The 57,671-nt window shown below is 41.0% G+C and carries 52 protein-coding genes, 1 tRNA gene, 2 rRNA genes and 2 pseudogenes (1 of these 57 running past the window's edge); 37 read left to right on the plus strand and 20 right to left on the minus strand.

The window, feature by feature from the left end:
* From MTN97_RS08765 to MTN97_RS18135, 4 genes and pseudogenes are all read left to right on the plus strand, one after another.
* A 23S ribosomal RNA gene (locus MTN97_RS08765) occupies positions 1-1,367 on the plus strand; the annotation flags it as partial.
* A gap of 195 nt (positions 1,368-1,562) precedes the next feature.
* A 5S ribosomal RNA gene (gene rrf / locus MTN97_RS08770) occupies positions 1,563-1,677 on the plus strand.
* 418 nt (positions 1,678-2,095) lie between these two features.
* Positions 2,096-3,598 (plus strand): bifunctional ADP-dependent NAD(P)H-hydrate dehydratase/NAD(P)H-hydrate epimerase, encoded by a 1,503-nt coding sequence (locus tag MTN97_RS08775; protein ID WP_069439775.1) that lies wholly within the window; start codon positions 2,096-2,098, stop codon positions 3,596-3,598.
* Positions 3,599-3,694: 96 nt separating this feature from the next.
* Positions 3,695-5,512, plus strand: a pseudogene (locus MTN97_RS18135) (methyl-accepting chemotaxis protein).
* Positions 5,513-5,583: 71 nt separating this feature from the next.
* Here MTN97_RS18135 and rnk read toward each other — a convergent pair.
* The 4 genes from rnk to MTN97_RS08815 all read right to left on the minus strand — a co-directional run bounded on the left by rnk (position 5,584) and on the right by MTN97_RS08815 (position 8,749).
* Positions 5,584-5,997, minus strand: a complete 414-nt coding sequence (gene rnk, locus MTN97_RS08800; protein WP_036980394.1) for a nucleoside diphosphate kinase regulator — start codon at positions 5,995-5,997, stop codon at positions 5,584-5,586.
* Positions 5,998-6,174: 177 nt separating this feature from the next.
* Positions 6,175-7,824, minus strand: coding sequence for a chaperonin GroEL (groL, locus tag MTN97_RS08805; RefSeq protein ID WP_036980391.1), 1,650 nt, complete (start codon positions 7,822-7,824; stop codon positions 6,175-6,177).
* A 48-nt stretch (positions 7,825-7,872) separates the two neighbouring features.
* A complete protein-coding gene (locus MTN97_RS08810) occupies positions 7,873-8,160 on the minus strand; it encodes a co-chaperone GroES (RefSeq protein WP_004587676.1) in 288 nt (95 codons plus the stop codon).
* A 109-nt stretch (positions 8,161-8,269) separates the two neighbouring features.
* Positions 8,270-8,749: an FxsA family protein gene (locus tag MTN97_RS08815; protein WP_069439776.1), complete on the minus strand. Its 480-nt coding sequence runs from the start codon at positions 8,747-8,749 to the stop codon at positions 8,270-8,272.
* A 240-nt stretch (positions 8,750-8,989) separates the two neighbouring features.
* Here MTN97_RS08815 and cutA point away from each other — a divergent pair, with 240 nt between their 5' ends.
* The 15 genes from cutA to MTN97_RS08890 all read left to right on the plus strand — a co-directional run bounded on the left by cutA (position 8,990) and on the right by MTN97_RS08890 (position 24,514).
* Positions 8,990-9,310, plus strand: coding sequence for a divalent-cation tolerance protein CutA (gene cutA / locus MTN97_RS08820; RefSeq protein ID WP_036980381.1), 321 nt, complete (start codon positions 8,990-8,992; stop codon positions 9,308-9,310).
* On the plus strand, positions 9,310-11,115 hold the full coding sequence (locus tag MTN97_RS08825; protein ID WP_069439777.1) for a protein-disulfide reductase DsbD: 1,806 nt from the start codon (positions 9,310-9,312) through the stop codon (positions 11,113-11,115). The genes cutA and MTN97_RS08825 overlap by 1 nt, the downstream gene beginning before the upstream one ends.
* A gap of 229 nt (positions 11,116-11,344) precedes the next feature.
* Positions 11,345-11,797: a type II 3-dehydroquinate dehydratase gene (gene aroQ / locus MTN97_RS08830; protein ID WP_036980376.1), complete on the plus strand. Its 453-nt coding sequence runs from the start codon at positions 11,345-11,347 to the stop codon at positions 11,795-11,797.
* Positions 11,798-11,830: 33 nt separating this feature from the next.
* Positions 11,831-12,307 carry an acetyl-CoA carboxylase biotin carboxyl carrier protein gene (accB, locus tag MTN97_RS08835; RefSeq protein WP_248474200.1) on the plus strand — a complete coding sequence of 159 codons (477 nt, stop codon included), beginning with the start codon at positions 11,831-11,833 and terminating at the stop codon, positions 12,305-12,307.
* 26 nt (positions 12,308-12,333) lie between these two features.
* On the plus strand, positions 12,334-13,674 hold the full coding sequence (gene accC, locus MTN97_RS08840; protein WP_010391679.1) for an acetyl-CoA carboxylase biotin carboxylase subunit: 1,341 nt from the start codon (positions 12,334-12,336) through the stop codon (positions 13,672-13,674).
* A 126-nt stretch (positions 13,675-13,800) separates the two neighbouring features.
* Positions 13,801-14,268 carry a tRNA (adenosine(37)-N6)-threonylcarbamoyltransferase complex ATPase subunit type 1 TsaE gene (tsaE, locus tag MTN97_RS08845; RefSeq protein WP_248474201.1) on the plus strand — a complete coding sequence of 156 codons (468 nt, stop codon included), beginning with the start codon at positions 13,801-13,803 and terminating at the stop codon, positions 14,266-14,268.
* A 28-nt stretch (positions 14,269-14,296) separates the two neighbouring features.
* Positions 14,297-15,640, plus strand: a complete 1,344-nt coding sequence (locus tag MTN97_RS08850) for an N-acetylmuramoyl-L-alanine amidase (protein WP_248474202.1) — start codon at positions 14,297-14,299, stop codon at positions 15,638-15,640.
* A gap of 29 nt (positions 15,641-15,669) precedes the next feature.
* Positions 15,670-17,496 (plus strand): DNA mismatch repair endonuclease MutL, encoded by a 1,827-nt coding sequence (gene mutL, locus MTN97_RS08855; RefSeq protein WP_248474203.1) that lies wholly within the window; start codon positions 15,670-15,672, stop codon positions 17,494-17,496.
* Positions 17,497-17,506: 10 nt separating this feature from the next.
* Entirely contained in the window at positions 17,507-18,424 is a 918-nt protein-coding gene (gene miaA / locus MTN97_RS08860) for a tRNA (adenosine(37)-N6)-dimethylallyltransferase MiaA (protein WP_028835550.1), read from the plus strand.
* 81 nt (positions 18,425-18,505) lie between these two features.
* The gene (gene hfq / locus MTN97_RS08865) at positions 18,506-18,769 is read left to right on the plus strand and encodes an RNA chaperone Hfq (RefSeq protein WP_008113494.1); all 264 of its coding nucleotides are present in this window, start codon (positions 18,506-18,508) and stop codon (positions 18,767-18,769) included.
* Positions 18,770-18,785: 16 nt separating this feature from the next.
* The gene (gene hflX / locus MTN97_RS08870) at positions 18,786-20,075 is read left to right on the plus strand and encodes a ribosome rescue GTPase HflX (RefSeq protein WP_036980358.1); all 1,290 of its coding nucleotides are present in this window, start codon (positions 18,786-18,788) and stop codon (positions 20,073-20,075) included.
* Positions 20,076-20,175: 100 nt separating this feature from the next.
* Positions 20,176-21,345 carry an FtsH protease activity modulator HflK gene (gene hflK / locus MTN97_RS08875; protein ID WP_010391686.1) on the plus strand — a complete coding sequence of 390 codons (1,170 nt, stop codon included), beginning with the start codon at positions 20,176-20,178 and terminating at the stop codon, positions 21,343-21,345.
* A gap of 5 nt (positions 21,346-21,350) precedes the next feature.
* On the plus strand, positions 21,351-22,229 hold the full coding sequence (gene hflC / locus MTN97_RS08880) for a protease modulator HflC (RefSeq protein WP_008113491.1): 879 nt from the start codon (positions 21,351-21,353) through the stop codon (positions 22,227-22,229).
* A 208-nt stretch (positions 22,230-22,437) separates the two neighbouring features.
* Complete coding sequence (locus MTN97_RS08885) at positions 22,438-23,751, plus strand: adenylosuccinate synthase (protein WP_024601937.1); 1,314 nt, start codon at positions 22,438-22,440, stop codon at positions 23,749-23,751.
* Between the two features lie 124 nt (positions 23,752-23,875).
* Positions 23,876-24,514: a tetratricopeptide repeat protein gene (locus MTN97_RS08890; RefSeq protein WP_013466021.1), complete on the plus strand. Its 639-nt coding sequence runs from the start codon at positions 23,876-23,878 to the stop codon at positions 24,512-24,514.
* Positions 24,515-24,646: 132 nt separating this feature from the next.
* Here the strand turns inward: MTN97_RS08890 and MTN97_RS08895 are convergent, their stop codons facing one another.
* Positions 24,647-26,506, minus strand: a complete 1,860-nt coding sequence (locus tag MTN97_RS08895) for a sodium:proton antiporter (RefSeq protein WP_036980353.1) — start codon at positions 26,504-26,506, stop codon at positions 24,647-24,649.
* 862 nt (positions 26,507-27,368) lie between these two features.
* Here MTN97_RS08895 and proB point away from each other — a divergent pair.
* The gene (gene proB / locus MTN97_RS08900; RefSeq protein WP_036980350.1) at positions 27,369-28,475 is read left to right on the plus strand and encodes a glutamate 5-kinase; all 1,107 of its coding nucleotides are present in this window, start codon (positions 27,369-27,371) and stop codon (positions 28,473-28,475) included.
* A complete protein-coding gene (locus MTN97_RS08905) occupies positions 28,472-29,719 on the plus strand; it encodes a glutamate-5-semialdehyde dehydrogenase (RefSeq protein WP_248474204.1) in 1,248 nt (415 codons plus the stop codon). The genes proB and MTN97_RS08905 overlap by 4 nt, the downstream gene beginning before the upstream one ends.
* A gap of 179 nt (positions 29,720-29,898) precedes the next feature.
* On the opposite strand, the gene MTN97_RS08910 is transcribed toward MTN97_RS08905, so the two are convergent.
* Positions 29,899-29,974, minus strand: a tRNA-Ala gene (locus MTN97_RS08910).
* Positions 29,975-30,139: 165 nt separating this feature from the next.
* On the opposite strand from MTN97_RS08910, the gene MTN97_RS08915 reads away from it, so the two are divergent.
* Positions 30,140-30,526 (plus strand): hypothetical protein, encoded by a 387-nt coding sequence (locus tag MTN97_RS08915; protein ID WP_193049333.1) that lies wholly within the window; start codon positions 30,140-30,142, stop codon positions 30,524-30,526.
* 1 nt (position 30,527) lies between these two features.
* On the plus strand, positions 30,528-31,028 hold the full coding sequence (locus MTN97_RS08920; protein ID WP_138626684.1) for a prolyl-tRNA synthetase associated domain-containing protein: 501 nt from the start codon (positions 30,528-30,530) through the stop codon (positions 31,026-31,028).
* Here MTN97_RS08920 and MTN97_RS08925 read toward each other — a convergent pair.
* Positions 30,995-32,143, minus strand: coding sequence for an MFS transporter (locus MTN97_RS08925; RefSeq protein ID WP_138626685.1), 1,149 nt, complete (start codon positions 32,141-32,143; stop codon positions 30,995-30,997). The two genes, MTN97_RS08920 and MTN97_RS08925, sit on opposite strands and share 34 nt — an antisense overlap.
* A gap of 194 nt (positions 32,144-32,337) precedes the next feature.
* Between MTN97_RS08925 and MTN97_RS08930 the strand changes: the two genes are divergently transcribed.
* The 4 genes from MTN97_RS08930 to MTN97_RS08945 all read left to right on the plus strand — a co-directional run bounded on the left by MTN97_RS08930 (position 32,338) and on the right by MTN97_RS08945 (position 35,477).
* Positions 32,338-32,877 carry a DUF2058 domain-containing protein gene (locus MTN97_RS08930; RefSeq protein ID WP_010391699.1) on the plus strand — a complete coding sequence of 180 codons (540 nt, stop codon included), beginning with the start codon at positions 32,338-32,340 and terminating at the stop codon, positions 32,875-32,877.
* A gap of 171 nt (positions 32,878-33,048) precedes the next feature.
* The gene (locus MTN97_RS08935; RefSeq protein WP_010391700.1) at positions 33,049-33,372 is read left to right on the plus strand and encodes a c-type cytochrome; all 324 of its coding nucleotides are present in this window, start codon (positions 33,049-33,051) and stop codon (positions 33,370-33,372) included.
* A 134-nt stretch (positions 33,373-33,506) separates the two neighbouring features.
* Entirely contained in the window at positions 33,507-34,274 is a 768-nt protein-coding gene (locus MTN97_RS08940; protein ID WP_033103740.1) for a class II aldolase/adducin family protein, read from the plus strand.
* 27 nt (positions 34,275-34,301) lie between these two features.
* The gene (locus tag MTN97_RS08945) at positions 34,302-35,477 is read left to right on the plus strand and encodes a mandelate racemase/muconate lactonizing enzyme family protein (RefSeq protein ID WP_010391702.1); all 1,176 of its coding nucleotides are present in this window, start codon (positions 34,302-34,304) and stop codon (positions 35,475-35,477) included.
* A 36-nt stretch (positions 35,478-35,513) separates the two neighbouring features.
* Here the strand turns inward: MTN97_RS08945 and MTN97_RS08950 are convergent, their stop codons facing one another.
* The 10 genes from MTN97_RS08950 to MTN97_RS08995 form a co-directional block, all read right to left on the minus strand.
* Positions 35,514-36,017, minus strand: coding sequence for a hypothetical protein (locus MTN97_RS08950; RefSeq protein ID WP_248474206.1), 504 nt, complete (start codon positions 36,015-36,017; stop codon positions 35,514-35,516).
* Positions 36,018-36,154: 137 nt separating this feature from the next.
* Positions 36,155-36,532, minus strand: a complete 378-nt coding sequence (locus MTN97_RS08955) for a hypothetical protein (protein ID WP_036980330.1) — start codon at positions 36,530-36,532, stop codon at positions 36,155-36,157.
* A gap of 3 nt (positions 36,533-36,535) precedes the next feature.
* Positions 36,536-38,098: a S41 family peptidase gene (locus MTN97_RS08960; RefSeq protein WP_138626686.1), complete on the minus strand. Its 1,563-nt coding sequence runs from the start codon at positions 38,096-38,098 to the stop codon at positions 36,536-36,538.
* A gap of 48 nt (positions 38,099-38,146) precedes the next feature.
* Complete coding sequence (locus MTN97_RS08965; RefSeq protein ID WP_248474207.1) at positions 38,147-38,986, minus strand: amidohydrolase; 840 nt, start codon at positions 38,984-38,986, stop codon at positions 38,147-38,149.
* On the minus strand, positions 38,983-39,711 hold the full coding sequence (locus tag MTN97_RS08970; protein ID WP_248474208.1) for an SDR family NAD(P)-dependent oxidoreductase: 729 nt from the start codon (positions 39,709-39,711) through the stop codon (positions 38,983-38,985). Before MTN97_RS08970 ends, MTN97_RS08965 begins: the two co-directional genes overlap by 4 nt.
* A gap of 21 nt (positions 39,712-39,732) precedes the next feature.
* Positions 39,733-40,221, minus strand: coding sequence for a peptidylprolyl isomerase (locus MTN97_RS08975; RefSeq protein ID WP_138626688.1), 489 nt, complete (start codon positions 40,219-40,221; stop codon positions 39,733-39,735).
* A 65-nt stretch (positions 40,222-40,286) separates the two neighbouring features.
* Positions 40,287-41,735, minus strand: coding sequence for a transglycosylase SLT domain-containing protein (locus MTN97_RS08980; protein ID WP_248474210.1), 1,449 nt, complete (start codon positions 41,733-41,735; stop codon positions 40,287-40,289).
* Between the two features lie 56 nt (positions 41,736-41,791).
* Positions 41,792-42,811 (minus strand): MBL fold metallo-hydrolase, encoded by a 1,020-nt coding sequence (locus tag MTN97_RS08985; RefSeq protein ID WP_248474212.1) that lies wholly within the window; start codon positions 42,809-42,811, stop codon positions 41,792-41,794.
* Positions 42,812-42,867: 56 nt separating this feature from the next.
* A complete protein-coding gene (locus MTN97_RS08990; protein WP_013466007.1) occupies positions 42,868-43,173 on the minus strand; it encodes a cell division protein ZapA in 306 nt (101 codons plus the stop codon).
* Complete coding sequence (locus MTN97_RS08995; RefSeq protein WP_008113449.1) at positions 43,173-43,403, minus strand: hypothetical protein; 231 nt, start codon at positions 43,401-43,403, stop codon at positions 43,173-43,175. The genes MTN97_RS08990 and MTN97_RS08995 overlap by 1 nt, the downstream gene beginning before the upstream one ends.
* Positions 43,404-43,641: 238 nt before the next feature.
* On the opposite strand from MTN97_RS08995, the gene MTN97_RS09000 reads away from it, so the two are divergent.
* The gene (locus MTN97_RS09000; protein WP_036980316.1) at positions 43,642-44,481 is read left to right on the plus strand and encodes a 23S rRNA (adenine(2030)-N(6))-methyltransferase RlmJ; all 840 of its coding nucleotides are present in this window, start codon (positions 43,642-43,644) and stop codon (positions 44,479-44,481) included.
* Positions 44,482-44,550: 69 nt separating this feature from the next.
* Here MTN97_RS09000 and MTN97_RS09005 read toward each other — a convergent pair whose 3' ends face one another.
* The gene (locus MTN97_RS09005) at positions 44,551-45,357 is read right to left on the minus strand and encodes an META domain-containing protein (RefSeq protein ID WP_248474214.1); all 807 of its coding nucleotides are present in this window, start codon (positions 45,355-45,357) and stop codon (positions 44,551-44,553) included.
* A 135-nt stretch (positions 45,358-45,492) separates the two neighbouring features.
* Positions 45,493-46,059 carry an alkylphosphonate utilization protein gene (locus MTN97_RS09010; protein WP_138626693.1) on the minus strand — a complete coding sequence of 189 codons (567 nt, stop codon included), beginning with the start codon at positions 46,057-46,059 and terminating at the stop codon, positions 45,493-45,495.
* A gap of 320 nt (positions 46,060-46,379) precedes the next feature.
* On the opposite strand from MTN97_RS09010, the pseudogene tnpC reads away from it, so the two are divergent.
* From tnpC to MTN97_RS09050, 8 genes and pseudogenes are all read left to right on the plus strand, one after another.
* Positions 46,380-47,210: pseudogene (gene tnpC / locus MTN97_RS09015) on the plus strand (IS66 family transposase); the annotation flags it as partial.
* 138 nt (positions 47,211-47,348) lie between these two features.
* Positions 47,349-48,623, plus strand: coding sequence for an EAL and HDOD domain-containing protein (locus MTN97_RS09020; RefSeq protein WP_036980305.1), 1,275 nt, complete (start codon positions 47,349-47,351; stop codon positions 48,621-48,623).
* 53 nt (positions 48,624-48,676) lie between these two features.
* Positions 48,677-49,285 carry a paraquat-inducible protein A gene (locus tag MTN97_RS09025; protein WP_069439788.1) on the plus strand — a complete coding sequence of 203 codons (609 nt, stop codon included), beginning with the start codon at positions 48,677-48,679 and terminating at the stop codon, positions 49,283-49,285.
* 63 nt (positions 49,286-49,348) lie between these two features.
* The gene (locus tag MTN97_RS09030; protein WP_248474215.1) at positions 49,349-49,723 is read left to right on the plus strand and encodes a hypothetical protein; all 375 of its coding nucleotides are present in this window, start codon (positions 49,349-49,351) and stop codon (positions 49,721-49,723) included.
* A 103-nt stretch (positions 49,724-49,826) separates the two neighbouring features.
* Positions 49,827-51,152 (plus strand): TolC family protein, encoded by a 1,326-nt coding sequence (locus MTN97_RS09035; protein ID WP_248474216.1) that lies wholly within the window; start codon positions 49,827-49,829, stop codon positions 51,150-51,152.
* A complete protein-coding gene (locus tag MTN97_RS09040; protein ID WP_069439790.1) occupies positions 51,142-52,641 on the plus strand; it encodes an efflux RND transporter periplasmic adaptor subunit in 1,500 nt (499 codons plus the stop codon). Before MTN97_RS09035 ends, MTN97_RS09040 begins: the two co-directional genes overlap by 11 nt.
* 8 nt (positions 52,642-52,649) lie before the next feature.
* On the plus strand, positions 52,650-55,766 hold the full coding sequence (locus tag MTN97_RS09045; RefSeq protein WP_248474217.1) for an efflux RND transporter permease subunit: 3,117 nt from the start codon (positions 52,650-52,652) through the stop codon (positions 55,764-55,766).
* 143 nt (positions 55,767-55,909) lie between these two features.
* A complete protein-coding gene (locus tag MTN97_RS09050; protein WP_248474219.1) occupies positions 55,910-56,365 on the plus strand; it encodes a hypothetical protein in 456 nt (151 codons plus the stop codon).
* 116 nt (positions 56,366-56,481) lie between these two features.
* Here the strand turns inward: MTN97_RS09050 and MTN97_RS09055 are convergent, their stop codons facing one another.
* The gene (locus MTN97_RS09055) at positions 56,482-56,988 is read right to left on the minus strand and encodes a glycine cleavage system protein R (protein WP_069439792.1); all 507 of its coding nucleotides are present in this window, start codon (positions 56,986-56,988) and stop codon (positions 56,482-56,484) included.
* A gap of 327 nt (positions 56,989-57,315) precedes the next feature.
* On the opposite strand from MTN97_RS09055, the gene MTN97_RS09060 reads away from it, so the two are divergent.
* A protein-coding gene (locus MTN97_RS09060) for an ABC transporter permease subunit (RefSeq protein WP_193049317.1) crosses the window boundary here: on the plus strand, positions 57,316-57,671 show its beginning. 1,879 nt of this gene lie beyond the right edge of the window; only the first 356 of its 2,235 coding nucleotides appear in the window; its start codon is at positions 57,316-57,318; its stop codon lies beyond the right edge, outside the window.

Below are 57,671 nucleotides of genomic sequence, written 5' to 3' on the forward strand. Positions count from 1 at the left end.
GGTGATGAAGTTGCTGATGCCATACTTCCAGGAAAAGCCTCTAAGCTTCAGATTATACCGAATCGTACCCCAAACCGACACAGGTGGTCAGGTAGAGAATACTAAGGCGCTTGAGAGAACTCGGGTGAAGGAACTAGGCAAAATCGTACCGTAACTTCGGGAGAAGGTACGCTCCTATCTGTGATGAGACTTGCTCTCTAAGCGGACGGGAGCCGCAGTGACCAGGTGGCTGGGACTGTTTATTAAAAACACAGCACTGTGCAAAATCGCAAGATGACGTATACGGTGTGACACCTGCCCGGTGCCGGAAGGTTAATTGATGGGGTTATCTTCGGAGAAGCTCTTGATCGAAGCCCCGGTAAACGGCGGCCGTAACTATAACGGTCCTAAGGTAGCGAAATTCCTTGTCGGGTAAGTTCCGACCTGCACGAATGGTGTAACCATGGCCACGCTGTCTCCACCCGAGACTCAGTGAAATTGAAATCGCAGTGAAGATGCTGTGTACCCGCGGCTAGACGGAAAGACCCCGTGAACCTTTACTACAGCTTGGCACTGAACATTGAACCTACATGTGTAGGATAGGTGGGAGACTTAGAAGCAGAGACGCTAGTTTTTGTGGAGTCGTCCTTGAAATACCACCCTTGTAGTTTTGATGTTCTAACGTTGGCCCCTGAATCGGGGTTACGGACAGTGCCTGGTGGGTAGTTTGACTGGGGCGGTCTCCTCCCAAAGAGTAACGGAGGAGCACGAAGGTTGGCTAAGTACGGTCGGACATCGTACGGTTAGTGTAATGGTAGAAGCCAGCTTAACTGCGAGACAGACACGTCGAGCAGGTACGAAAGTAGGTCATAGTGATCCGGTGGTTCTGAATGGAAGGGCCATCGCTCAACGGATAAAAGGTACTCCGGGGATAACAGGCTGATACCGCCCAAGAGTTCATATCGACGGCGGTGTTTGGCACCTCGATGTCGGCTCATCACATCCTGGGGCTGAAGTCGGTCCCAAGGGTATGGCTGTTCGCCATTTAAAGTGGTACGCGAGCTGGGTTTAGAACGTCGTGAGACAGTTCGGTCCCTATCTGCCGTGGGCGTTTGAGAATTGAGAGGGGTTGCTCCTAGTACGAGAGGACCGGAGTGAACGAACCGCTGGTGTTCGGGTTGTCATGCCAATGGCATTGCCCGGTAGCTACGTTCGGAACTGATAAGCGCTGAAAGCATCTAAGCGCGAAGCAGGCCTCGAGATGAGTTCTCACTAGACTTTTAAAGTCTCTGAAGGGCCGTTGAAGACGACAACGTTGATAGGCAAGATGTGGAAGTGGTGTGAGCCATTAAGCTAACTTGTACTAATTACCCGTGAGGCTTAACCATACAACGCCAAACGCGTTTTATGCGACAGTTTAAGCAAGAAGTTAATATAACTAAAGTAGATACTTGAAGACTTTTATTATCAGAATTCCAAATTTATGAGGTGACTCTTAGCGCGTAGCGTTAACATTGAGGCACCTTGCGCAAAGGAAATGTAAGCACTACGTGCTTTGTCATTAATCCTTTGGACAAAATTTGCTTGGTGACAATAGCGTTTTGGACCCACCTGACCCCATGCCGAACTCAGTAGTGAAACGAAACAGCGCCGATGATAGTGTAGCATTTGCTATGTGAAAGTAGGACATTACCAGGCTCCAAATAAGAGAAACCCGTTACAGTAATGTAGCGGGTTTTTTTACATCTGCAGGAAAGTAAAAACGCAGGTGAAAGGTAAAAGGCATCAGGTAAAAGGAAAATAATAAGCGCCTAAAGCCGACTCTATACATTTGCTATGAGGCTCTCTACCGCTGTGGGCACCACGACACTACCAGGCTCCAAATAAGAGAAACCCGTTACAGTAATGTGACGGGTTTTTTTACGTCTGCAGATTACCCCGTTTTTCCTGCCTCAAAATAGACCGCTTAATTAAGCGAATTGGTATAAATTGGTAATAAATACTCAAATAAGGGGGTTGCGCCCTTATTCTGATTGATACATTTCTGATCTTACTTGAAAAAAAACCAATGAGCCCAAAGTCTACTTAATCAACACTTATTTTTATAGAGCCTATCATGTCGTTATTACCTTCATCTTCCAGCGTTAAGCAATTCGTATATTTAGCACAGCAAATAAGAGAGTATGAGGGTAATGCTGCAAAAGCCAGTGGTTGTGATCTGTTTACCCTAATGGAAAGAGCGGGGCATGCTGCATTTTTAAATTGGAAATCATTCAATGCACAGCAGACTCTAGTACTCGTAGGGAGTGGCAATAACGCAGGAGATGGCTATATTACGGCTAGCCTTATTAAGCGAGCCGATAGGCATGTCGTGGTGTGTGTCGTAGATGAAAATAAAGAATTAACCGGCGATGCTGCAAAAGCACAAAAGCGCTGGATTGATGCCGGTGGTGAAATTTGTAACTTTAGCGCTGATGCACTCGATGAGTGTGATGTAATCATTGATGCATTACTGGGCACTGGTCTTGAAAATACGGTACGCGATAATGTTGCCACTATAATTAAAGCGGCGAATGAAAGCACTAAACCAATACTCAGTATTGATGTGCCATCAGGTATAAATGCTGATACAGGCCAACCTTTAGGTATTGCAATTAAAGCCACTAAAACAATTACTTTTGTAGGGGTAAAACAAGGGTTAACAACGGCTGCGGGTAAACAGTATGTTGGTGAACTTATCTTTGATGACTTGGCTATTGGCGAGTCATTCGTAGAATTAGCAAGCCCTTCGGGTAAGCTTATTAATATCAATAGTTTTAAAGGCTTGGGTCCACGTGCTTTGAATAGTCATAAAGGTAGTTATGGAAAATTACTGTGTATTGGTGGGAATCAAGGAACGGCAGGTGCGATCAGGTTAACAAGCGAGGCAGCGCTTAGAGCTGGTGCTGGAATGGTCAGAGTGTATACCCATGAAAGCTCAATTATGCCAGTTAGTTTTGGCCGACCAGAGCTTATGGTAAGTGGTAATAACTTGCAACATGCATTGGAGTGGGCAAGCTGTGCTGTTATTGGCCCAGGCCTTGGACAAGACGAATGGGCGCAAAATACCTTTAATCAAGTCATTGAGTATTGTACACGTAATAATATGCCTTTAGTTATTGATGCTGATGCACTTAATTTACTCGCTAAACAAGCTTCACCGAAAATGCCCATGCGGTGTGTACTTACCCCACATCCAGGCGAAGCCTCTCGATTATTAAAGGTGACGACTGGGGAGATAGAGTCTGATCGGTTCAGCTATGTTCAACAATGTGCTAAACGTTACTCAGCAGTTTGTGTTTTAAAAGGCGCAGGAACTTTAATAGCCGATGGTAAGCATACTTGGGTTTGTGAAGAAGGAAGCCCTGCGCTTGCTGTTGGCGGTAGCGGTGATGTTCTTTCTGGTATTGTAGGGGCATTACTTGCTCAAGGGTTAGATTGTGCTGAGGCAACTTGCTATGGTGTTACACTGCATGCTAAAGCGGGTGATATTGCTGGGCAAAAAAATGGAGAGCGAGGTATGCTACCTAGCGATCTGTTTTGTATAGTGAGGCGGTTAATTAATACTATAAAACCATAAGATAAAAGCATTAATATTAATTTTGTTCTTTTTTTGATAAATCCATTAACCTTCTTATACTTAGTTAGCGCTGTTTGATTGTAACTAAGGTTAAAGATGTTAATACAGAAAAAAATGTATGCGGGAATTAACCGTAATTATGCAATGGGTAATAACGCCAATTATAAAAAATGAAGCTATTTCTGCAGCTAAGTTACAGGCTAAAGTAATAGGTGAATCATTTGCTAAGGATTTAGGAAAAAGTGCAGCATTAACTAAAAGCTTATCTGTTGTTGCTCAAACACTTCCCCTTGATAAAGATCAATTTATTAAAAATTTGGCACCGTTAATTGCTAGTGGTTCAGGCATTGCCGGTGGTGGAATATGGCCAGAGCCAAATATGTTAGATGCATAAGCACAAAGGGCATCTTTGTTTTGGGCTAAGGGCGATAATGGTCAATACACTTTATTAGATGACTACAACCAAGCTGATAGCAGTCCATATCAACAAGAAAGCTGGTATACACTGCTAACGCTCAACCAGGCGTATGTGTTTGGTCTGAGGCTTATATTGATGCAGTCTCGAATGTGCCTATGGTAACTTGTTCTGTTAAAATTGAGCGTAATAATCAGTTTTGGGGAGTCGCTACTTTAGATATAGAGCTTTCTCATATTGAAAAGTCACTTCTTGCTGAAAATCAAGCAACCGGTACCTACAGTTTTATTATTGATAGTGCGCAGCATTTTGTTTCTATTCCTGCATTTAGAGATACGAATTTAGCCATGCTAAATTTTTCACAAGTTGTGAGTAAAGATAGCTCTTTACAGCCTTTAGTTAACGCCTTGAAAAATGAAGATAGACTCGTAGCAGAGTTTAGTTCTGGTGTCATATAGGGGGATAGCTCAATTCTAGTGACATTCTCACTGCCGGAGCAAAAGTGGCGCTCTGGCGTGATAATTCCAACAGCGACTGCAAAAAAAGCAGCTAATACGCTGACATACTATTTGTATGGTTCATTCATTGTACTCATTGTTATATTTATATCGGCATTATTAGTCTTTGGTAAGCGATTAGTTGAGCAAATAGAGCAGACTTCGGCGCAAGTTAGGTCATTAATGCAAGGGCAAACAGATTCTAAATTACCAATATCGGGGGATGATTAAATGAGTCATCTTTGCGAAGCTATTAATGATTACGGTGATCATCTTATTAAAATTCTTGGGCTAATTAAAGAAGAGGCGGCCTCAGTAAAAAACAATGCTGAATCTATTGATAACTTGAGTAGTAATAGTCAGCAACGCGCACATGAACTAATGCAAGAAAATGAATTGTTAGCCACGGCTATCAATGAAATGTCGATAGCGGCTTCATCGGCATCAGAAGATATTAGTGGCGTTGCAGATATTACCGCTAAGTCATCAGATCTTGTAAACTCTGGCTTTAATGTTATTGAACAAAACGCAGAATCTATCCAGCTGTTGTTCAATAAACTAACTGAGTCGTCCAATGCAATATCACAAATATCTGAAGATTCACAGCAGGTTGGTTCGGTATTAGATGTGATTATGAATATCTCTGAGCAAACTAATTTGCTTGCGCTTAATGCTGCTATTGAGGCTGCTCGTGCTGGTGATTCTGGAAGGGGGTTTGCGGTCGTTGCTGATGAAGTTAGAACACTGGCACAAAGAACACAACAATCAGCTGGTGAGATTGAAACCATGATAAGTCAGTTACTTAAAGGGCGCTCAGCAAGTATTGCCGTAGCCACTGAAGAACAGGCTCAAGTAACCGTCAATGTTAAAAAACTAGCGGAACGGATCCGAGAAATATCAGGGAAAAATGCCGCCGATGCCGAAGACTTTAGAGAAGTAAGTAAAGCCTCTAATAGTCAAGCACAAAGGCTATACAACATTAGTCAGCAGGTAACTCAATAAAAAATCCAAGCAAGGCTTGGATTTTTTATATAAATTTGTTTATTAATTTAAAATTGTGAGGATTTAAAAGTCTATCTATGAAGCTCGCCAGCTCTTTCTGGTTGATAAGTTACCTCTTTAATAGTTACTGTTATTAACCCACCGCCTGGCTTTGGCCATTCAATTTGATCTCCCTGTGAAAGGCCAAGTAATGCACTACCAACAGGGGCTAAAATTGATATTTTTTTGCCACTTGAGTCAATATTCTTCGGGTAAACAAGCGTTAAAGTAAATTCCTCACCTGTAGATTCAACAACAAAGTTCACTGTTGAATTCATGGTTACCACGGTTGAGGGAACTTCGTGTGGCTCAACGATGTTAGCCCTACCAAGTTCTGCTTCAAGTTCTTTTTCACCCGCAAAACTGTTCGCAGGTAACGATTCCATTAGCGCATACAATCGATCTGCATCCAGTGATGAGATGATTATTTCAGGTTTAGTATTCAACTTAATATCCTTAATCATGTTAAATAAAATTTACTCTGGGTATAGCTTGCAGGAACTCAGTTGCATTGGAATACACTGAGATAATTTTATTGTGCCTTAGTGAATTTATTTTATCTCTATTGCTAAAAACCCAGCCGAAGCTGGGTTTTTATTTGAGCTAAGTGTGTGAGGGGATGATTACATCATGCCGCCCATACCACCCATTCCGCCCATGCCACCCATATCAGGGGCACCAGCAGCTTCTTCTTTAGGGATTTCAGCAACCATTGCTTCGGTAGTGATCATTAGACCCGCAATCGAACCTGCAAATTGTAGTGCAGAGCGCGTTACTTTCGTTGGATCTAGGATACCCATTTCAAGCATGTCATTGTATTCGCCAGAGGCTGCGTTGTAACCGTAGTTACCTTCACCGCCTTTAACTGCGTTAATAACTACAGATGCTTCATCACCTGCGTTAGTTACGATTTGACGAAGTGGTGCTTCCATTGCACGAAGTGCAACTTTAATACCGTGGTTTTGGTCTTCGTTGTCGCCAAGTAGCTCAGCTAGCTTGCTAGCAGCACGTACTAGAGCAACACCACCACCAGGTACTACGCCTTCTTCAACCGCTGCACGAGTTGCATGTAATGCATCTTCAACACGGTCTTTTTTCTCTTTCATTTCAATTTCAGTCGCTGCACCTACTTTAATTACTGCAACACCGCCGGCAAGTTTAGCCATACGCTCTTGTAGTTTTTCTTTATCGTAGTCAGATGTCGCTTCTTCAATTTGTGCTTTGATTTGAGCAACACGGCCGTTAATGCCTTCTTCTTCACCAGCACCATCAATGATAGTTGTATCATCTTTAGTGATTACTACGCGCTTAGCTGTACCTAGGTCTTCAATCGTTGCTTTTTCAAGCTCTAAGCCGATTTCTTCAGAGATAACAGTACCGCCAGTTAATACGGCAATATCTTGTAGCATTGCTTTACGACGGTCGCCAAAGCCAGGTGCTTTAACCGCAGACACTTTAACAATACCGCGCATGTTGTTAACTACTAAAGTAGCAAGTGCTTCGCCTTCTAGGTCTTCAGCAATGATTAATAGTGGCTTGCTTGCTTTAGCAACAGCTTCTAATGTAGGTAGTAGCTCACGAATGTTAGATACTTTTTTATCTACAAGTAGAATGAATGGGTTGTCTAGCTCAACCGCGCCTTTTTCTGCGTTATTGATAAAGTACGGAGATAGGTAGCCACGGTCAAACTGCATGCCTTCTACAACATCTAGTTCGTTCTCTAGTGATTGACCTTCTTCTACAGTAATAACACCTGTGTTACGGCCTACTTTTTCCATTGCTTGTGCAATGATATCGCCAATTTCTTTATCAGAGTTAGCTGAAATAGTACCTACTTGTGCAATCGCTTTAGTATCAGCACATGGTACAGATAGCGTTTTAAGTTCTTCTACTGCAGCGGTAATTGCTTTATCAATACCACGCTTAAGATCCATTGGGTTCATGCCTGCAGCAACTGCTTTAAGACCTTCGTTTACAATAGATTGTGCAAGTACAGTTGCGGTAGTCGTACCGTCACCCGCTGCATCATTTGCTTTAGATGCAACTTCTTTTACCATTTGTGCACCCATGTTTTCAAACTTGTCTTCAAGTTCGATTTCTTTCGCTACAGATACACCATCTTTAGTGATTACTGGAGAGCCAAATGATTTATCTAGTACTACGTTACGGCCTTTAGGACCTAATGTAACTTTTACTGCGTTTGCTAGGATATTTACGCCTGTTAGCATTTTAGCGCGTGCATCACCTGCAAAAAGTACTTCTTTTGCTGCCATCTTTAATTTCCTCTAAATTCTTAAATGTTTGTTAAACGAAAAGTAGGGTTAGCCTACAATGCCTAAAATGTTGTCTTCACGCATGATCAGGTACTCTTGACCTTCGATCTTTTCAGTTTTTTCAACATATGAGCCAAATAACACAGTGTCACCGGCTTTTACTTCTAAAGCTCTAACGTCACCGTTATCTAGAACGCGACCATTGCCAACAGCAATAACTTCTCCGCGAGTTGATTTTTCAGCTGCAGAGCCAGTTAATACAATACCGCCAGCAGACTTGGTTTCTTCTTCTAGACGCTTAACGATTACGCGATCTTGTAAAGGACGAATGTTCATGTTTTTAGTTCTCCTAACAGTTTCTGAACAGTACAGAAAAAAGCTTTTCTAATTTGCATTCATTAATGGGGGTGGAGTGAAAAATTCCAAGAGAAAAAATGATAAATTTTTAATCTTTTCGCTCGTATTCACCATCTATGGTTTTAGGGCGGTTTTCATTTTGCTCGTGATGCATTGATTGATGAGTTTGTGAAAACCCTGAAGTGCCAGTTTGATGCATGCTAGCGCTCATTCTTACAGTTGCTTGACTAGCAAGTCCTGCAGCTAATTTGTTACGAATAGCAGGGGTAAGGAGTAGTAAGCCAAATACATCTGTCATAATGCCGGGTGTTAATAAAAGTACCCCTGCAATAATTACGCAAATACCGGTAAATAATTCTTTAGCAGGCATTTGTCCTTGAGCCATTTGCACTTGTACGTTTTGTAGTGCGCCCATTCCTTGCTGTTTCACCATTTTCGCACCCACAATCGCGGTTAGTACCACTAAAGCGATTGTTGCGAAGCCACCTATCACGTCACTAACCTGAATTAGCAAGGCAATTTCAATAATTGGGATGATGATAAACAGCAAAAATAAAATTCTAAACATAAGACTCTCTAAAAAAATGACACTTATTAAGGTGCTAATGAAATATAAGTGAGGGTTGTCGGGTCTATTTTCAAGCTAATAAGAGTAAGTAATAAACTTTAATGTTAGTTGAGTTAACGGTAGCGGGTTTAAATCAATTTACTGCAAAGACCCAAAATGTAGACAGAGTTCGTGTCTACACATTGTACCCGCTATCAGCTACTATGGGGCTAGACCCCCGTAAACAAGTAAAGGTTCACTATGACAACGCAATTTAAACTTATTTTTACCACTTGCAAAAATAACGATGAAGCCCGTTTATTGGCTATGGCGCTAATTGAAAAGAAACTAGCCGCTTGTGTAAATATTTTACCGGCCATGACTTCTATTTACATATGGGAAGGTGAAGTAGCTGAAGCAACAGAAGTAAAGCTGCTAATTAAAACTAAGGCTGACAAAATGAACGATGTATTTTTAACCTTAAAAGATCTTCACAGCTACGAAGTACCAGAAATACAAGTTGTTGATGTAGCAACGGGTAACTTGGCTTACTTTAATTGGATGGACGAGGTGCTTCATTAATGCGCTTTATTTTATTTTTTTTATTAAGCGTATTAATGGCGCCTGCTTGGGCGGCACAAAATACCCTTGATGATTTTCTAAAACCGACTCAGCACACATTTTTACCGGTAAATGAAGCGTTTGTATTTGATTTTGACCAGCAAGGAAGTACGTTATTTGTTGGTTGGGATATCGCTAATGACTATTACCTATATAAAGATAAAATAGAAATTATTGCCAAAGGTGCCAGCATTGACGTGCCTGAGTTGGGCGCTGGTGAAATAATTGAAGATGAATTTTTTGGCAAAACTGAGGTGTTTTTTAATTCTCTTAGCGTTATCAGCAAACTAAGTAATGTAAGTGAAGATGGCGTTGTGAAGGTGCGTTATCAAGGCTGTGCAAAAGCAGGGCTGTGTTATCCACCTGAAATCATCAGCATTCCATTAAGTGTACTGGCAAGTGAAACTGATACTAATGACAATACCGCAGCAAGCAGTGCATTTGCAGCACTTAGCCAATCTGCAGAAAAACCAGCAACTGCATCAACACCTGATAAAGAGCTCACATTTACAGAGCAGTTAGCTAGCCAAAGCTTAATGGTTAACTTAGCTATTTTCTTTGCCGTGGGTGTGGGTCTGGCATTTACACCGTGTGTATTTCCGATGTTTCCTATTTTATCTAGCTTAATTGCGGGTCAAAAGAACCTGTCTACTAAAAAAGCATTTGCCCTATCATTTGTTTATATTCAAGGCATGGCGGTTACCTATGCAGCATTAGGGCTTGTGGTTGCTGCGTTAGGCGGACAAGTGCAAGGCTATTTACAGCATCCATATGTATTAATAAGCTTTAGCTTATTGTTTGTACTGCTGGCTATGTCAATGTTTGGTTGGTACGAAATAAAGTTACCCAGCCGCATGATGAACAAGCTAACCCAAGTGAGCAACAACCAAAAAGGCGGTAACTATATTGGGGTGTTCTTGATGGGGGTTTTATCAGGGCTTATTGCATCTCCTTGTACTACAGCGCCTTTATCAGCCGCATTATTATTTGTGGCACAAAGCGGCGATTACCTAGTAGGCGGGCTAACACTTTACGTACTGAGTTTAGGTATGGGGCTACCGCTGTTATTATTAGGTACATCGGGAGGTAAGCTATTACCGAAAGCTGGCGGCTGGATGGAACAAGTCAAAACCTTATTTGGTTTTATTATGTTAGTTGTGCCACTTATTTTGCTAGAGCGCATTATAGATATTGAAATTATTATGCTTATGGCAGGCTTATTAGCTATCGCCACAGCGCTTTATTTCCATTATTGGCAAAGCGCTCAAGCACAAGGTAAATTAAAAACCTTATTGTGGTTTATGGCTGTTTTATTGCTGCTTACTGGCTTTAATTTAACCAAAAGCTATTTTTGGCCAACACAAGCCGTGAGTTTACAAACAACCTCGCAAAACAATGAGTTTAAACAGGTTGCCAATTTAGCCGAGCTTAAACAAGCCGTATCACAAGCAAATAGCGAAGGGCGCATGGTTATGGTGGACTTATACGCCGACTGGTGTGTAGCGTGTAAAGAGTTTGAGCATTACACCTTTCCCGACCCGCAAGTACAAAGTGAGTTTAGCCATTATCAACTGATACAAATTGACTTAACTCAAAGCGATAATGAAACAATTGAGCTAATGGAAGCATATTCAGTATTTGGTTTACCGAGTATTTTATTCTTTAATACTCAAGGTGAAGAGCTAAGTGCACAACGTGTCACTGGCTTTTTAAATGCGGATGATTTCGCTAAGCACCTTGCTGCAGTGCGTGCCAGCGCTGAATGACCATTCTATATGGCACAACATGATTGTTAATGTTGTGCCATTATTACCCCTCAAGATTTGTTCCCGAAATAGAGATTAGACCAGTATTTTGCTGCTATTTACTTCGAAATCACTATAATAGTTGGTTAACGTGAGAAATTGTTGCTATCTTACTTTTTTCAGCTTACTTTTTAGTGAAAACTTAGCTAGTAACCGCTTAACTCATTACTTATAGGATATATCGCGTATTATGGCTGCAAAATTAAAGATTTTAGTTATAAATGGCCCAAATTTAAACATGCTAGGAAAGCGTGAGCCCGATAAGTACGGTTCACACTCTTTAGAGCATATTATGAGCGATTTAAATAATGCTGCTAATAGTTTAGATGTGACGCTAACGCATTTTCAAAGTAATAGTGAGCAAGCGCTCATTGAACGCATTCATGATGCTTGGCAAGCGGTTGATTACATCATTATTAACCCTGCAGCATTTACGCACACAAGCGTCGCATTACGTGATGCATTGCTAAGCGTTGATATTCCGTTTTTTGAAGTGCACTTAAGTAATGTGCATGCACGTGAAACGTTTCGCCATCATTCTTATTTTTCTGATGTGGCGCAAGGCGTTATTTGTGGATTAGGTGCAATGGGCTATCACGCTGCTTTACATGCAGCGGTGAGCCGATTGCAAAACTCAAACTAAATTTAAACTAACAAACTAATAGGCGGGTCGTTTATGGATATTCGCAAGATCAAAAAACTAATTGAATTAGTAGAAGAATCAGGTATTGCAGAACTAGAAATCACTGAAGGTGAAGAATCAGTACGTATTAACCGTAACAACATGAGTGCCGGTCCTGCGTACGCGCAATTTGCTCCACAGCAATATGCTCCAACACCCGCTCCTGCGGCTGCAGCAGCACCAGCAGCACCAGCAGCACCTGTAGCAGAGTCTGAAGCACCAGCGGCAGGTCCTACAGGACACCAAGTTAAATCTCCTATGGTAGGTTCTTTTTACGCAGCAGCTTCTCCAGAAGCGCCAGCATATGTTGAAGTCGGTTCACAGGTTAAAGTTGGCGACACATTGTGTATCGTTGAAGCAATGAAAATGATGAACCAAATTGAGTCAGATAAAGCCGGTACAGTAAAAGCTATTTTAGTAGAAAACGGCGAGCCAGTAGAATTTGATCAACCTTTATTCATCATTGAATAATAGCGCAACGTAAAAGGCCAACTCTCATGTTAGATAAAGTAGTCATTGCAAACCGAGGTGAAATTGCACTTCGTATATTGCGCGCCTGCAAAGAGCTTGGGATCAAAACGGTTGCTGTGCATTCAACGGCGGATCGCGATCTTAAGCACGTATTACTAGCAGATGAAACCATCTGTATTGGTAAACCAGCAGCAACTGAAAGTTACTTAGACATTCCACGCATTATAGCCGCAGCTGAAATAACTGATGCGGTCGCTATTCACCCAGGTTATGGTTTTCTTGCTGAAAATGCAGACTTTGCAGACCAAGTTGAGCAAAGTGGCTTTGTTTTTATCGGTCCTCGTGGCGATACTATTCGTCTAATGGGCGATAAAGTATCGGCAATCGAAGCGATGCGTAAAGCGGGTGTTCCTTGTGTACCTGGCTCTGATGGTCCGGTATCGGATGATAAAGAACGCAACATGCAAATTGCTAAGCGTATTGGTTACCCAGTAATTATTAAAGCAGCTGGCGGCGGCGGTGGCCGCGGTATGCGTGTTGTTCGCAACGAAGCTGAGTTAATCAATTCAATTTCGCTTACGCAACAAGAAGCAAAGCAGTTCTTTGGCAACAGCATGGTTTACATGGAGAAATTCCTTGAAAACCCACGTCACATTGAAGTACAAGTATTGGCCGACGGTCAAGGCAATGCGGTTCACTTAGGTGAGCGTGATTGTTCAATGCAGCGTCGTCACCAAAAAGTAGTGGAAGAGGCGCCAGCACCAGGGATTACTGCAGAAGTACGTAAGTTCATTGGTGAGCGTTGTACACGCGCATGTATCGAAATTGGTTATCGTGGTGCGGGGACGTTTGAGTTCTTATACGAGAACGGTGAATTTTACTTCATTGAAATGAACACCCGTATTCAGGTTGAGCACCCAGTAACTGAAATGGTCACCGGTGTGGATTTAATCAAAGAGCAATTAAAAATTGCCGCTGGTCAGCCTTTATCATTCACTCAAGAAGATGTGGTTATTCGTGGCCATGCTATTGAGTGTCGTATTAATGCTGAAGACCCAGAAACCTTTATTCCATCACCTGGTAAAATTACCCGTTTTCATCCAGCTGGTGGTTTAGGTATTCGTTGGGACAGTCATATTTACGCTGACTACACCGTTCCTCCACATTACGATTCTATGATTGGTAAGCTGATCACTTACGGTGAAAACCGTGATGTTGCTATTGCTCGCGCTCGTAATGCATTGAATGAGTTGGTAATCGACGGTATTAAAACGAATACGCCATTGCATAAACGCATTCTTGCAGATGAAAACTTCAAAAACGGTGGTACAAATATCCACTACCTTGAGAAGAAATTAGGGCTGTAAAGTCCATGCTAATTAAAAACCGGCTCAGGCCGGTTTTTTTATCTTTAAAAAAGAGGCAGTATCACCTTAAATAAATAATCTGGTATGATTAACAAATATGCGCTTTTCGTAAATTTTGAGGTAATCATGTCGTGTAGTTTTGATTTTCATTTAGTCGATGAAAATGCCACTGTTGCTATGGGTAATAAATTAGCTGCCATAATAGAACAGGGCGCAGTTATTTATTTGCATGGTGATTTGGGGGCCGGTAAAACGACATTTACTCGCGGTATAGTGCAAGGTTTTGGTCATACAGGTAAGGTTAAAAGTCCCACTTATACACTTGTTGAACCTTACGAGCTTGTGCGTGGCAATGTCTATCATTTTGACTTATACCGATTAGGTGACCCAGAAGAGCTTGAATTTATGGGAATTCGTGATTATTTTTCAGAAACGGCAACTTGTATTGTTGAGTGGCCGGAAAAAGGCGGAGAATTTATCCCTGTTCCCGATCTAAATGCTACGCTAAGTTATGTAGGTGATGAGCGTAAAATTGTTATTAACAGTGCCAGTGAGCGTGGTATAGCAATTGTCGAAAAACTAAATAATAGATAATAAAATAGTTAAGGCAGTGATTATCAAAATGAGTCGTGGTTTAGTTAAACTTTTTATTTACCTCATGGTTTTTATAGTGAGCTTGCCATTGTGGGCGCAAAACACTATTAATAGTGTGCGTGTCTGGCCATCCCCTGATAGCACTCGGGTGGTGTTTGATCTCGACGATAAACCTGACTTCAGCTACTTTATGCTAAAAAACCCAAGCCGTTTAGTGGTTGATTTAGAAAACACTGATGAGTTAAAAATATTGCCAGGTGTGCCACCAAAACACCAAATTGTTAGTAAGTTACGTTACTCAAAACCTAAAAATAAACACAGCGTGCGTTTAGTGTTTGAATTAAATGGGCCAGTTAAACCAGTTATATTTGCACTAGCCCCCACAGGCCCTTATAAAAATAGATTGGTGGTCGATTTATACGATAAAAGCCAAGCCAAAGGTGCAATTACCCCTGCGCAAACGGCGGCTAAAAAACGCCAATTAAGCCAAGAGCGCGATATTGTAATTGCTATTGATGCAGGGCATGGCGGTGAAGACCCAGGCTCCATTGGCCCATCAGGCACTTACGAAAAAGACATTACACTGCAAATTGCTAAGCGTTTAGAGCGGATGATTGATGCTGAGCGAGGCATGATTTCGCGTATGGTTCGCAGTGGCGATTACTTTGTAAAACTCAATACACGTACCAACCGCGCACGTCAGAAAAAAGCAGACTTTCTTGTTTCTATTCATGCAGATGCGTTTACCAGCCCTGGGCCAAATGGTGCTTCTGTATGGGTGTTGTCGCTGCGACGTGCCAATTCAGAAATTGGTAAATGGATTGAGGATAAAGAAAAACACTCTGAGTTACTTGGCGGTGCTGCTGATGTAATTAAAGATGCTGCAAATGAAAAGTACTTAGCGCAAGCCTTGCTTGATATGTCGATGGATCACTCCATGAAAACCGGCTTAAACGTGGCTGAGGAAGTAGTTAAAGAGTTACGAAAGGTGGCTAAACTTCATAAAAAAGAGCCGCAACATGCCAGCCTTGCAGTATTAAAGTCGCCAGATATTCCGTCTATTTTGGTTGAAACTGGGTTTATCTCTAATCCACGTGAAGAGCGACTGCTTAAAAGTGCCAATCACCAAGAGCGCTTAGCTAAAGCCATGTTTACCTCAATTAAAAATTACTATTTACGTAACCCGCCTGACGACTCACTGTTTGCGTCATTAAAGTCTCAATACCCAACAAAACATAAAGTACGTCCTGGTGAGTCACTGAGCATGTTGGCTGGTCGATATGGCGTAAGTATCAGTAAAATAAAACAAGTTAATAAGCTCAGTTCAAATACGTTATTTATTGGTCAGGAACTTGATATTCCTCAGAGTTAATTTTAAAAGCGCACACATTTAAGGTTGTTATGAGTATTGAAGTATTACCTGCGCGCTTAGCAAACCAGATTGCGGCGGGTGAAGTTGTTGAGCGTCCCGCATCGGTGGTTAAAGAGTTAGTAGAAAACAGCCTTGATGCAGGCGCGACACGTATTCAAATAGATATTGAACGCGGGGGCCACAAGTTAATTCGTATTCGCGACAATGGAGCGGGTATCGCAAAGGATGAGCTCACATTAGCGCTCTCTCGCCATGCAACCAGTAAACTCAAGTCCTTAGACGACCTAGAAAATATTTGTTCTCTTGGTTTTAGGGGCGAAGCCTTAGCATCTATTAGTTCGGTATCTCGCTTAACCTTAAGCTCTAAACCCGAAAATCAAGAAGCTGCGTGGCAAGCCTTTGCACAAGGCCGAGATATGGCCGTAGAGGTAAAGCCGATTGCTCACCCTAGCGGTACCACAATTGAAGTTAAAGATTTATTTTTTAACACCCCAGCAAGACGTAAGTTTTTACGCACTGAAAAAACCGAATTTAGTCATATTGATGAGCTTATTAAGCGTATTGCGCTGAGCCGTTTTGATGTATCAATTACATTAACCCATAATGAAAAAGTGGTGCGCCAGTATCGCGCTAAAACTGATCCCGCTCAAGCGATTACGCGAGTCGCACAAGTGGCGGGTAAAGCGTTTGCTGAGCAAGGATTGCATATTCAATCGGGTGAGGCTGGGTTGCAACTACACGGTTGGGTATTGCCAGTTGGATCGGCTAATACTACTCAGTATACCTATGTAAATAATCGTATGATGCGCGACAAACTTATTCTGCATGCTATTCGCCAAGCATTTGAAGAGGTCAGTGGCGAGCAAGAACTTCCCGGATTTGTGATTTACATTGATATAGACCCACGCCAAGTGGATGTTAATGTGCACCCGGCAAAGCATGAGGTGCGCTTTCATCAAGGGCGCTTAGTACACGACTTTATTTTGCAAGCGATAAAACAAGTTGTTGTGCCCCTGCAAGCTGAGTTTGTTAATTCGCCAGCCGCTCACGCTCTTCATTCACCAGTTACATCGTTTAACCAAGAACACACTTCCAGTAGTGAACTTTTTGATTATCCTAAGTCGTCATTACAACCAAGTCATTCGCCATCTACAAGTAGTGCCTCTTATGGTGGCAGTCGTCAAGGTGGGGGTAGACAGGTGCGTACTGAAAGCCAAAATTACCATGATGTGAATGCGTTTTATCAGGGCGTGAATGAGCAACAAGCACAGCACTTTGATACTGCGGCAGCATTTGTACAATCTAATGAGACGCAAGTATCAGATACAGCACTTCGCACTGTCGATATAATAAGCATTGAAAAGGGCGTTTGCGTGTTCAATAATGAAAATCAACTTTATTGTTCACACTTTAAATACGCATTAGCGGATGATTGGCTTGCACAAATTAAAGAGCAAGGCAGCCTTGAGGGCAAAGCATTGTTATTACCCGTACGGGTCAATGTGTCAAAACAAGATACCGAACTGCTGGCTACGCAACAATCATGGTTTACTTTGCTTGGCTTTGAACTTTTAATTGAAAAACAATTTGTTATGGTTAAGAGGTTGCCTGTTTGCTTGTACTTACTTGACGTGAGTGCCGCAGTTGATGCCTTACTTGATGGGTGTAAAGCTCAGTTAGAAAGTATTGAACAGTGGCTAGCGTGGCAGGTAAATGTAATACCTGCACGCTTCTATGCCAGTAAAGCCTTTGCAGTACAGCAAACTCGCTTACAAAATAATGCGCAAACAATTGAACGTTTACGTGAAAAAGCAGTTAAAATAGATCTAAAGTCTTATCTAGCGCAATTAAATTAGGGTATTCGTGTTGAGTAATTTACCGGTCATATTTTTAATGGGCCCCACCGCTGCTGGTAAAACAGCATTGGCAATTTCACTGTGTGAGTATTTAAATACTGAAATTATCAGCGTTGATTCGGCACTGGTTTATAAAGGTATGGATATTGGTACCGCTAAACCGGATGCCGACGAACTAGCACGTGCACCCCATCACTTAATTGATTTACTCGACCCAAGCGAAACCTATTCAGTAGCTGATTTTAGACGCGATGCGATAGAAAAAATTGATAAATTTCATCAACAAGGTAAAGTGCCTGTACTGGTTGGAGGTACAATGATGTACTTTAAAGCCCTTATTGATGGGTTGTCGCCATTACCTGAGGCCGATGCAAACGTTAGAGCCGAACTAGAAACACAAGCTAAAGAGCATGGTTGGCCTTATTTATACAAAGAGCTGGTTAAAGTTGATCCGCAAGCCGCACAAAAGATGAGTGAAAATGATTCGCAGCGAATTAATCGTGCTTTGGAAGTTTACCGTATAACAGGTAAAACGATGACTGAATTGCAAAAGCAAAAGCAGCCAGCATTACCCTATACTTTTCATCAATTTGCAATTGCACCCGATGATCGCAGTGAATTACATCATCGAATTGAAGAAAGGTTTAAAATAATGATTGAACAGGGGTTTGAAAAAGAAGTTTCGACCCTATATCTACGTGAGGATTTACATCCCAATATGCCTTCTATTCGTTGTGTAGGTTATAGACAGATGTGGGATTACCTTGCGGGTGAAATTGATCATGATGAAATGATTTTTCGCGGCATTGCAGCCACACGCCAATTGGCTAAACGTCAATTAACGTGGTTAAGAAGCTGGCCTGATGTTACATGGTTAACAACCGGTGATGAAGAAAACTTGCATCGTGTAGTAAGTTCGCTAAGCTAGTAGTAGCTGGACAAAATTTAGCTTTGTTAAATCAGTTCAGCCACTTAATTATAATAACACCTAGAACGAAGGAATAATAACATGGCAAAAGGCCAATCGTTACAAGACCCATTTTTAAATGCATTACGCCGCGAGCGCATTCCAGTATCAATCTTTTTGGTAAATGGCATAAAATTACAAGGTAAAATTCAGTCATTTGACCAATTTGTAATTTTACTGGAAAACACTGTTAATCAAATGGTGTATAAACATGCAATTTCAACAGTTGTACCTGCACGCGCAGTCAACTTTCAAGGTGTACAGGGAAATGAAGACACCGAAGAAACTGAACCAGGAAACTTTTAAATTAGGAGCGTAATGCTTGTTTGACCGCTATGAATCTGGCGAACAGGCAATTTTAGTCCATATCGACTTACCTAAAGATGGGGATCGCGAAGATCTTCATGAATTAGAAATGTTGGTATCTTCTGCTGGTGTTAGTAGTTTGGCGGTTGTGCAAGGCAGCCGTCAAGCACCACATCCCAAACTATTTGTCGGTACCGGCAAAGCGGAAGAAATAGCTGAAATTGTCAAAATCCACAATGCCGATGTTGTCATTTTTAACCATCAGTTGAGCCCGTCTCAAGAACGAAATTTAGAGCGTGTTTGTCAATGTCGGGTACTTGATAGAACCACACTTATCCTTGATATTTTTGCTCAGCGCGCACGTACTCACGAAGGTAAACTTCAAGTTGAGTTAGCGCAGCTTCGTCATATGTCGACTCGTTTAATCCGAGGTTGGACCCACCTTGAACGCCAAAAAGGCGGTATTGGTTTACGTGGTCCTGGTGAAACGCAGTTAGAAACCGATCGACGTTTATTACGTGCGCGTATTAAAAATATACGCGCCCGTTTGGCTAAAGTTGGCGTACAACGTGAGCAAGGTAGACGAGCACGTACTCGTAATGAGATCCCAACGGTTTCTTTAGTGGGTTATACTAATGCGGGTAAATCAACCTTATTTAACCGTATTACAAATTCTGATGTGTATGCTGCTGATCAGTTGTTTGCAACACTAGACCCAACCTTACGCAAGTTAGATATTGGCGATGTTGGTTCGGTTATTTTAGCGGATACTGTAGGGTTTATTCGCCACTTACCGCATGACTTAGTGGCTGCATTTAAAGCAACGCTGACAGAAACGCGAGAGGCTGATTTACAATTACACGTGATTGATGTAGCCGACCCTCGTCGAAAAGAAAATATTGAACAAGTACAAGAAGTACTCAAAGAAATTGAAGCTGATGATGTACCGCAATTACTTGTATACAACAAAATTGATGCGCTGGATGATGTAACCCCACGTATTGATCGCGATGACGAAGGCCAACCTATAAGGGTATGGTTATCAGCAAAAACAGGTGAAGGTTGCGAGCTGCTAAGTGAGGCTATTAGTGACCTACTAGCTAAAAAGATGTTGAGTGAAACTTTACTACTGGCTCCTCAGTATGGACGTTTAAGAGCATCTTTATTTAACTTAAGTGCAGTGCATAACGAACGTTTTGATGAGCAAGGTAATTGGTTGCTAGATGTGCGATTACCTATGATTGAGTGGAATCGTTTGATTAAAGATTTTGGCCCAGAGATTGAAAGTTTTATTAGCTGCGACTAAAAACTAAAAGATTAATGTCGGTTTTAGTATAAGAAATGCATAAGATTTGTTAGATTTAACACAATTTCCGAATTTATTTAGATAACAATGGAGTATAGCTATGGCCTGGAATGAACCGGGTAATAATGGCAATGACAAAGATCCGTGGAATAACAAAGGCGGACGTGATCAAGGCCCACCTGATTTAGACGAGGTGTTCCGTAAATTCAGTAACAAGTTTAACGGCTTATTTGGCGGTAAAAAATCCGGCAATGGTAGCGGCGGTGGACTTGGCGGAGCCGGTATTTCATTTGTACTTATTATCGCTGCCATTGTGTGGGCGTTAAGTGGTATTTATACGGTGAAAGAAGCTGAACGCGGTGTCGTTCTTCAATTTGGTAAGTTTGACCGAATTGCAGATCCAGGCTTGCGTTGGAAAATGACCTTTGTTGAGACGGTTATTCCAGTCGATATCGAAGCTGTTCGTTCGTTATCAGCATCAGGCTTTATGCTAACTGAAGATGAAAACGTAGTAAGCGTTGAGTTTGAAGTACAGTATCGAGTAATCGACCCATACTTATACAAGTTTAGTGTCACTAACGCTGACAGCAGTCTTGAAGAAGCATTAGATAGTGCGCTGCGTTATGTTGTTGGCCATTCAAAAATGGACCAAGTACTGACTAACGGCCGTGAAGTTGTGCGTCAAAATACCTGGGATGAGCTAAATCAAATCATCGAACCTTATAACTTAGGTTTAATCGTAACTGACGTTAACTTCAAGGATTCACGTCCGCCAATGGAAGTTAAAGATGCGTTTGATGATGCAATTGCAGCCCAAGAGGATGAACAACGCTTTATTCGTGAAGCCGAAGCGTATGCCCGTGAAATTGAACCGCGTGCACGTGGTCAAGTAACGCGTATGACGCAAGAGGCTGAAGGTTACCAAGAGCGTATTACTTTAGAAGCGCAAGGTGAAGTGGCTCGTTTTGAGAAATTACTTCCAGAATACCAAGCAGCTAAAGAAGTAACACGTGAGCGTTTATACATAGACACGATGCAAGAAGTGCTAGGTAATAGCTCTAAAGTGTTGGTTGATGTTAAAGGCGGCAACAACATGATGTACTTACCACTTGATAAAATCATGGAAAAACAGGGTTCATCAACACGTATTGCTTTACCTAGCTCAAGCGATATTAACGATTTACGTAACAAGGTAAATACGTCACGCAACAGCACTGTTAATAGTGGTAACGATCGCTTTAACAATGATCGCTTTAACGACGGGAGATAAGAGCAATGAAAAACTTTAGTTTAGTAATCCTATTAGCCGCCATTGTGATGTCTTTCTCGTCAGTATTTGTGGTTTCTGAAGGCCAAAAGGCGATTGTACTTTTATTTAGTAAAGTACAAAAAGACAGCGATGATCAAGCGGTAGTTTATGGTCCAGGTCTACATTTAAAAGTGCCATTTTTTAGCCAAGTGCGCCGCATTGATGCGCGTATTCAAACGCTAGATGGCACACCGGATCGCTTTGTAACTAGCGAGAAAAAAGACTTAATTGTTGATTCGTTTGTAAAATGGCGTGTTAACGACTTTAGCTCTTTTTACCTGCGTGCACGTGGTGATAAGCAATACGCTGAAACACTGCTTAAGCAAAAAGTAAATAATGGCCTACGTACTAACTTTGGTACGCGTACTATTCGTGAAATTGTATCGGGTGAACGCAGCGAGCTGATGGAAGAAGCGTTAGTACAAGCCTCTGAAAGTGCTAGTGAGCTGGGTATTGAAGTACTTGATGTACGTGTTAAGCAAATTAACTTACCTCAAGAGGTGAGTAGTTCTATTTACCAACGTATGCGTGCTGAGCGTACTGCCGTTGCTAAAGAGCACCGTTCTGAAGGTCAGGAAAAAGCAGAGACGATTCGTGCAGGTGTTGACCGCCGAGTAACAGTAATGCTTGCCGATGCAGAACGTAATGCGCGTTCTGTTCGTGGTCAAGGTGATGCTGACGCTGCTGCGATTTACGCTAGTGCTTATAATAAAGACCCTGAGTTCTTTAGCTTTGTCCGCTCTTTAGAAGCTTACAAGCAAACTTTCAAAGGAAAGCAAGACGTGATGGTGTTATCACCGGATAGCGACTTCTTCCAATACATGAAAGGCGCGAAAGCTCAGTAATCATAGCTTTAGTTAAACTTGAAAGCCCTGCAATTGCAGGGCTTTTTGTTATCTGAATTTTAAGTTTATAAATGACTGTTATTTATGTGATTATTAGCTAAACACTGATGTTTACTAAGGGCTCGAGGAAAAAATAAGCTAAACGGGGTGAACTTTGCTTTAGTTTTCTGGTAAAATCTCGTCCTAATTTTCTCTAAGTGAATTTGCAATGGGTAAAAACGTTGTTGTACTAGGCACCCAATGGGGTGACGAAGGTAAGGGTAAGGTAGTTGACCTCCTTACAGATAAAGCATCTTTAGTAGTTCGTTATCAAGGTGGTCATAACGCTGGCCATACCTTAGTGATCGACGGTGAAAAGACAGTTCTACACCTTATTCCATCGGGTGTATTACGTGACAATGTTAAATGTGTGATTGGTAATGGTGTTGTTTTATCACCAGAAGCGCTAATGAAAGAAATTGGCATGCTTGAAGAGCGTGGCGTACCAGTACGCGAACGTCTTTTAATCAGTGAAGCATGTCCGCTAATATTGCCTTTCCATGTTGCATTAGATGTAGCTCGCGAAACAGCGCGTGGCGATAAACCAATCGGTACAACGGGTCGTGGTATCGGTCCGGCGTATGAAGATAAAGTAGCACGTCGTGGTTTACGTGTTGGCGATTTATTCAATCCTGAATTATTTGCTACTAAGTTAAAAGAAGTATTGGAATACCACAACTTCACATTAGTGAACTACTACAAAGTAGATGCAGTCGATTTTCAAAAAACGTTTGATGACGCAATGGCTGTTGCTGACATCTTAAAAGCAATGGTAGTTGATGTAACTGAGCTTTTAGATCAAACGCGTAAAGCCGGTGACAACATCTTATTTGAAGGTGCACAAGGTACATTACTTGATATCGATCACGGTACTTATCCTTATGTTACATCTTCAAACACGACTGCTGGTGGCGTTGCTACAGGTGCGGGTTTTGGCCCATTACACCTTGATTATGTACTAGGTATCATTAAAGCGTACACAACACGTGTAGGTTCAGGTCCTTTTCCTACGGAGCTTTACGATGGCCTTGAAAAACAAGACCCAGTAGGTAAGCATTTAGGTGACAAAGGTCATGAGTTTGGTGCTACTACTGGTCGTTTACGTCGTACTGGCTGGTTAGATGCAGTGGCTATGCGCCGTGCAGTTCAAATTAACAGCATTTCAGGATTTTGTTTAACTAAACTTGACGTTTTAGACGGTTTAGAAACACTTAAAATCTGTACTGGTTATAAGCTTGAAGATGGTACTGTGACTAACGTTACGCCATTAGCGGCTGAAGGTTACGATAAAGTAACACCAGTATACGAAGAAATGCCTGGTTGGTCTGAAAATACCGTGGGTGTAACATCGCTTGAAGGTTTACCTAAAGCAGCAATTGATTACATTAAACGTATTGAAGAAATCACTGGCGTCCCTGTTGATATTATCTCTACAGGTCCAGATCGTGTTGAAACCATGATACTTCGTAGCCCATTTGCATAATTGGGTTTATGTTGAAAAGAAGCTGCCATGTGCAGCTTTTTTTATGCCTATAAAAAAGCACACCTATTAATAGTGGAACGATCTTTGTATATTATTTAGTAAGTTTATTTTTAAAGTGGTTAATATGCGTTTATCTTCTCGTTGCTCAGTGTGGTCATTATCACTACTTACACTTTCTTTATTTAATATAAGCAATAGCTTAGCTGAAGAAAGCCCTGCAGCTGTGCCGCTGTATACTGAATCTGAGTTAATAGCTTTAATTAATGAGAACACTCATCTAGCCCGCGTGAAGGCAGATAATTGCCAGTTAGTGCAAGATATAGAAGCGCGAGCCAATAAAATGGCATTGCCGTCGTATCAATTTTTATACGGTGATATGCTCGCCTACAAGGTGTGTGTTGAGCGTGATGTAGCTTTAGGTGTGTATTACATGAAAAAAGCGGCTGAGCAGGGCTTAGCGGCAGCATTAGAGCAGTTAGGTCGCTATTACGATGTTGGGCAGTTAGTCCAAAAAGACAAAGCCATGGCAATAACCTACCTCCGTGAGGCCTCAGCGCAAGGTAACTTAAAAGCGCAATTACGATTAGTGGGCTTGTTTAATCAAGGCTATGGAAGTCCAAGAGACTTTGAAGATGCTTATCGTTGGCTGTTTAACACCACGGTAGCCGACAAAGCGACACATAAAAAAATAGAGCGAGCATTAACTAAACTTGCTGAAAAAATGCCAGCTAGTGTCGTTACTCGCGCGCGCTTACCTATGTAACCTAAACTCTGGCTAGAGAAAATAAACCTAATTATGGCTATGATTTAATATGTTAGTAAATCTCTTAATCAGAGTTTAGGTTTATAAATAAAAAAGCGAGAGTGCTTTTTTAGCACTCTCGCTTTTTAGTTATTACTCGTCTTTTTTATTGTCTTTGGCTTTGTTATTGGCCGGATCTTTTAATAGCGATATTTTAGGCGGTTGCAATGCAACTACTCGTTCACCCTCTTGTGGTGGCTTTTCCATATCACTGGTAAAAGGCCTCATTTTCACTGGTGCGTCTTCATCACTGTCTTTATCCCCTTTGAGAATAAACAGTGGGATCGCTTCAGGGTTCATTTCTAAATACTGCTGCCAGCTAAACTCTCCAGATATACGTGTTGCACTCACTTTACCGCCTTTGGCAATAACACTGCTTAAGCGAGCATATGCGCCGTTCTCGCCAAACAGAATTTGTCGTGATAAAAACGTCGCACTGTCTTTATTTGCTTTGGCGTGCGAAGAAGAGGAACGTAGTGAAAATACATTTTTTTCATTTAATAAATGAGAGAAGTACTGCACCCCTAATGCGTTATGGTGGCGATTAGGTGAAAGCGCTAAAACACTGCGAATCGTGGTTAAAGGTAAATAACGTTCAGCATGCTCCGATTGCGGGTTACCGTAATAACAAGGCAGGCCATCCATACGCGCCATTCTACAGTTCTCCCAAGCAGGATCTGATAGATGAACAGGAATATTTTGCTCTTTTAAGCCACGTGCAATTGCACGCGATACATGGTTTGCACCTATGATTAAAATAGTATTAGGGGATGGTTGACGCACTCCAAGTAGTTTCGCAACAGGGATAGCCGTTAAGCTTTGCAGTACCACAGTAACAATAATAACAGTAAATATGAGTGGCACCATTTTTTCGGCATCGGCCACTCCCGCTTCCATCATACTCAGCGCAAATACTGAACCAACGGCTGCTGCAACAATACCGCGAGGTGCAATCCAAGCAAGTACTAGGCGTGATTTCATCGGTAAGTCTGTACCAAAGGTTGAAATAGCAATACACAATGGGCGCGCAATAAATAGCACAATAGCTAAAAATATAAATACGTCGCTGTCGAGCATCATTAAATCAGAGAGTTGTAGTCTTGCAGCCAATAAAATAAATAAAGTTGAGATTAAAATCATCGACAAGTCTTCTTTAAACTCGAGTACCGAATCTATTTCCAAGTCATCTTGATTAGCTAACCAAATGCCAAACACCGTCACAGCCAGTAAGCCTGACTCATGGCTTATGTGGTTTGAAATAGAAAAGCTAATTAACACTAACGCTAAAATACCAAACTTATGTAGCTCAAATGGCAACCATTCTCGGCGCATTAGTTGCGTCGTGATCCAACCCGAAACCACACCAATGCTTAAACCAACGCCAACGGTTTTAACCAGTGCAACGATAGTGTGGCTAAGTACTTCACCCTGACCAACCAGCATTACGGCTTCAAACACTAGTACTGCAAATAAAGCGCCAATGGGGTCTATTACTATGCCTTCCCAGCGTAAAATACGATCGATATCCTGGGTAGGTCGCATCGAGTTAAGTAATGGAGCAATAACGGTTGGCCCCGTAACAACAAGCACTGCGCCAAGTACTGCAGCAACGCGCCAATTTAACTCGAGTAACCAATAAGCGCTAAAACTAATAACAATACAAGTTGTAAGCATACCAATAGAGCAGAGGTTTCTGACGACTTTACTGATCCCTTTAAGTTCTCGAAAATGTAAGGTTAAGGACCCTTCAAATAAAATCACAGCGACACTCAAAGAGACCACAGGAAAAAGTAAATCACCTAATAATGCATCAGGGTCTAATACGCCACTAAATGGCCCTAATAAAAGCCCTGTAAGCAATAAAAACAGAATAGCGGGTACTCTAAACGCCCAAGCGACCCATTGGGCTAACACTGAACACAGTGCAATACCGGCTATATAAATTGCTGACATAGAGTAAAAATTCCTTAATTTTAATAATGTTTAAAAGTATAACGGTTACCAACCAGTAATACAGTGGGTATACACGTGTAAATTAAATTTAGCTAATAAATAATGTTTATTCATTTAGTGTTAACGTCTTTTTTGAGAGTGTTATCAAAGTTATAGTCTCTATAATTACTATTTATAGTAGTCTAACTTTATGATATCTATTGAAAAATGCGCATGCCTTGTCTGTCATGACCTATTTAGCTTTAATTTTAGCCTTGATCTAAGCGGCTATTTTAACGTATTATACTTCGTGTTCGAATAATTAGTTATCTAATAAAGTTTGTTATTTAAGTAAGTAAACGTATTAGATATAAACATCTTAACTCTCTTAGTGATTGTTTCAGCGATGTTTTATAATTTTTGAACATAAAATATCATTTACCGAACTCTTTGGTATAGTTTTGCTCAAGGTGTTTATTTGCTTAACGCATATAAATTAAAGTTTGAGTTGAATTATTACCTTTCAATATTTAACCCCCATCGTGGCGGTTAAATCTCGGTCCTTAAGTCATCACCCTATCTGTTGGTGTACCAGACTTAAGAGGCTCTATGTATGTTGTTAATAAAAAAGCCGCACACAGCTTTTTACAGCGATACATAAACAACACTTTATATTTTTTTAGTTAGTACAATCCAATTTTATTGGGTTAATACTATTTATTTTTTGCATCTCAATTTAAAACAATGGTTTTAGAGACGGTGTACGCGTGTGTAAAAAAAGTGTGGGCAATGATAAACAAATTCGACGTTATGTTTTAAACATAGCGACCTGGTTTCATTCATCAGTGTGATGAATACAAATAAAATGGAAAGTTGAGCATTTATGCAAAAGTTAAATTGGCGACGTATCGTACTTAAAGTGGGCAGTGCCTTAATTGCACCCGATCAAGATGGCTGTCGTTCACGCTACTTGTTAACCATCGCACAGTTTATCGTTCACTGTCGCGCACGTGGTATAGAGGTTATTTTAGTGTCATCAGGCTCTGTAGCGGCAGGCTCGCATTTATTTCCATCAGAGAAGCCGCGCTCAGTTGTTATGAAAAAAGCCATGGCAGCAGCAGGGCAAACAGAAATGATGGCCATGTGGGATCGTTTCTTTGATTTTCCTTCGGCGCAGCTACTATTAACTCATGGTGACCTACGTGACCGTGAGCGCTATCAAAGTATTCGTGAAACTGTATTTACCCTGTTAGAACACGGCGTGCTACCTATCATTAATGAAAATGATGCGGTGACAACAGATGATTTAAAAGTGGGTGATAACGATAACTTATCAGCGATGGTGGCAGCAGCCGCTGATGCCGACGCATTAATGATTTTTTCAGATGTAGATGGGCTGTATGACAAAAACCCAAATCTGCATGACGATGCCGTATTGTTGCCTGAAATAAAATCAATTGATGATTCTATTTATGCTATGGCAGGATGTGCTACCAGTGCAGTAGGCACCGGTGGTATGAAAACCAAGATTGAAGCGGCAGAAAAAGCCACATCACATGGTATTGCAACGTATATTATTAATGGCTTTAAAGAAGAAACCTTTACTCGTTTATTAGCGGGCGAAAATCCAGGTAGTGTGTTCTTGCCTTATGAAAAACCAATGCAAGACTCTATTCACTGGATGACACATACCGCAAATGAACAAGGTGAAGTGGTTGTCGATGGGTCATTTGATGATTCGCTAGAAGGCGAAGACGGCTGTTTACGAGGCGATGAGATCAAGGAAGTACATGGCGAGTTTGCTGTGGGCGATACTATCTTAGTTCGCAGTGAAGATGGTACGCGTTTAGCTAAAGCCACAGCAAATTACAGTAGCTGCTTGTTAAACTTTATTGCAGACAACGAGCAGAGTGAATTCAGCGAAAAAATGCAGGATTCAATTGGACCAATTATTTCAGAAAAAGATATCGCATTATTGGAGAATTCATGAGTTTAATTACGGATATATCACGCCAAGCAGCAAAAGCTGCACATACACTTGCTTTACTCGATACCGAGACTAAAAACAACGTGTTAACCGATATGGCAGCGGCATTAAGAGATCAAAAAGAATTTATAATCAAAGAAAACGAAAGTGACCTAAGCGCTGCGCGTGACAATAATTTAGCAGCGTCAATGATAGACCGTTTAACATTGAATGATGAGCGCATTGAAGCGATGGCTGAAGGTATCGAAGTGATTGTTTCACTTGATGATCCGGTTGGCCAGTTACGTGATATCACTGAACGTCCAAATGGCATTAAAATCCGAAAAGTGCGTGTACCACTGGGCGTGGTATGCATGATTTACGAAGCACGACCTAATGTAACGGCTGATGCTGGCGCATTGTGCTTTAAGTCGGGTAATGGTGTTATTTTGCGCGGTGGTAAAGAAGCGCTTAAAAGCTCACAAGCCATTGCTAGTGTAATGCACAGCGTGCTTACTAAACATGGTTTGCCAACGGCGCTAGTTTCAGTTATTCCAGATCCTGACCGTGCTTTACTAATGGAATTAATGCAGCAACGCGACAGTATTGATTTAATTATTCCACGTGGCGGTGAAGGGCTTATTAACTATGTAACAGAAAACAGTACAATTCCTGTTATTCAGCACTTTAAAGGCGTGTGTCATTTATACGTAGATAAAGATGCAGACTTAGAAGTGGCACTTAATCTACTACTTAACGGTAAAACTCAACGTACTGGCGTATGTAATGCCTTAGAAGGGTTAATAGTACACCAAGATGTTGCTGATGAGTTTTTAAACCTGTGCGCGGTAGTGCTTCGCCAAGAAGGCGTAAAAATAAATGCTGATGCCAAAGCGGCAGAGTATTTTGATAATGCCACTGTGCTTGCAGATAACGAATTTGGTGAAGAATATTTAGATTTAGAAATTGCTATTCGTATAGTGCCAAGCTTTGATGCAGCCGTTGAGCACATTGCTCAATTTGGCTCAAATCATACCGAAGTTATCTGTACTAAAAACGATGCTGCGGCAGAGTTATTCCAACGTAGTGTGGATGCATCGGTTGTTATGGTTAATGCGTCATCACGTTTCTCTGATGGCTCACAACTAGGTTTAGGCGCCGAGATTGGTATTGCAACGACTAAGCTGCATGCTTATGGTCCAATGGGGCTTGAGTCACTAACGACTGAGAAATATTTAGTTAATGGTGTTGGTCAAGTTCGCGAATAACTTACCCAACCTTATAAACGATATAAATGCCGAGCTTTTGCTCGGCATTTTTGATCTCGATTTAGCAAAATCAAACAACTAAGCAAACATAAAGATTAAAACAGGGCAAAAAATGATTAACAGAGAAATTTATTTAGAATATAAAACAAGGAAATTACTTAAAGGAGAGAGTAGGAAAGTGGTGGAGCTAAGCAGGATCGAACTGCTGACCTCCTGCGTGCAAGGCAGGCGCTCTCCCAGCTGAGCTATAGCCCCACATTCCTAATTTACATATAATGTAAATGCTTAAGTGCTGAGTCTCAAGCGGGGTGAACTTTAAATATTTTTACGATTTTGGTCAAGTATTTTTTCACAAATTTTTCCGTTTTAACTAATTTTTGTTAAACTCGAGCTCAATATTTACTAAAACGACAATACATAATGAAAAAATACGCGTTAGTTTTCATGATTTTCCTTTTTGGTTGTGCCAGTTCAGTAGATGAACCGCCCTACGAAATTAATAATAAACAATTTTATGACACCCTTGATGGGCAAGGTAACAAGCTTTTTGCTTATGTGGTTTCTGTAAAGGCTAAAAGTCGTGAGCAAATTAATATCAATAAAAAACTAACCCGTAGTGATGTTCAGCGTTTTGCTGAGCAAGAGCATTTTGAAGAGTCGAGTGTTTTAAAATTACAATTAGAAGATCAAGCGGTAGAGTTTCTTAATAAAGAACTAGCACAGCGTAACTATTGTGCAGGTAAGCATGAAATAAACGAAGTACTATGGCGTGATTTAAGTGTGCAATTAAGAGGGCGTTGTTTGTAGTATGTTAGCGGATAAACAAAAATTAGCGGCGGTGTTAGCCCAACTAAATATAGAATATGACGTAATAGAACATCCAGCGCTATATGGCAGCTTAGATGCCGACGAGCTGATGGTGAATCGCCCTGGAACACGCTTAAAAAATCTATTTTTGCGAGATAACGAAGGTAAGCGCCATTTTTTAGTGATCACCGCGCATGATAAACAACTCGATTTAAAATCGTTGTCTAAACAGCAAGGCCTATCGCGCTTAGGGTTTGCCTCTAATGAGCGCTTGGCTAAGTACTTAAAGGTTGCACCTGGTTGTGTGTCAATGCTCAGCTTAATGAACGATAAGCAACGAGATGTAACGCTTTGGCTTGACCAAGATATTTGGTTTGGCGATTTATTTCATTGCCACCCGTTTGAAAATACCCAAACATGGTTATTAACTAAGCCTGATTTACTGCGTTTTTTTGACTTTACTGAGCATCAGCCGCGGGTGATGTTTTTGCCATCGCGCTGAGCCCACAAAATAAGCCCCAGTCCACACAAACACACAGCGAGTAATGTTGTCATAAACGCCGTTTGTCCATGAGCTTGATAAACCACCCCAGGTAATAACGAGCCCAGTGCGCCGCCGCTGTAATAAAATGATACATAGCATCCGTTGGTAACGCTTGGCGGTGCGTGACTGATTTTATTAACCAGTGGTGCCGCTGTGGAATGAATTACAAACATAGCGCCACAAAAGAGTGTGAATGCAATTAAAAACAACAACAGTGAATGACTCATTAATAACACAATACTGAGGTTATAAAACACGAATACCGCGGCCAACAATCGCCAGGCTGAAGTCATTTTTTTTAATAGCCAAGGAGTGAAAATAGAAGCCAAAGCACCCACCAAATAACCACTATAAACAAAGCCAATGTCGCGCGTGTTATTAATTAAAAAGGTATTTTTTAAAATAAAAGGCAAGTAGTTTAATAATGCTGCAAAGCAAAAAAACATACAAAAAATGGCACCATAGAGCTTAAGTGCAGAGCCCTCTTTAAGTTGTTTTATATAATCTAATGGCGATAAAACCTCGGTTGATTTAACGAGATTAAAACGTTTATGAGGAATACTTAACGCTAGAATAATCAGCATGGCTGCTATTAGGTAATAAAAACTCTGCCACGACCAAACATCGCTAAAGAGCGCAGCCAATACTCGGCCAAAATAACCACCGACAATAGTACTACCAATATATAGCGTCATATTTTTTTGTAATGTATCGGCTTGATAGCTCATACCAATATAACTGGTCATAGCGGTTAAAGCGGCAGGTAAAGTTAGCCCTTGTAAAAACCGAACAAGTAACAGTAGCTCAAAACTAGGGGCATAAATAAATAATAAGCAGCCGACACCGAGGAATAACATTGCAGTGCGTAAAATTAATAATGGGTTTCGCTTGGCTAAAAACAACCCATACACCAAAGGGGCTATGGCTAAAGGCAGCATAGTTGCCGTCATTAAGCTGCCCGCAACAGCAGGAGCAACATTAAATTCAGTAGCAAATAAACTTAATAATGGCTGTGGTGCGTATAAAACAAAAAAAATGAAAACAGAACAAAAGAGTAAGTGAGGTAAGCGCATCGACTGCCGTTAACATTGCTTATTAGTTGAGCTGCATTATATACAAAACTGCTAGGGTTTTCATAAATTAACCTTTATTGCGCTAAATCATGCTTTGTTTTCAGTAGTTTGTTAGATTAATACCAATAGCGCTGTTATTTACGCTCGTTGGTGATTAAAATAGCATTAATATTCGTTTTTAGTGGGAACACGCCATGGGGTCACTACAAGAGCAATTGCTCCAAGCTGGTTTAACAACATCACATAAAGCTAAAGTTGCTAAATCAGAAAAGCGCAAGCAACAGAAAAAGCAAAAGAAGGGAGCGACGAGCAACCCGAACGATTTACAAAAGCATATTCAGCAAACTAAGTTGGAGCAGCAGCAAAAAGCTGAAGAGCTCAATAAAGCGCGCCAAGAAGAATTAAAGCAGCGCGAGCAAGTCGCCCGTGTTAAGCAAATTTTAGAGCATCATAATCAAGAGTCAATTCGCGGTGAGCGTACCTTTAACTTCACTTATGAAAATAAAGTGAAAGGGCTTGATGTGAATGAGCAAACGCAAAAGGCGCTCTCGGGCGGGCGTTTAGCTATTTGTGTGTTAGAAGGTCAGTTTTACGTATTAGAAGATGAGCCTGCGCGTAAAGTGGCTGAGGTGGATGAAAAGTATATTGTGTTTCATGTTGAGCCTGAAAATAAAGCCAAAGATGAAGACGATCCGTATGCTGATTTTGAAGTGCCAGACGATCTTATTTGGTAAGCCTATTAAGTATCTGCTCAGTTAAAGCAAGCTAGTATATGTTTTATGAGAGATACACGTATTTGTTCTGATTGATCGTCAAACCTTTCCAAGGACGTATGCTTTTTAAAGATTTATTGACTACAATAATCACAACCGTTTTTTTTAACCGTAAAAAGAAGAGTAAATACAATGAGCAAGATAAAAACACTTTTATTAGGCGCGGGTATTGGTTTAGCCGCAAGTTTTTCATTTTCAGCAGCCGCTGCAGATGGCGCTGCACTTTACACAGCTAAAAATTGTCAAACATGTCATGGTGCAGAAGGTAAAGCACCTATTATGGCGATGTACCCTAAACTAAATGGTCAAAACAAAGAATATTTAGTAGCGCAAATGAAAGACATCAAGTCAGGCGCTCGTAACAACGGTATGTCTATGGCGATGAAAGCGATGGTTGCGACTGTGACTGATGAAGAATTTGAAGCGATTGCCGATTACCTATCAAAAGTACAATAACCGTTAACGCTAATTAAAAAGAGCCACACCTATGTGTGGCTTTTTTATTTGGTGATTGCCATCATGTCAATACTCATTTAGACTTCTAAACATCTACAATCACTAGCGCTATGCTGTGTTTTAAAAGGCTTGTTATGTTTGATTTACCCCAGCTCAATTTAAAAAATAAAGTATCAGAACAAGAGTGGCAACTACGTGTTGATTTAGCCGCATGTTATCGATTAGTTGACCATTTTCGTTGGGGGGATTTAATTTATACGCACCTTTCTGCTCGCCTACCGGGCACTGATCATTATTTAGTGAATGCCTTTGGCTTAACGTTTGATGAGATCACTGCATCTAACTTAGTCAAAGTAGATTTAAATGGCCGCATTATTGACGATACACCCTTTAATATTAATCCTGCAGGGTTCACTATTCACAGTGCCATTCACGAAGTACGTGAGGATGCACATTGCGTTATACACCTGCACACCAAAGAAACGATTGCGGTTGCAACACAAAAAGAAGGGCTGTTACCGCTAAGTCAGTATTCGATGTTTTCATTGCCGTCTCTGTCTTACCATGGCTATGAAGGTTTAGCGGTGAATGACGATGAGCGTAAACGCCTGCAAACAGATTTAGGCACCACCAATCATATGCTATTGGTCAACCACGGCGGTTTAACAGTAGGCCCGACGGTAGGCGATGCGTTTATGCGCTTTTATGACCTTCAGCGTGCCTGTGAAATACAGTTAGCCATTCAATCAAGTGCGCAAGAAGCGACTGCTGTGCCTCAAGCTATTATTGATAACATTTATAACCAAGCGAACGTCGTTCACAGCGGCAGTACAGGGGGCCAGCTAGCATGGCCTGCCATGTTACGAAAAGCGTATCGTCTTGATCCTAGTTTTGCAAAATAACCCACTGAAGGTTAATAAGGAATTTTTATGAAAGTAAATCGCGTTGAAGTCTTTGATATTCATTGCCCTGATCGTCCTGCATGGACGCCGGTATTTGTTCGAATTCATACCGATGAAGGTATTAGCGGTGTGGGTGAAGCGGGTCTTGCGTACGATTTAGGCCACAGTGCCGCTGCTGCGATGATCAAAGAAATGGCCGATGCCTTTTTAATTGGCCATGACCCGTTTCAAACTGAAAAACTATGGTCGCGCATGTTACGTGAAAGTTTTTGGGGTTTAGGTGGTGGGCCGGTGGTTTACGCAGCAATGAGTGCGATTGATACGGCGCTTTGGGATATAAAAGGTAAAGCATTGGGTTTACCGGTTTATCAGTTGCTTGGCGGTAAAGTTAATGACAAGTTGCGTACTTATGCATCACAGCTGCAGTTTGACTGGGACAGTGAATTTAAAGCGCTGGTACAGCCACAAGAATATGCAGAAGCGGCACTAAAAGCGGTGGCGGAAGGTTACGATGCGGTAAAGGTCGATCCAATTCAATACGATAAAGACGGCAACACCTATTACGACCGCACAAATATTATTTCTCGTCCAGAAATGAAACTATACCGCGCTCGTATGCAGGCTATTCGTGAAGCCGTGGGTGACGAAGTAGATATTATTTTTGAATGTCATAGCTTACCAGGGGCGACATCGGCAATTCAAATTGGTGAAATTGCAGAAGAATTTGACTGTATGTATTTTGAAGAGCCGGTGAATTACCTAAACCATTCATTACATGCAAAAGTGGCTGATAAAGTAGCTGTGCCTATTGCAGGCGGCGAGCGCTTGTATAACCGCTGGGGTGTACGTCCTTATTTAGAAGATCAAAGTATTGATGTACTACAGCCAGATATCGGCTTATGTGGTGGCTTTACTGAAACTAAAAAAGTATGTGATTACGCTGATATTTTTGATGTGCGTATTCAGGCACACGTATGTGGTGGGCCGGTTGCAACGGCGGCATCATTGCACTTAGAAACAGCGATCCCTAATTTTTTAATTCACGAGCATCATACTTACGCAATTAAAAAGTGGAATAGAGAGCTATGCTTACAAGATCCACAACCTAAAAATGGCTTTTTTGAAGTATCTGAAGAACCTGGTCTTGGTATTGAGCTTAACGATGAAATTGTAATGCGCTCACAACGTGTAGAAATAAAATAAATGGTTACTACGGGCTTCTAGCTACGAGAGGCGAGCTCAAACGATTTCGCCTCTATTCAATAATTCTAAAGAAGCAAGTTTATCTGCGTGTATTTTCATTCTCTTTATATCGTTTTCCATTTGAATTTGCATGTAATCAATATCAATAACACGCTCTACCATTTTCTCCAAAGTATAATTCTCTTGTTCAATTTTAAATTCTTTGAAGGCAGCTTCAGCTGTTTTCTTGGCCTGATAAATGAAATTTTTATATTCTTTTTTAGTGATTTCAGATTGTTCAATGATTATTTTCGCATCATTCCATGAGCTAATTATTTGAGCAAAACTCTTAGTTATTTCTCTTTTTAACTCGATTACTTTATATTTCTCAATATCAGCCCTAGTTTTCTTGGCATTTAGAAACGCAAGAGCTGCAATTACTAGAGAAAAGCACGATACTACATTTGATAGTTCAATTGCTTTGAACCAATTACTAATTATGGAGCCTACCATAATTAGTAATAAGCAAATAAATGATACCATACCGTTGTTTTTTATCACTTTACTTCCTTTATAAGTGTATCTATATTATTAGTTTTACCACATATGCCAGTTAACCTGTGGCTTAAAATTAGTGAAAATATGTTTAATTTAGTTAGCTTAGAATCTTAATATTGTTTTTATAATCTTCCTAGCATCTAATTTTTGTTTATTTTACAAAGTACTTGTTTTAGTTCAATGGTTGCCTTGCTATCAAGGTGGCGAACAAAACAGCGCTCTCCCTTAGTCACGAGCTCAAATTGATCTGGCATATTAAGTTGCTTGCCCATAATAGGGTTGCCCTGAGGATCTTTATGATTAAGTTGCTCAAGGGTAACTGTACTTGAGGTGACAAAAACATCGTCTGCTAATTGAACCTGCGAGCTATGCAGCAGCTGCGCAATTGCGTCGGCTACTTTAGCGCTATTAGGCTCAATTAGTAACGCATGTTGCAATTTAGGTGTGGGCTCTGAGCTTTGTGCTAAGCACCCACTTAAAAATAGCGAAATTGCAGTTATTGCTAATAAAATCTTCATTGCTTATCTCATGTTATCGCTAAGAATAATATTCTGTTTTAGTACAGTCTGAATTCGCGCGTCTTTTACTTCAGGCATATCGGTGGCGATAGTGGGCGCAAAACCGAGAACACTATTTATTGAGCTTGGGGCTGGGCAACTGCCGGTTGCTCTATAACTAAGTGCGGTATTAAGTAAGCCTTCACTTGCATCACCTAAGCGTTTGCTAAAGTCATCGGCAACAGCACAGCCTGCAATAAGTACGGGCTGGCGCGCATTATCAATGGTATTTTGCGGTGCAAAGCCATCTGAATATTCACCAAAACCTTTATTATTTTCGCCAGTAAATTGAATGGTAAAATAAGTAGTGTCGCAGTTATCGGTTGGGTAAAAGCCATACGGTTTACCACAGGTGCCAGCCCCTATCTGAATGATTTCAACATCGGCTCCGCGCAGCCCGTTAATTATAGCCTCACTGGCTGAGCAGGTGCTGCTGGTGGTGAGTACAAATACCCGATCTAAATTTAACGTTGGTAATGGGGTGCCTGCAGCTATTGCAGGGTTATTTTCAAACCCGACAAAACGATTTGTAAAGGGCATGGGGGTCAGTGTTTGCCCTGTGATAGGGTTGGTATTGGGATATTTATCGTTAAAAATAGTGCGTTCAAATATTTTGCCTTGGGTATTGTCACCTGCCACCATATAGCCTACTTGGCTGGCCATTTGTAACAAACCACCGCCGTTATAGCGCACATCAATGACTAAATCTTTAATGCTGCTGGCAGCGAGTTGGTTAAAGGCGTTGTAAAGCTGCGTTTCGGCTATCGCGTTGTGGCTATTAAATTGAAAGTAACCCACATCGCCGTTTGCTAAATCAGTACGTACGTTCATTACTGGTTGCGACTCGATATTTTGAGATGTGAGCGTAACAATGCGATTTTCATTAGTGCTGATATCCCTAAATACAAATTCGGTAACTTTACCTGTTTGTTCTGGGAATAAACCTGCGTTAATAATAGCTACCTCGCTTGATGAGGTCGTGTTAATAAAATCAACACCATCAACTTCTAAAAGCTCAAAGCCCCTAATAATATTTTGATTACTAGCAGGGGTATTTGGCTCGGTATAGCTAACAATTGCTTGGCGCGGCGCACTACCAGCGATTATTTTTATATTAAAGCCATAACCAAAGCTTAGGCCTGATTGATTTTGTCTTTGCCACTCATCGGTTGGCAAACTAAAGTGAAAGTTATCTTTTTTCGCACCCGACTCAGTCAATTGCTCCGTTTTTAAAGTATTAAAGTAATCAATGACGCCTGACGTTAATGCCGGATTAGTATCAATAATTTCGTCGTACCATAAGTAGGTTTCGTTACTCCAAGAGCGTAGCCAGTTTTTTTCATTAATTGCTTGGCATTGACCTTTAAATTGCCCTGAGTTAGCAAAAACACCAGAAGTCCAGCCACCGTTATTAGTTGTTGGGTTGGTCGCATTGTCGCTGCCCCCACCGCCACAACCTGTTAATAAAGCGGCTAGCGATAAAGAGAGTAATGTGTATTTAAAAGAAGATGAGTTAAGAATGGCCATACGCATGCTCGTTTTTTAAACTGTTGAGCTAAATATAGCGGTTTTTATTTAGAGTTGATAGAGGCGCGCAGCATTTTTGTAACTCAAATGTTGCCATGTAAGATCATCGCTACATAGGCTTCGATAATGTTGCCATAACTCATTGTAGTTAATGTTAATTTGGCACACGGGGAAGTTGCTGGCAAACATCACTCTTTGCATACCAAAATGCTTTAAAATATGTGTAAAACATTGGGTTTGCTGCTCGCTATTAAGCATGAGTAATTCAAAGCCTGAAAACTTCATCGCGACATTAGGCTGTTGTGCGAGTAATTCAATGGCGCGTTGCCAGTTAGCAAGGTTGTGTGCAAGCCCTGCGTGATTAATGATGATTTGTAAGTCACTAACTTGGTTGGCATAAGAAATAAGTTGCTCGGTGATGTTGAGGTTTTCTATTTCAAATTGCGCTTCAAAATGCAGTTTTAAGTGGCTCAAGTGGCGCAGGTTATCGAGACAATGAGGGCTCAATAAGCGCGTGGCATCATGACCTTCAGTGATATCTCTAATGCCGACAAGGGATGAATGTTTTAGATATTTAAGTGCTAGTTTAAATGCGTTATTTGGCTGGTTAATTGTTGCAAAGCTAATCGCTTTGTAAGGTAGCCTTTTTATATGCTTTGCTAACCAGTTTAATTCATTAATAGGATGCTCATTATCAAAGCCAGCTTCTATATGCACTAAACCAACGAGTTCAAAGTCCGTATTTTTGATTAGTTCAGCAACGCTAATCGGTTGTTTTATTTTATCTAAGTTAGGCCAAGCGGGTGGGTTAGCACCTTGCAGCCAGGTGTATTGACCCTCCAGCAAATTAAAAAAATGCACATGCGGGTCAATAATTTTAGTACTCATTGCGCTGTGTAACCGCCATCAATGCGTTGCAAACTGCCGGTAATAAAGCTGGCTTCTGGACTTACTAAAAAGTTTACCAGTGCTGCAACTTCATCGGCTTGGCCTAAACGATTAAGTGGTTGTAAAGCAGCTTCTTCGGCAACAATATCTGCCTTATTTGCGCCACTTTTTTTGCAGTATGCATCAATCGCATTATGAAATAACGGTGTTTCTATGGTGCCAGGACACACGGCATTAGTGCGAATATTAAAGCTTGCGTAATCTAAGGCGGTGGTTTTAGCCATCGAAGCCAGTGCATGTTTAGTCAGGTTATAAGCAAATGAGTTTTGTTTGCCAATAATGGCCTGATCTGAGGCAATTAACACAATAGCGCCATCTTGCTGTGCTTTCATGGCTGGTAATACGCTTTGTATAGCCGCGTACGCACCTTTAACATTCAGTGCCATTAACGTATCGAATGTCGCTTCATCGGTTTGCTCAATTGTGGCACTTAGGTGCTTGCCAGCATTTGAAACAAGTACATCAATGCGTTGTGTTTTTTCAATAATAGCCTGTATACACTGACGTACGGCGGTTACATTACTAACATCACATTGATGAAAAACACCACTCTCACTGGGTTCAATATCTAGGTTATGAACCTGATAGCCGCTCGTTAATAATCGCTGAACCACAGCAAAGCCTATGCCTTTAGAGCCACCGGTTACTATTGCAACTTTTGACATACTTGTTCCTTTAATTAGCAATTAATGTGCGTGGCCGCAACCACCTTCAGCATGAACATGGCCGTGAGAAATCTCTTCGTTTGTTGCTTCTCGAACTGAGACAACCTCAACATCAAAAGTCAGCGTTTTACCAGCAAATGGGTGGTTTAAATCACAATCAGCATTAAAGCGGCCTACTTTTACAATGGTTACTTGGTGGCGACCTTGGTTTGATTGCACCATAGCAGTCATGCCTGGTTTCCATACTTTTACATCACCTTGAAGGTGCTTAAGCGGAATGCGCTGAATTAAGTCATCAACACGCTCACCGTATGATTCACTTGGAGATAACGTAACGCTAAATTTATCACCAGCGGCTTTACCTTCAAGTGCGGTTTCTAAACCTGGAAGCATGCCTTTGCTGCCGTGAATATAACTTAATGGCGCGTCGTTTAGGCTGCTTTCGATTTGTTCACCCGCTTCGCTTAGGGTGTAATGAAATTCAACGGCAGAATTTTTACTGATTTGCATGCTTGTCTCTTTGAGTTTTAAATTAATTAAAGGCAATTTTACGCGAAATACTGCGCTTTAGAAACTTAACGTGAATGATTTAATGTATTTTGTAAGTCGAGTAACAGGTCTTTTTTCGCCGGTGTAGTTTTAGGTGTCGCGGCTTGAGGTATAAATAAAACCAACTGAGTCCCAGGTTTTAATACGCTTGAGGCAGATAATTTATTCCAACGCGCTAAATCGCTATGAGCAACGCCGTATAACTGACTTATATTCCAAAGGTTATCACCGGGTTTTACGTGGTAATCTACCTCGATGGTTGGAATGATTTGCTCTTTTTGTTCTAGATAAGGGCTTATTTTATAGTTAATAGTGAGCGACTCAGGCAAAGTTTGCGGCTCCCCTAAAATAAGCTTTTCGCCAACGCCAATAAAGTTATTTTGCTTATTATTGAGCTGTTTTAATACTTCTAAAGGCAAGCCAAAATGCCTAGCAATACCGTACAGCGTGTCATTTTTCTTAACGATGTATTCGCCTGCAAAATTGGCTTTAAAAAAGCGGTTCTTTAATAAAGCTTGTTGCTCTATAGGTAATAACAGAGTGTGCGGTCCATGGGGAGAGCTTTGATTTTTTAAATAACCCCGATTAAGGGCATGCAATTGTTTGGCGCCCATGCCAGAGAGCTTGGCCATAACTGAAAAATCAAACTGTTTTGCCACATTTAGCGAGGTAGTCAGTGCTTTATAAGGAAGCTTTGGCCGTTTAAAATTTGCCTTAGGGTGTTTCACTAAATAGCTCAGTGCTAATAGTTTTGGTACATAGTCAGCGGTTTCTTTTGGTAGGGTTAGTGCCCAAAAGTCAGTTGATTTACCTCGTTTTTGATTGCGTTTTATAGCGCGCTTAACTCGGCCTTCACCGGTATTATAGGCCGCAAGTGCATGTAGCCAATTACCATCAAAACGTTTATTTAAATAGCTTAAATAATCAAGTGCCGCATCGGTTGAGGCTAATATATCCTGGCGTCCGTCATACCATTGATCTGATTTAACCCCAAAATGATGCGCGGTTGCTGCAACGAGTTGCCACACTCCCACAGCGTGCTCGCTTGAGCGTGCGGTAGGTCTAAAGCCACTTTCTACAAACGGTAACAAGGCGAGCTCCATCGGCAAGCGCTTTTGCTCAACTTTTTTTACAATATGGTATAAAAAAGGCGCTGCACGTCGAGACACTATTTTTAAATAATTAGGCTGTTTTAAATACCAGTTAATGCGTTTTTTTAACGCCTGATTTTGCTCAACCGGTAAATGTAAGTTATCAGCAATATGTGCCCATAACTCTGTGGGTTGAGCTATTTCAGGGGCTTTGGCTGTGGCTTTTTTATTAATGACTTTGTGAGTGTTTTTAGAGGTCGGCGTATTTGATAATGCCGGTTTTGACTCTACAGGTGTGGGAACTGCAGGCGCAATGATCTCTGGCTGAGTGGTTTTACAGCTGCATAGCAATACAATGGCAAAGCATGAGATCAAGTGACGCATTTTGTTCCTTTTTAAAAAATATATTTCCATATTTTAACACAATCCATTGTGTTCAGTTATTGACTGTTTTTAGCGCGAAGTAATCCCGATTGCAAAAATAAGTGACTTGATTTTATATCAAGTGGTTCTTGTTGATAGGGTTTTAGTGCCTCGCTAGGGAAGTTTTTTTGTAATTGCTCAATACTGGCTTCAGGGTTGTTTTTAACATGCTCCGTAATTGCTTCTAAAAACGTGAGTGACTGTTTTAGTTTAACTTTATCGACTAAATCGCCATGTCCAGGAATAAAAAGTGACAGCGTATTATTATTTATATATTTTTTTAATAAGCGTTGCCATTGCTTAAGCTCGCCATGCCCAGGGTAAGGTAACCAATCGATGATATCACCACCAATTAAGGTTTTACCTTTGTCGGCAAGTAGTGTTAGATCGCCATTGGTATGTGCCTGATGCGGGTTTATAGTGAGTGTATAGCCACCTAAATCTAACGTTTTAGATTCACTAATACTCATTTTTGGTGGTGTTAATTGATAGTCTTGCCAGCGAAATAAGCGCTTTTTAGCGCGGGTAAGCTTTTCTCGCCATTGAACTTGCTCAGCATCGGGTAAGGTGGATAATCGTTGATAGCTCAGCTCAATGCTTTTCTCGAATCCCTCTAGCTTGTCTGTTAAGGCTTGCTGGTAAAGCGAAAAGTCGTTAGCGACTTGTTGATGAGTAATAAGTTTTGCGTCTGGGAAGTAATGCTGCATAACCGCCACCCCCAGTAAGTGATCGTCATGAAAGTGGGTTGCAACTAAATAACACAAAGGCGTCTTTAGGCGTTGTTTTAGCTCGGTTACCAGTTGTTCTACCACCGCAAAGTTACCACTGGCATCAACGAGTAATGCACATTCACTGCCTTCAATTAATACTTGGTTAGAATCGTAAAAACGAAGTCTTTCAGGTTGCTTAAGAAATTGAATATTAGCTGACAACGGTTGCCACTCAATTGCTGCCTCGCTTTTTGTTTGCATAAGCAAGCAAATTAAAGGCAGTAAGCACTTACCTATTTTTTGAGTTTTACTTAAAAATGGTTGCATCTTTATTTCTAGCTGTATTTTTGACGGTAAAAACAATAAAAGCGCAAAATGCGCTTTTATTTAGTGTGCTCAGAGTTCGAGCTTAAGTACTGACTCAATTTATCAATCAGTTGATCTTGATATTCAAGCTCAACTGATTTTTGAGTTTTCGCTTCAAGCAATTCGTGGCTTAAATTTAAGGCAGCCATAAGTAATGCTTTTTGATCGTTTCTGACTGTTGAACGTTGTTTCATTTGTTCAACTAAATCATTCAGATTTTTGGCGGCCGCTTTTAGTGCCTCTTCTTGCCCCGCAGGACAAGCAAATTGCTGCTCTTTACCAAGCAATTCAACAGTGACTCGCTGGTTTTGCAGCTCAGACATTAGCTTGCCTGTTGCGCGCTTTGTAATTTATCTAACAATGATGACAAGGTGGTACTTGCATCTTTTTGTTTTTCTTCATTTTCAAGGGCTTCTAACTGCAATAACTCATTTTCATCAAGTAGCTTGCTGTTTTGCTCTTTAAGCTCTGTAATATCAGTTTGTAACTGATTATTACGGGTAATTAGTTGGTCGATCAGTTGTTCGAGTTGTTGAAGAGTGTTGTTGTTCATAAATGCGCTCATATAACTGTAATTAATGTCATGCAAATGTAAAGCAAAGTGTGTTTATTTGCCAGCATTTACGCTGGTTTTAGGTGATTTTTATTCTATGTTAAGGGATAATTCACGCTATTGGCTTTTTCATTCAGAAGCGGTTCACGTAAACCCCCGCTTTTGCTGGTATCGACTGTCAAAGTAGTGTGCTTATGGTTCACTGATTTTATTAAATAGCGTATGGTGAAAATAAATAATGCTTAGTTACAGACACTCCTTTCATGCGGGTAACCCTGCCGATGTACTTAAACATTTAGTGTTAGCGCAAGTACTGGGTTATCAAACAATTAAAGATAAGCCGCTTGACTATATTGATACGCATTCGGGGGCTGGTTTTTTTGAGCTTGCTGCGCCTGACGCGCAAAAAACCCAAGAGTACCAAGATGGCATTGAAAAACTGTGGCAACATACTAGCCAACACAGTGCCTTAAATGACTACATTGAGCTAATAAAATCATTTAATGAGAGCGCATCGCTGGCGTTTTACCCAGGCTCACCAAAAATAGCCGAGCACTTTTTACGCCGTCAAGATAAGGGCTGGTTTTTTGAGCTGCATCCGCGAGATTTAGTCTTACTTGAAGAAAACATGCAAGGTAAGCGCTCTATTCGTGTACGCGGCGAAAATGGATTTGCAGGCTTAATTGGTTTGTTACCGCCAGCTTCGCGCAGAGCCTGTGTGTTAATAGATCCACCTTATGAAATAAAAGACGATTACAATACGGTAGTACAAACCATTGTTAAAGCGCATCAACGTTTTGCAACAGGGACTTACATGATCTGGTATCCGGTTGTGGACAGAGAACGTATTGATAATATGGAGCAGGGTTTAATTGACGCGGGAATTAGAAATATTCAATTATTTGAATTAGGTACCGAAGCCGATACAGATGTACATGGTATGACTGCCTCTGGAATGATAGTGATAAATCCACCCTGGAAATTAAAACAAGCAATGGATGACGTGCTACCTGAACTAGTAAGCTTGTTGAGTAAGCCAAGTGGCTTTTATCGCAGTGAGCAGTTAGTTGCCGAATAAAAATAAATAAGCCCAGTTTAACTGGGTTTTATACTGTTCTGCTTAGATGCGGAGTATTGTTACGCTTAATTAAAAGTAAACAGCGTTAAAGGTAGCAAGTTGCTTGCCTGCCTCATTTTGTAATACTAATTTTTCACCGTTAATTTGCCATTGTGTTGCTGCTTGCAGCACACCCGCCATGGCACTTTCTTGTTCCATATTTTCATGACACATTTTTTGCGTGGTAGCTAACTGCGTAAAAGTAACCGTTTGCTTCGATACTTCATAACCGCCATTAAAGTTATTGCACCCTAAAAAACCGTGCACAGTGTCGTCACTATTAAATTGAATAAATGGCTCTTTAGTATTCACTTCAACGGGATTGCCGTCGATTGAAACGGCTTTGAAGTAGGTATTTACTAAGTCAACGTCTGGCTTTGGCGCTACTTTTGAAACAATAATTTCTAAAGGCTCTGATGAGGCCGTATTAGCAAAAGGCGAGTTACTTGTTGTGCTGGTGTATAGTAAGTTTCCTTGATTATTAATGGTTGCGCGCACGCTGTAGCGATGGGCTGGATCAATTTTTTCAAGGTTGTATTCAAGCTCTACTTTATACGGAGGTGCGCCTACTAAATCAATTACCTGCTCAGAAATAACGGTTGCTGCTACATCCATTTTTGACACATCAACCAAGGTAACGGTTAGCTGTGAATTAGGCGCTAATAGGCTGCGATCTAGGTAGCTAACTTGTACTGGTAGAAAGGCTGTTGTTTGTTTCACAGCACTATTTTGCTGTGTGGTGTCATCGTTACATGCGCTAAGCATAAGAGTGCCACTTGCTAAAAAACATAGGCCTGCAACAGACTTTAAGATTGCGTTTGGCTTTGGTGAGAACATAACAGTTCCTAGATATAATTACGGATATAAACAATAGCATACGGCTAAGTTACTTAATCATCGCTTAACTTGTAAATACAGCCAATACAGAAAGTTGAGATATAAAAAAAGACGCTAGGCGCCTTGATTCGTTACTTATTTTTTAACGTATTTAGTTAAAATTACAATACGTTGTCCATCAACACGCCCTTCAATATGTTCTGGGTTGCTGGTTAAGCCAATATTGCGCACAGCAGTACCGCGCTTTGCCGTTAAGCTGCTACCTTTCACATCTAAGTCTTTTATTAAGGTGACGGTATCGCCAGCTTGTAGCACTACGCCATTACTATCAATGTGTTTAATATCATCATCTTCAGCAAGCGCTTGCTGAGCCCATGTTAATGTGTCTTCTTCAAGGTAAATCATATCAAGTGCGTCTTGTGCCCAGCCATTATCGGCTGCTAGTCGTATCAGCATGCGATAAGCAACAACTTGTACCGCCGGTGTTTGGCTCCACATGCTGTCATTTAAACAATGCCAATGAGTAGGAGTTAAATCGCGGGTGCCCTCAATTTGATCTTTACATGTTTGACAGGTGTAAATGCATTTATCTGAATGAGCTTCGGTAACTGGAGGTACTTCGTATACAGTTAAGTTATCTGTTGCTGCGCAGAGTTCACATTTATTGTTGCTACGCTCTATTAAGGCTTGTTCAATGCTCATATTAGGGGCTCTTGAGAGTTTATAAAAAATTTATAAACACATTATACCTTATAACCATAACCTTTGGGTATGCTCAGAGCGGCTGATAGCAGCAAAACCTTATAAAAAATAAGGTTAATAAAGGTTTTTTATTTTATGAATATAAATTGTAACTCTTCACCAAGACAAACTATTTTCTAAGGATCATTTTTAGCTATTTGCTGATCCTGCCAGTATGCCAAGCTAGAGCGATTACCCTATCGCTCTAGCTTTAATGAATTTAAACCGCATAAATATCACTGAAATAGTTGAGCAAACTAAAACTCAGTTACAAGAAAATAAAACAAGCAGCGGCACTGGTAAAGTCATCGGGCGCAGAAGGTATCATCAAAGCGGCATTACAAAACCCGCATCAAACTTTGCATGTTGATGAGACTGGCATTAATATTGGCGGTAAACGGCGATGGCTTCATGGTGCATCAACGACTTGGTGGACTTATTTTTATCCTCATGAAAAAAGAGGAAAAATAGCGATGGATGAGGGCGGTATTTTACCGCACTTTACCGGTGTGCTATGCCATGACCATTGGAAGCCATATTATCAATATACCCAATGCCAACATGCATTATGTAATGCTCACCACATCCGAGAATTAGAAAGGGCTTGGGAGCAAGACGGCATGCAATGGGCGAAGGATATGCAAACCTTACTTAAAGAAATGAATAAAGCTCAAATAGATAATCCCGACCTAGATAAAGGGGCTAAACAGAAATATCGTGATCAATATCAAAAAATATTGCTTCAAGGTGACGTTAAATGTCCACCACCAGATAAAAGTAGCCGAGTGAAAGGTCAGCGAGGCCGATTAAAGCGAATCCAATCTCGCGCATTATTGGAACGACTAAGAGATTATCAAGATGATGTTTTACGTTTCATGATGAGAACTGGCGTGCCATTTACCAACAACCAAGGCGAGAATGATATTAGGATGACCAAGGTTCATCAAAAAATACCGGGGTGTTTTAGAAGTAGGCAAGGAGCTGAAATGTTCTGCTTGCTGAGAAACTATTTATTGACTTGCAGAAAACAATATGTATCTGCAAGCCTAGCCCTTGAGTTATTATTCAAAAATCAGCTGCCTGATATATTCATTTCAGATGAGGCTGAATAGTTACAAAAGCTTTTTATTTTAGGCTTAGTTGCTTGTTTTATATTCGAATTAAAATTGCAGCAAGTCTTTAAAGTTTCACTATACTGGTTAGGTATAACAATAAAATAACGTTTACATCACTGCAAAACAGGAAGGGTAATGCCAAATAATCCAGACGTAAAAAATTCATCTATTTTGGTCACTCAATATATTGCTAGGCAACCCATTTTTCATGCAGATAGAAGCATTTTTGCCTTTGAGTTACTTTATCGCGATTCAGTTAATAATGCCTTTCCTGCGGGAACAACCGACGGGCAGGCCACTGGGCGACTTTTTTTTAATGCGTTAATGCTGGTTGGGGTGGAAAAGCTGGCGCTTAATCAGACCGTGTTTATAAACCTATCTAGCGAAGGGCTTTTAGAGGATTTACCTACATTATTGCAGCCTGAAAATACTGTAATTGAAATTGTTGAGCGTACTGAAAATATCGAGCTTGTTACTCAACGAGTAACTGAGCTAAAAAAAGCAGGGTATGTATTTGCGTTAGATGATTATGACGCGCATAAAAAATGGCAACCTTTGCTCAATTTGGTTGATTATATAAAGCTTGAAGTAGAAGAGCCTATAATAAAAACCACCATGCTACTTAAAAAGCTCAAACGCAATCACCCAGAGGTTAAAATAGTGGTAGAGCGAATTGAAACCTATGACGAATTTAGGCAGCTTAAAGAGGCAGGGTGCGATTACTTTCAAGGATTCTTTTTTGCACAGCCAGAAATGCTCAGTTACGGTAATGTTGAGCCGTTAAAAATGGCGGTTTTTGATTTATTGCGCTGCACATCTCGTCCTGACTTGGATTTTAATGAAATTAATCAACGTATTTCTAAAGATGTGGGTTTAACCGCACGTGTTCTCAAACTAGTTAATGCTCGCTCTGCTAATAAAAATTTAGTGATTACGTCAATTCCACAAGCGGTTGTGTATTTAGGGGAAGATTCTATTAGAAAGTTTGTACGAGTACTGGTGCTGAGCGAACTTGGCTCAGACAAGCCTAGTGAACTTACTCGTTTAGGCTTATGTCGAGCGCAGTTTATGCAAATAATTTTAGAGCCTGGCGGAAAAGTCATTGCAGAACAAGGTTATTTAGTCGGCTTAATGTCGGTGCTTGATGCTATTTTAGATATGGAACTGGAAGCTATTGCCAAAGAGTTTAGTTTAGGGGCTGAATTATCTGGTGCACTTTTAAGTTTTGAAGGCATGATGGGTAATTCATTGCATTTAGTCAAAGCGGTAGAAGAAGATAACTGGCAAATGGCTAAAAAGTTGTTAGAAACTATTCGCCCAGCCTCGAATATTGAGACCGTATTTAGCGCCATGTTGGATGCACGCCAGTATGCGGATGAGTTATTAGCCACCATTATTGAACAAGACTAACGCAAAGCGTTTGGGTATGATTGGCACATATTGATTTTACTTAGTACAACAGCATGCGTTTATTTTTACCTATCACGACTATTTTAATAGCCTTAGCTTTATTAATCCCCGGGGTGACTCAGCCAGTGCTGAGTATGGAAGGCAAAATTGATAAATCTAAACTTGCTCAAGCCGGTATTGAAATGCTGGCAGATGAAGGAAATCAAAACACCCGCAATATGCTAATGATGATCTCGAGTATGTTGGGATTAGACAAACTTGAAGGCGAGATCAGCGCTTATCAAAAAACGCGCAGTATTTGGGGCACCGTCAACGAACTGGCCGATAACAAAAACTACTTAGTGGCGATATTAGTGGCGTTTTTTTCAATAGTGATCCCAACAATTAAGCTGCTGCTTCAATTGTTTTATTGTGCACTGAAGGAGACTTCATTTAAGTACAAGCTTGGTAAAGTGATAATTGGCTTAAGTAAATGGAGTATGGTGGATGTGTTTGTTATTGCATTAATCGTGGCTTACATGGCTGGTAATGCAAACGCGAACTCAGAAGACTTACTAAATATGCATGCTGAGTTTGGTACTGGTTTTTGGTATTTTACCGGCTATTGCCTGTTCGCTATTGCGGCTAGTAGCTTGATAAAGCCAGTGGTAAAAACCAGTTAATTATTGAGTTTTAAACGCAGTTACCATAAACTTTAAATGTCTATTTATTATTAGGTTAATTCATTGCAACGTATTTACTGTATTTTACTCACGCTAACTTTGCTACTCACTTTTGTGGGTCAAGCCGTTGCGTCTGTATCTATGGTATGTGATGTGCCGCATATGAACATGGCAACCCATGCATCGATGCAGCATAGTGAAATGGCGATGAGTGACGACACTGATACAACAACCATGTCTATGGATTGCTGTAGTGAGCAAAGCACGTTAAGTCAAGATTGCAGTTGCCCGATGAGTGCTTGTAATTCGCATTCGGCCTTGCATGTAAACTCGCTATTTATAGCTTCCAAATTACCCTCTGAAAAAGTGCACCTTGCTGTCATGCAGCGCAAACCTAATTTTGCACGATCTCTTTATCGTCCTCCTATGCCTGCATAACCGCAGGATAGGTGTGTTTAAAATCTAGTCATTTAGCTTTTTGTCATCTATCTGCTTAAAAAATTAATCGTTTTTTATTTTTGAATTTTAAGTGGAGCAAGTGATGAATCACTTCGCAGTATTAAAAGCTGTTTTTGTGAGCAGCTTATTGAGCATTAGTCTCTCTGTACACAGTGTTGAGCTGAGTTTAAATGAGGCAATTAACTATGCCTTAAACCATGAGCCTTGGCTTAAAGCCAGCAAACAAAAACAAACATCAATTGAAGCAAAAAGTATTGCCGCAGGTACCTTACCTGATCCGGTACTCACGCTAGGGTTAATGAACTTACCCACTAATGGTTTTGCTTTTGATCAAGAGAATATGGCCCAATTTAAAGTAGGAATTAGCCAATCGTTAAGCCGAGGCGATAGTTTGGCATTGCAGCAAAAAGCACTGTCTCAGTCGGCTGCGGCAGAGCCTTGGATTCGTAAAGATAGGCTCGCGCAGGTAAAAACCACAGTGACCGAGTCATGGCTCAATGCGTTCAGAGCGCAGCGAACTATTGCACTTATTGAGCAGGACAAAGCCTTGTTTACTCAGCTAATCGATATTACCGAATCAAGTTATGTAAGCTCGGTGGGTAAAACACGCCAACAAGATATTATTCGTGCGCAATTAGAGCTAACCCGCCTTGAAGATAAACTAATGCAACTTGATCAACAGCTTCAAGGTGCTAAAAAGCGGTTAACACAATGGTTGCCCATCGACATGCTAAGCCAGCCTGTTGGTGAGGACTTTTCACAGGTTTCAGCGTTAAAAAACTACACGGAGTTAGAGTTTCAGCAATTAATGGCATTGCTATTAAAGCACCCCGCTATTATGGCGATTGATAATGCAATAGAGGCAAAGCAAACTCAAATCAGTGTGGCTGAGCAAGGCTATAAACCGCAAATTGGTGTGAATATGGGATATGGTTATCGTGATGATATGCCAATGGGGGGCTCGCGAGCAGACCTTTTCTCTGTGGGAGTGAGTATCGATTTACCGCTATTTACCGACAATCGCCAAGATCAACTCGTTAATGCCGCGATTGCTGATAGCGAAGAGGCAAAAACTCAAAAATTAATTGCCCTTAAAAAGCTACAAGGAATGTATTTTAAGGAAGTCAGCCAACTAACACGATTAAGTCAGCGAGCAGCGCTCTATAAAACTAAATTATTGCCGCAAATGGCCGAGCAATCCCAAGCGACCCTTAATGCTTTTACCCGCGATGATGGTAATTTTTCGGATGTGATGCAAGCGCGGATCAGCGAATTAAATGCCAAAATAGACGCACTTAATATTCACGTTGATCAAAAAATTATTATTGCACGGTTAAATTATTACGCCAGTGCTGATGACGCCAACTTAAAGAACTTAACACAGCAGGAGCTAACCTATGAATACTAATTTAAAATTGTCATTGGTGGCTATATGCAGTGCAGCGCTGACGGCCGGGGTGTTATTGAGCTTGCCAGCTGAGCACACTATGCCAAGCGATAACAAAACCAGTAGTAAAAAAGAGCCGCTTTATTGGGTGGCACCAATGGACAGTAATTATCGTCGTGATGAACCGGGTTTATCACCTATGGGTATGGATTTAGTGCCTGTTTATGAAGAGTCAGACAGTGGTGAAAATGAAGGCCCTGGCAGTGTTAAAATTTCACCTACCGTGATTAATAACTTAGGTGTACGCACGGCACCGGTGGAGTTTGCAGTGCTGGAAAATGAAGTCAACACGGTAGGCTATGTACAATATAACCAAGATCAGCTCATTCATATTCACCCGCGGGTAGAGGGCTGGGTAGAGACATTGTATGTGAAGGCCGCGGGCGATCAGGTTAAACAAGATGAGCCACTTTATACCTTGTATTCACCGCAATTAGTCAATGCCCAAGAAGAGTTTGTTTTAGCGTTAAAGCGCAATAATCCGGTGTTAATTCGTGCGGCTAAAGCACGTTTAAAATCGCTTAATGTGTCTGAGGGTTTTATTTCACGCTTACAAAAAAGTCAGCAAGTGCTACAAAATATTACTTTTTATTCTCGCCAAGGTGGCGTTGTTGATGAGCTTAATATTCGTGAAGGGTTTTACGTTAAACCAGATACATCAATGATGAGTATTGCTCAGCTTGATGAAGTGTGGGTTGAGGCTGAGGTATTTGAACGCCAAGCTGAGCTGATCCGTGTTGGCTTACCGGTAACCATGACACTCGATTATTTAAGTGGTCAACGTTGGCAAGGGCAAGTGGATTATATTTACCCTACTTTAGATGCTAAAAATCGTACTTTACGAGTGCGTTTGCGCTTTAATAACCAAGGTCATCAGTTAAAACCAAATATGTTTGCGCAAGTGAGTATTCATAGCCAAAAAGCTGAAAAGCAGTTAATTGTGCCTAAAGAGGCGGTTATTCGCACTGGTAGCCAAAACCGCATTGTAATTGCGCTTGGTGAGGGGCGTTTTAAATCGGTTGAAGTAACCTTAGGGCGAAGCGATGCCACTCATACTGAGATTTTATCGGGTGTTATGGCAGAAGATGAAGTGGTTACTTCTGCGCAGTTTTTAATTGATTCAGAGTCGAGTAAAAGCTCTGACTTTAAGCGTATGCAAGCACCTTCGCACAGCACAATGACAATGAGTGATAGTGCCCCAAGTATGGCTACTGTGAATGGAGTGATTAATAGCATAGACCCTAGCACGCGAGTTATGAATATTAGCCGTGAGGCGATTGAAAAGTGGGGGCGCGGACCTGCAACTATGGACTTTGTGTTAGCAAAAAATGTAACCATTGAGGCGTTTAAGCTAAATGATGAAGTTACATTTACCTTTAGTATTGAGCAAGGTGAGTTTGTGATCCATACAATGACTTCTGTGCATGCTATGCACAGTCAGCACGAGTAGGAGTGGTTATGATTACTGCAATTATTCGCTGGTCTGTTGTTAATCGTTTTTTTGTACTGTTACTGACCGCTATATTGATTGGTGGCGGCTTGTATGCTGTAAAAAACACCCCAGTAGATGCCTTACCCGATTTATCTGATGTACAGGTTATTGTTAAAACATCTTACCCTGGGCAAGCGCCGCAAGTAGTGCAAGATCAGGTTACATTTCCTATAACCACGGCGATGTTATCGGTACCAGGGGCGCAAACAGTACGCGGTTTTTCGTTTTTTGGTGACTCCTACGTGTACGTTATTTTTGACGAAGACACCGATTTATACTGGGCACGAAGTCGTGTTCAAGAATATTTAAGTCAAGTATCTGCGCGTTTACCTAATACGGCAATTGCAGAGCTAGGCCCCGATGCCACAGGAGTTGGTTGGGTGTATTTATATGCACTCACTGATACCACAGGTAAGCACGATATTAGTCAGCTACGCAGTTTACAAGATTGGTTTTTAAAGTTTGAACTGCAAACTGTGCCCGGTGTATCCGAAGTAGCATCGGTAGGTGGTATGGTGAAACAATACCAAGTTAACGTACAGCCCGATAAGTTACGTGCCTATGGTATTCCGCTAAGCCTTATTCAAACTGCCATTAAGCAAGGCAACCAAGAAATGGGGGCATCAGTTGTTGAAATGGCAGAGGCCGAATACATGGTTACCAGCACTGGCTATGTAAAAAGTGTGGCTGATTTAGAAGCTATTCCTTTAGGTATAAACGCTAACGGTACTGCACTACAGTTACGTGATGTTGCTAATGTGCGTTTAGGTCCTCAAATGCGCCGTGGTGTTGCCGAGCTTAACGGCGAAGGCGAGGTGGCTGGTGGCGTAGTAGTTATGCGCTTTGGTGAAAACGCGCAAAAAACCATAGAGCTCGTCAAAGCTAAATTGGAGTCACTTAAAAAAGGCCTGCCTGAGGGGGTTGAAATTGTACCTGTGTACGATCGCTCTCATTTAATAAAAGACGCAGTTGATAACCTCACCTCTAAACTGACGGAAGAGCTGATTGTAGTGGCATTAGTGTGTGTGGTGTTTTTATTCCATGTACGCTCATCGTTGGTGGCTATTATTACCTTGCCTTTAGGCATACTCACCGCCTTTATTATCATGTATTGGCAAGGGATTAATGCCAATATCATGTCATTAGGCGGGATTGCTATAGCGATAGGTGCCATGACAGATGGTGCAATTGTGATGATTGAAAACATGCACAAACACATGGAGAAAAAGCCGCTAACAAATGAAAATCGTTGGCAAGTGGTGATTGATTCTGCCAGTGAAGTAGGGCCTGCATTATTTTTTAGCTTATTAATCATTACAGTTAGCTTTATGCCGGTGTTTATTTTAGAAGCTCAAGAAGGGCGAATGTTTGCGCCATTAGCGTACACAAAAACCTATGCAATGGCGGCTTCTGCCGGCTTAGCAATTACCTTAGTACCCGTACTGATGGGGTACTTTATTCGCGGTAAGGTGATATCTGAAAATAAAAATCCGGTAAACCGTTTACTGGTAAATAGTTATAAGCCACTGTTAAACACAGTTTTAAAATTCCCCAAAAGCACCTTGTTGGTGGCACTGATTATTACTTTAGTGGGCCTTTATCCGGTAAATAAAATAGGCAGTGAGTTTATTCCACCTCTTGATGAGGGGGATTTAATGTATATGCCAACCACTTACCCTGGGATTTCTATTGGTAAAGCGCGCGAGCTATTACAGCAATCCGATAAGCTGATTGCCACTGTGCCCGAGGTAAAAACCGTATTTGGTAAAATTGGACGAGCGGAAACGGCAACCGATCCGGCACCACTGACCATGATTGAAACCTTTATACAGTTTAAGCCTAAAGATCAATGGCGCGAGGGCATGACCACCGAAAAGCTCAAACAAGAGCTGGATGCTTTAGTAAAGTTCCCAGGACTCACAAACGCTTGGGTAATGCCTATTAAAACGCGAATAGATATGCTGGCTACAGGGATTAAAACCCCAGTGGGTATAAAAGTCGCGGGGCCTAATTTGAATGAAATTCAAAAAATAGGTCAACAAATAGAGGCACTGCTTAAAGACTTTCCCGGTACGGCGTCGGTTTACTCAGAGCGAGTAGCGGGTGGGCGTTATATTAAGGTCGATATTAACCGCGAAAAAGCAGCGCGTTATAGTTTAAATATTGCAGATGTGCAGCAAGTGGTCGCAACCGCCATTGGGGGAATGAACGTGACTGAAACGGTTGAGGGTCAAGAGCGATACCCAGTTAATATTCGTTATCCGCAAGCATATCGTGATTCACCAGAGGAGTTAATGCTACTGCCTATTGTAACCCCTGCTGGGCAACGTATTGCACTTGCCGACGTGGCTGATGTATACATTAGCGATGGCCCTCCTGGCATAAAAAGTGAAAATGCCCGTTTAAATGGCTGGAGCTTTATTGATATTAAAGATACTGACATTGGCAGCTATGTAGAAAGTGCTCAGCAGTTACTAAACGAGCAGCTAATTTTACCCGCAGGGTATTCTATAACTTGGGCAGGGCAATACGAATATATGGAGCGCGCTAAGGCGAAACTGAGTTATGTGTTGCCGTTAACATTAGCCATTATTGTGGTACTGCTTTACCTGAATTTTAGAAGCTTCACTGAAGTATTTATTATTATGGCGACATTACCCCTGGCGATGATAGGCGGTATCTGGCTCATGTATTTAGAAGGCTTTAACTTCTCTGTTGCTGTGGGGGTCGGCTTTATTGCCCTTGCTGGGGTGGCCGTAGAAATAGGCGTTATTATGTTGGTGTATTTAAACCAAGCGTATAAAGCGCAGGTAGAGGCCGCCTCTCAATTAGGAAAAAGCATGAGTATTGAGCAGCTTAAGCATGCCATATTAGAAGGCGCCGGTTTGCGCGTTCGCCCTGTAATGATGACGGTAGCAACCATAGTGATTGGTCTGTTACCGGTGTTATATGGCACAGGCACGGGCAGTGAAGTAATGAGTCGAATAGCCGCCCCCATGGTTGGCGGTATGTTTAGCGCCATTGTTTTAACATTGCTGGTGTTACCCGCGGTGTATTTATTATGGCGAAAGCGAAACCTATAATTTTTACACTGGTTGTGTAACTTGTACTGTAAAAATCAGTGCAAGTTACCCAAACTTAGTCTAGCCACTGATTTTATTATATTTTTTATTGGCATGATTCACGCATCTATTTAATCATTAGGGTTAAATAGTAAGGAACGCACATGCAAGTTAAAACAATCCAAGAAGTGTTCGATTGGACCGTTCAGTTTCACACACAAATGGCCGCTAATTTTTTTAGTGTAAAGGACCTACTCGGGGAGCATAACAAACAGCTAATTGATTATTGTGTAGAGTATGAAAAAAAGCTCGCTGAGGATTTGATTGGCTTTAAAGCCATCACGCAAATAAACACTTTAGATACGTATTGTTATGAATATTTTTCAGGGCACTCAGAAATCATTAACTTTACTGATTTAGATCGCAGTAACCAGTTAGATGAGCAAGTAATTCAAGAATATTTATCAAAGCAGCATCAAAAAGTATTGAACGCATATAGTTATTTGGCTGATAAAGCACAATCACCTGAGGCTCAAGAAAAACTAAGTGAGCTGTTGCAACTTGAAGAGCAAGGATTAAAGCAAATGATACAAAGTATTAACCGCCACGCCGACATGTAGCACTATGTGTTATTTGTCGCTGATTAATACCGCGATTGTATAATTGATATAAAAAGCAAATATAAAAAAAGGCGCTGTAATTAGCGCCTTTTTGTATTGAAAATAATAGAGCACATTTAACTTTGTTCAACATCAACCATTAAGTCACTCGTAATTGACTCAAGAGCGTTAATTACTTCGTCTTTGTTAAGCCCATTAGGCAGGCTAACGGTGGCAACGGCACTAAAAATTGGCACCCCCCAGTTTGGCGCACTTTGCTGCCTTGAGTTTAAGTTCGTAATATTAGCGCCTTTATGACGAATAACATTTGCCAGCTCTTGGACAATACCGGGACGATCGTTCCCGGTGATCACAAAATTAAGCTGCTCGAGTTCAACAGGCTCAATTTCGGTGTTGCCTTTTTCAATACGGACATCTAATTTAGGAAGTCCATTAAGCGCATCTTGAAATGCCTGTAAATGCTCTTCAGCCACCTCAACTTGTATAATGCCAGCAAAGTGGCCAAGCAAATGACTTAAATTACTGCTTAACCAATTACCGTGGTTTTCCAATATAACCGATGAAATACTTTCTACTAAACCGGGGCGATCTTCCCCTATAATGCTTATTACCAACTGCTTCATAATAGTTCTCTTTTTAAGCCCAAATGAAAAAATAAATGCATAGGCATTAAGTGATGCGATCTAATGTATGTGATTCTTAATGTATGTAAAAGCTAACCACAAAAGGATTGTTATATTAGATGCCCATTGAGTATTGTCTTGGATAAATAGTTTGTCCAATTAATAATTGATTTAGTTTATTAATAACACATAAATAAATACAATTATTTAATAAAACAATACGTTAATATTATTTCGTGGTTCCAGTAAAGAATTATTACGACTGTAACATTACTGTCACTTTGATGAAATATAATGCGCCCAACGTTAAGATATAAGGGTGTTTTGATGACTTCAAATCCGAATAAACCGACTTTTAATACGGATCGAAGCCGTCTATTTAAAGACCGGTTTGCTAAGTTTGGCATAACCGCAGGCGGTATAATGGTATTAATAGCACTGCTATTGATCTTTTTTTACCTTCTTTATGTAGTGCAGCCTATTTTTGAGTCAGCTAAAGTTGAAAAGCGCGCTAGCTTTAATGTTGCTAATGCTGAGCAAATAGTTGGGCTTGGTGTTGAAGAACAAACTGAGGTTGCTTACTTACTTGATAATCAAGGTCAAGTTAACTTCTATAGTGTTGATAAAGCAAACTTTGGTAAAAAACTAAAAACACTTAATGCCACTTTACCTGCGAAGGTAAC

This window comes from Pseudoalteromonas sp. 2CM36K, assembly GCF_023161865.1.
In the GTDB taxonomy this organism is placed as follows: domain Bacteria; phylum Pseudomonadota; class Gammaproteobacteria; order Enterobacterales; family Alteromonadaceae; genus Pseudoalteromonas; species Pseudoalteromonas tetraodonis.

Coding starts and splice junctions, on each gene's coding strand:
- MTN97_RS08775 (WP_069439775.1), top strand. CDS start 2,096: ATGTCGTTATTACCTTCATCTTCCAGCGTTAAGCAATTCGTATATTTA.
- groL (WP_036980391.1), bottom strand. CDS start 7,824: ATGGCAGCAAAAGAAGTACTTTTTGCAGGTGATGCACGCGCTAAAATG.
- MTN97_RS08810 (WP_004587676.1), bottom strand. CDS start 8,160: ATGAACATTCGTCCTTTACAAGATCGCGTAATCGTTAAGCGTCTAGAA.
- MTN97_RS08815 (WP_069439776.1), bottom strand. CDS start 8,749: ATGTTTAGAATTTTATTTTTGCTGTTTATCATCATCCCAATTATTGAA.
- cutA (WP_036980381.1), top strand. CDS start 8,990: ATGACAACGCAATTTAAACTTATTTTTACCACTTGCAAAAATAACGAT.
- MTN97_RS08825 (WP_069439777.1), top strand. CDS start 9,310: ATGCGCTTTATTTTATTTTTTTTATTAAGCGTATTAATGGCGCCTGCT.
- aroQ (WP_036980376.1), top strand. CDS start 11,345: ATGGCTGCAAAATTAAAGATTTTAGTTATAAATGGCCCAAATTTAAAC.
- accB (WP_248474200.1), top strand. CDS start 11,831: ATGGATATTCGCAAGATCAAAAAACTAATTGAATTAGTAGAAGAATCA.
- accC (WP_010391679.1), top strand. CDS start 12,334: ATGTTAGATAAAGTAGTCATTGCAAACCGAGGTGAAATTGCACTTCGT.
- tsaE (WP_248474201.1), top strand. CDS start 13,801: ATGTCGTGTAGTTTTGATTTTCATTTAGTCGATGAAAATGCCACTGTT.
- MTN97_RS08850 (WP_248474202.1), top strand. CDS start 14,297: ATGAGTCGTGGTTTAGTTAAACTTTTTATTTACCTCATGGTTTTTATA.
- mutL (WP_248474203.1), top strand. CDS start 15,670: ATGAGTATTGAAGTATTACCTGCGCGCTTAGCAAACCAGATTGCGGCG.
- hfq (WP_008113494.1), top strand. CDS start 18,506: ATGGCAAAAGGCCAATCGTTACAAGACCCATTTTTAAATGCATTACGC.
- hflK (WP_010391686.1), top strand. CDS start 20,176: ATGGCCTGGAATGAACCGGGTAATAATGGCAATGACAAAGATCCGTGG.
- hflC (WP_008113491.1), top strand. CDS start 21,351: ATGAAAAACTTTAGTTTAGTAATCCTATTAGCCGCCATTGTGATGTCT.
- MTN97_RS08885 (WP_024601937.1), top strand. CDS start 22,438: ATGGGTAAAAACGTTGTTGTACTAGGCACCCAATGGGGTGACGAAGGT.
- MTN97_RS08890 (WP_013466021.1), top strand. CDS start 23,876: ATGCGTTTATCTTCTCGTTGCTCAGTGTGGTCATTATCACTACTTACA.
- MTN97_RS08895 (WP_036980353.1), bottom strand. CDS start 26,506: ATGTCAGCAATTTATATAGCCGGTATTGCACTGTGTTCAGTGTTAGCC.
- proB (WP_036980350.1), top strand. CDS start 27,369: ATGCAAAAGTTAAATTGGCGACGTATCGTACTTAAAGTGGGCAGTGCC.
- MTN97_RS08905 (WP_248474204.1), top strand. CDS start 28,472: ATGAGTTTAATTACGGATATATCACGCCAAGCAGCAAAAGCTGCACAT.
- MTN97_RS08915 (WP_193049333.1), top strand. CDS start 30,140: ATGAAAAAATACGCGTTAGTTTTCATGATTTTCCTTTTTGGTTGTGCC.
- MTN97_RS08920 (WP_138626684.1), top strand. CDS start 30,528: ATGTTAGCGGATAAACAAAAATTAGCGGCGGTGTTAGCCCAACTAAAT.
- MTN97_RS08925 (WP_138626685.1), bottom strand. CDS start 32,143: ATGCGCTTACCTCACTTACTCTTTTGTTCTGTTTTCATTTTTTTTGTT.
- MTN97_RS08930 (WP_010391699.1), top strand. CDS start 32,338: ATGGGGTCACTACAAGAGCAATTGCTCCAAGCTGGTTTAACAACATCA.
- MTN97_RS08935 (WP_010391700.1), top strand. CDS start 33,049: ATGAGCAAGATAAAAACACTTTTATTAGGCGCGGGTATTGGTTTAGCC.
- MTN97_RS08940 (WP_033103740.1), top strand. CDS start 33,507: ATGTTTGATTTACCCCAGCTCAATTTAAAAAATAAAGTATCAGAACAA.
- MTN97_RS08945 (WP_010391702.1), top strand. CDS start 34,302: ATGAAAGTAAATCGCGTTGAAGTCTTTGATATTCATTGCCCTGATCGT.
- MTN97_RS08955 (WP_036980330.1), bottom strand. CDS start 36,532: ATGAAGATTTTATTAGCAATAACTGCAATTTCGCTATTTTTAAGTGGG.
- MTN97_RS08960 (WP_138626686.1), bottom strand. CDS start 38,098: ATGGCCATTCTTAACTCATCTTCTTTTAAATACACATTACTCTCTTTA.
- MTN97_RS08965 (WP_248474207.1), bottom strand. CDS start 38,986: ATGAGTACTAAAATTATTGACCCGCATGTGCATTTTTTTAATTTGCTG.
- MTN97_RS08970 (WP_248474208.1), bottom strand. CDS start 39,711: ATGTCAAAAGTTGCAATAGTAACCGGTGGCTCTAAAGGCATAGGCTTT.
- MTN97_RS08975 (WP_138626688.1), bottom strand. CDS start 40,221: ATGCAAATCAGTAAAAATTCTGCCGTTGAATTTCATTACACCCTAAGC.
- MTN97_RS08980 (WP_248474210.1), bottom strand. CDS start 41,735: ATGCGTCACTTGATCTCATGCTTTGCCATTGTATTGCTATGCAGCTGT.
- MTN97_RS08985 (WP_248474212.1), bottom strand. CDS start 42,811: ATGCAACCATTTTTAAGTAAAACTCAAAAAATAGGTAAGTGCTTACTG.
- MTN97_RS08990 (WP_013466007.1), bottom strand. CDS start 43,173: ATGTCTGAGCTGCAAAACCAGCGAGTCACTGTTGAATTGCTTGGTAAA.
- MTN97_RS08995 (WP_008113449.1), bottom strand. CDS start 43,403: ATGAACAACAACACTCTTCAACAACTCGAACAACTGATCGACCAACTA.
- MTN97_RS09000 (WP_036980316.1), top strand. CDS start 43,642: ATGCTTAGTTACAGACACTCCTTTCATGCGGGTAACCCTGCCGATGTA.
- MTN97_RS09005 (WP_248474214.1), bottom strand. CDS start 45,357: ATGTTCTCACCAAAGCCAAACGCAATCTTAAAGTCTGTTGCAGGCCTA.
- MTN97_RS09010 (WP_138626693.1), bottom strand. CDS start 46,059: ATGAGCATTGAACAAGCCTTAATAGAGCGTAGCAACAATAAATGTGAA.
- MTN97_RS09020 (WP_036980305.1), top strand. CDS start 47,349: ATGCCAAATAATCCAGACGTAAAAAATTCATCTATTTTGGTCACTCAA.
- MTN97_RS09025 (WP_069439788.1), top strand. CDS start 48,677: ATGCGTTTATTTTTACCTATCACGACTATTTTAATAGCCTTAGCTTTA.
- MTN97_RS09035 (WP_248474216.1), top strand. CDS start 49,827: ATGAATCACTTCGCAGTATTAAAAGCTGTTTTTGTGAGCAGCTTATTG.
- MTN97_RS09040 (WP_069439790.1), top strand. CDS start 51,142: ATGAATACTAATTTAAAATTGTCATTGGTGGCTATATGCAGTGCAGCG.
- MTN97_RS09045 (WP_248474217.1), top strand. CDS start 52,650: ATGATTACTGCAATTATTCGCTGGTCTGTTGTTAATCGTTTTTTTGTA.
- MTN97_RS09050 (WP_248474219.1), top strand. CDS start 55,910: ATGCAAGTTAAAACAATCCAAGAAGTGTTCGATTGGACCGTTCAGTTT.
- MTN97_RS09055 (WP_069439792.1), bottom strand. CDS start 56,988: ATGAAGCAGTTGGTAATAAGCATTATAGGGGAAGATCGCCCCGGTTTA.